Annotated in this window: 51 protein-coding genes, 1 rRNA gene and 1 pseudogene (1 of these 53 cut by a window edge); 22 read left to right on the top strand and 31 right to left on the bottom strand. The window is 69.2% G+C overall.

The annotated features are described in order from the left end of the window. Together RN02_RS09980 and RN02_RS09975 are read left to right on the top strand one after the other, a co-directional pair. On the top strand, positions 1–230 hold the end of the coding sequence (locus tag RN02_RS09980; protein ID WP_061563302.1) for an alpha/beta hydrolase. 769 nt of this gene lie to the left of the window's left edge; only the last 230 of its 999 coding nucleotides appear in the window; its start codon lies beyond the left edge, outside the window; it ends in the stop codon at positions 228–230. 127 nt (positions 231–357) lie between these two features. Beyond that, the gene (locus RN02_RS09975; RefSeq protein WP_043314285.1) at positions 358–1143 is read left to right on the top strand and encodes a hypothetical protein; all 786 of its coding nucleotides are present in this window, start codon (positions 358–360) and stop codon (positions 1141–1143) included. 416 nt (positions 1144–1559) lie between these two features. Here the strand turns inward: RN02_RS09975 and prmB are convergent, their stop codons facing one another. Further along, positions 1560–2471, bottom strand: a complete 912-nt coding sequence (gene prmB, locus RN02_RS09970; RefSeq protein WP_043314283.1) for a 50S ribosomal protein L3 N(5)-glutamine methyltransferase — start codon at positions 2469–2471, stop codon at positions 1560–1562. Positions 2472–2643: 172 nt separating this feature from the next. Here prmB and RN02_RS09965 point away from each other — a divergent pair, with 172 nt between their 5' ends. The 4 genes from RN02_RS09965 (at position 2644) to folE (ending at position 4987) form a co-directional block, all read left to right on the top strand. Beyond that, positions 2644–3240: a cysteine hydrolase family protein gene (locus tag RN02_RS09965; RefSeq protein ID WP_009618632.1), complete on the top strand. Its 597-nt coding sequence runs from the start codon at positions 2644–2646 to the stop codon at positions 3238–3240. Between the two features lie 169 nt (positions 3241–3409). Beyond that, positions 3410–3730 (top strand): hypothetical protein, encoded by a 321-nt coding sequence (locus RN02_RS09960; RefSeq protein ID WP_009618630.1) that lies wholly within the window; start codon positions 3410–3412, stop codon positions 3728–3730. A 58-nt stretch (positions 3731–3788) separates the two neighbouring features. Further along, positions 3789–4346, top strand: a complete 558-nt coding sequence (locus tag RN02_RS09955; RefSeq protein WP_043314282.1) for a Smr/MutS family protein — start codon at positions 3789–3791, stop codon at positions 4344–4346. A 95-nt stretch (positions 4347–4441) separates the two neighbouring features. After that, positions 4442–4987, top strand: coding sequence for a GTP cyclohydrolase I FolE (folE, locus tag RN02_RS09950; protein WP_043314280.1), 546 nt, complete (start codon positions 4442–4444; stop codon positions 4985–4987). 850 nt (positions 4988–5837) lie between these two features. Here the strand turns inward: folE and RN02_RS09945 are convergent. The 4 genes from RN02_RS09945 to RN02_RS09930 form a co-directional block, all read right to left on the bottom strand. After that, on the bottom strand, positions 5838–6698 hold the full coding sequence (locus tag RN02_RS09945) for a cache domain-containing protein (RefSeq protein ID WP_043272161.1): 861 nt from the start codon (positions 6696–6698) through the stop codon (positions 5838–5840). 73 nt (positions 6699–6771) lie between these two features. After that, positions 6772–7233, bottom strand: a complete 462-nt coding sequence (locus RN02_RS09940; RefSeq protein WP_009618618.1) for a bacteriohemerythrin — start codon at positions 7231–7233, stop codon at positions 6772–6774. Between the two features lie 201 nt (positions 7234–7434). Further along, the gene (locus RN02_RS09935; protein WP_043314279.1) at positions 7435–8037 is read right to left on the bottom strand and encodes a glutathione S-transferase family protein; all 603 of its coding nucleotides are present in this window, start codon (positions 8035–8037) and stop codon (positions 7435–7437) included. 9 nt (positions 8038–8046) lie between these two features. Next, entirely contained in the window at positions 8047–9213 is a 1167-nt protein-coding gene (locus tag RN02_RS09930; protein WP_043314278.1) for an aminotransferase-like domain-containing protein, read from the bottom strand. An 80-nt stretch (positions 9214–9293) separates the two neighbouring features. Here RN02_RS09930 and RN02_RS09925 point away from each other — a divergent pair, with 80 nt between their 5' ends. Beyond that, entirely contained in the window at positions 9294–9737 is a 444-nt protein-coding gene (locus RN02_RS09925) for a MarR family winged helix-turn-helix transcriptional regulator (RefSeq protein WP_009618612.1), read from the top strand. Here the strand turns inward: RN02_RS09925 and RN02_RS09920 are convergent. After that, positions 9725–10372 carry a hypothetical protein gene (locus RN02_RS09920; protein WP_043272164.1) on the bottom strand — a complete coding sequence of 216 codons (648 nt, stop codon included), beginning with the start codon at positions 10370–10372 and terminating at the stop codon, positions 9725–9727. The two genes, RN02_RS09925 and RN02_RS09920, sit on opposite strands and share 13 nt — an antisense overlap. Before the next feature lie 145 nt (positions 10373–10517). On the opposite strand from RN02_RS09920, the gene RN02_RS09915 reads away from it, so the two are divergent. The 3 genes from RN02_RS09915 (at position 10518) to RN02_RS09905 (ending at position 15358) form a co-directional block, all read left to right on the top strand. Continuing rightward, positions 10518–11129 (top strand): LysE family translocator, encoded by a 612-nt coding sequence (locus tag RN02_RS09915; protein WP_043314277.1) that lies wholly within the window; start codon positions 10518–10520, stop codon positions 11127–11129. After that, positions 11126–12319, top strand: coding sequence for a benzoate/H(+) symporter BenE family transporter (locus RN02_RS09910; RefSeq protein ID WP_043314276.1), 1194 nt, complete (start codon positions 11126–11128; stop codon positions 12317–12319). Before RN02_RS09915 ends, RN02_RS09910 begins: the two co-directional genes overlap by 4 nt. Positions 12320–12625: 306 nt before the next feature. Beyond that, the gene (locus RN02_RS09905) at positions 12626–15358 is read left to right on the top strand and encodes a cation-transporting P-type ATPase (RefSeq protein WP_043314275.1); all 2733 of its coding nucleotides are present in this window, start codon (positions 12626–12628) and stop codon (positions 15356–15358) included. Between the two features lie 3 nt (positions 15359–15361). On the opposite strand, the gene RN02_RS09900 is transcribed toward RN02_RS09905, so the two are convergent. Further along, positions 15362–16123: an SDR family oxidoreductase gene (locus RN02_RS09900; protein WP_009618602.1), complete on the bottom strand. Its 762-nt coding sequence runs from the start codon at positions 16121–16123 to the stop codon at positions 15362–15364. A 222-nt stretch (positions 16124–16345) separates the two neighbouring features. Here RN02_RS09900 and RN02_RS09895 point away from each other — a divergent pair, with 222 nt between their 5' ends. After that, complete coding sequence (locus RN02_RS09895) at positions 16346–17350, top strand: NADP-dependent oxidoreductase (RefSeq protein ID WP_043314273.1); 1005 nt, start codon at positions 16346–16348, stop codon at positions 17348–17350. 290 nt (positions 17351–17640) lie between these two features. After that, a complete protein-coding gene (locus RN02_RS09890) occupies positions 17641–19380 on the top strand; it encodes a SulP family inorganic anion transporter (RefSeq protein ID WP_043314272.1) in 1740 nt (579 codons plus the stop codon). A gap of 237 nt (positions 19381–19617) precedes the next feature. On the opposite strand, the gene RN02_RS34665 is transcribed toward RN02_RS09890, so the two are convergent. From RN02_RS34665 to selD, 6 genes and pseudogenes are all read right to left on the bottom strand, one after another. Continuing rightward, a complete protein-coding gene (locus tag RN02_RS34665) occupies positions 19618–20331 on the bottom strand; it encodes a methyl-accepting chemotaxis protein (RefSeq protein WP_371857818.1) in 714 nt (237 codons plus the stop codon). A gap of 144 nt (positions 20332–20475) precedes the next feature. After that, positions 20476–20670 (bottom strand): annotated as a pseudogene (locus RN02_RS34660) (HAMP domain-containing protein); the annotation flags it as partial. Between the two features lie 1118 nt (positions 20671–21788). Then, positions 21789–22397, bottom strand: a complete 609-nt coding sequence (locus RN02_RS09880) for a flavin reductase family protein (RefSeq protein ID WP_043314270.1) — start codon at positions 22395–22397, stop codon at positions 21789–21791. Positions 22398–22473: 76 nt separating this feature from the next. Then, positions 22474–22752: a hypothetical protein gene (locus RN02_RS09875; RefSeq protein ID WP_009618591.1), complete on the bottom strand. Its 279-nt coding sequence runs from the start codon at positions 22750–22752 to the stop codon at positions 22474–22476. 137 nt (positions 22753–22889) lie between these two features. Further along, a complete protein-coding gene (mnmH, locus tag RN02_RS09870) occupies positions 22890–23990 on the bottom strand; it encodes a tRNA 2-selenouridine(34) synthase MnmH (RefSeq protein WP_043314269.1) in 1101 nt (366 codons plus the stop codon). Beyond that, complete coding sequence (selD, locus tag RN02_RS09865; protein WP_043314268.1) at positions 23990–25024, bottom strand: selenide, water dikinase SelD; 1035 nt, start codon at positions 25022–25024, stop codon at positions 23990–23992. The genes mnmH and selD overlap by 1 nt, the downstream gene beginning before the upstream one ends. A gap of 150 nt (positions 25025–25174) precedes the next feature. On the opposite strand from selD, the gene RN02_RS09860 reads away from it, so the two are divergent. Then, entirely contained in the window at positions 25175–26209 is a 1035-nt protein-coding gene (locus RN02_RS09860) for a patatin-like phospholipase family protein (protein ID WP_009618585.1), read from the top strand. A gap of 313 nt (positions 26210–26522) precedes the next feature. On the opposite strand, the gene RN02_RS09855 is transcribed toward RN02_RS09860, so the two are convergent. The 6 genes from RN02_RS09855 to kdpF all read right to left on the bottom strand — a co-directional run bounded on the left by RN02_RS09855 (position 26523) and on the right by kdpF (position 34526). Next, positions 26523–27218 (bottom strand): response regulator, encoded by a 696-nt coding sequence (locus RN02_RS09855; protein WP_043314309.1) that lies wholly within the window; start codon positions 27216–27218, stop codon positions 26523–26525. Between the two features lie 43 nt (positions 27219–27261). After that, positions 27262–29919: a sensor histidine kinase gene (locus tag RN02_RS09850; RefSeq protein WP_043314267.1), complete on the bottom strand. Its 2658-nt coding sequence runs from the start codon at positions 29917–29919 to the stop codon at positions 27262–27264. 28 nt (positions 29920–29947) lie between these two features. Beyond that, positions 29948–30496, bottom strand: coding sequence for a potassium-transporting ATPase subunit KdpC (gene kdpC / locus RN02_RS09845; protein ID WP_043314266.1), 549 nt, complete (start codon positions 30494–30496; stop codon positions 29948–29950). Between the two features lie 156 nt (positions 30497–30652). Then, the gene (gene kdpB, locus RN02_RS09840) at positions 30653–32722 is read right to left on the bottom strand and encodes a potassium-transporting ATPase subunit KdpB (protein ID WP_043314265.1); all 2070 of its coding nucleotides are present in this window, start codon (positions 32720–32722) and stop codon (positions 30653–30655) included. Between the two features lie 11 nt (positions 32723–32733). Continuing rightward, positions 32734–34428 (bottom strand): potassium-transporting ATPase subunit KdpA, encoded by a 1695-nt coding sequence (gene kdpA, locus RN02_RS09835; RefSeq protein ID WP_043314264.1) that lies wholly within the window; start codon positions 34426–34428, stop codon positions 32734–32736. An 8-nt stretch (positions 34429–34436) separates the two neighbouring features. Then, the gene (kdpF, locus tag RN02_RS09830; protein ID WP_009618573.1) at positions 34437–34526 is read right to left on the bottom strand and encodes a K(+)-transporting ATPase subunit F; all 90 of its coding nucleotides are present in this window, start codon (positions 34524–34526) and stop codon (positions 34437–34439) included. A 260-nt stretch (positions 34527–34786) separates the two neighbouring features. Here kdpF and RN02_RS09825 point away from each other — a divergent pair, with 260 nt between their 5' ends. The 5 genes from RN02_RS09825 (at position 34787) to RN02_RS09805 (ending at position 39836) form a co-directional block, all read left to right on the top strand. Beyond that, a complete protein-coding gene (locus tag RN02_RS09825; RefSeq protein WP_043314263.1) occupies positions 34787–35536 on the top strand; it encodes a response regulator in 750 nt (249 codons plus the stop codon). Between the two features lie 24 nt (positions 35537–35560). Further along, positions 35561–36610: a sensor histidine kinase gene (locus RN02_RS09820; protein WP_043314262.1), complete on the top strand. Its 1050-nt coding sequence runs from the start codon at positions 35561–35563 to the stop codon at positions 36608–36610. A 112-nt stretch (positions 36611–36722) separates the two neighbouring features. Continuing rightward, positions 36723–37490, top strand: coding sequence for an EF-hand domain-containing protein (gene xopAW / locus RN02_RS09815; RefSeq protein ID WP_052267688.1), 768 nt, complete (start codon positions 36723–36725; stop codon positions 37488–37490). 419 nt (positions 37491–37909) lie between these two features. Further along, on the top strand, positions 37910–38554 hold the full coding sequence (locus RN02_RS09810) for a FadR/GntR family transcriptional regulator (protein ID WP_043314261.1): 645 nt from the start codon (positions 37910–37912) through the stop codon (positions 38552–38554). Positions 38555–38585: 31 nt separating this feature from the next. Next, positions 38586–39836, top strand: a complete 1251-nt coding sequence (locus tag RN02_RS09805; protein ID WP_043314260.1) for a CynX/NimT family MFS transporter — start codon at positions 38586–38588, stop codon at positions 39834–39836. A 171-nt stretch (positions 39837–40007) separates the two neighbouring features. On the opposite strand, the gene RN02_RS09800 is transcribed toward RN02_RS09805, so the two are convergent. The 8 genes from RN02_RS09800 to RN02_RS09765 all read right to left on the bottom strand — a co-directional run bounded on the left by RN02_RS09800 (position 40008) and on the right by RN02_RS09765 (position 47798). Next, a complete protein-coding gene (locus tag RN02_RS09800; protein WP_043314259.1) occupies positions 40008–41075 on the bottom strand; it encodes an AI-2E family transporter in 1068 nt (355 codons plus the stop codon). A 72-nt stretch (positions 41076–41147) separates the two neighbouring features. Next, positions 41148–41960, bottom strand: coding sequence for a DUF4892 domain-containing protein (locus RN02_RS09795; RefSeq protein ID WP_052267687.1), 813 nt, complete (start codon positions 41958–41960; stop codon positions 41148–41150). A 191-nt stretch (positions 41961–42151) separates the two neighbouring features. Beyond that, positions 42152–43012: an alpha/beta fold hydrolase gene (locus RN02_RS09790; RefSeq protein ID WP_043314258.1), complete on the bottom strand. Its 861-nt coding sequence runs from the start codon at positions 43010–43012 to the stop codon at positions 42152–42154. Further along, entirely contained in the window at positions 43009–43821 is an 813-nt protein-coding gene (locus RN02_RS09785; RefSeq protein ID WP_043314304.1) for an alpha/beta fold hydrolase, read from the bottom strand. Before RN02_RS09785 ends, RN02_RS09790 begins: the two co-directional genes overlap by 4 nt. Positions 43822–43930: 109 nt before the next feature. Further along, the gene (locus RN02_RS09780; RefSeq protein ID WP_043314257.1) at positions 43931–44572 is read right to left on the bottom strand and encodes a LysE family translocator; all 642 of its coding nucleotides are present in this window, start codon (positions 44570–44572) and stop codon (positions 43931–43933) included. Positions 44573–44611: 39 nt separating this feature from the next. Further along, positions 44612–45415, bottom strand: a complete 804-nt coding sequence (locus RN02_RS09775) for an AraC family transcriptional regulator (protein WP_043314256.1) — start codon at positions 45413–45415, stop codon at positions 44612–44614. A 269-nt stretch (positions 45416–45684) separates the two neighbouring features. After that, complete coding sequence (locus RN02_RS09770) at positions 45685–46113, bottom strand: hotdog fold thioesterase (protein ID WP_043314255.1); 429 nt, start codon at positions 46111–46113, stop codon at positions 45685–45687. A 17-nt stretch (positions 46114–46130) separates the two neighbouring features. Continuing rightward, positions 46131–47798 (bottom strand): AMP-binding protein, encoded by a 1668-nt coding sequence (locus RN02_RS09765; protein ID WP_009618547.1) that lies wholly within the window; start codon positions 47796–47798, stop codon positions 46131–46133. Positions 47799–47993: 195 nt separating this feature from the next. On the opposite strand from RN02_RS09765, the gene RN02_RS09760 reads away from it, so the two are divergent. After that, positions 47994–48485 carry an MgtC/SapB family protein gene (locus RN02_RS09760; RefSeq protein ID WP_052267686.1) on the top strand — a complete coding sequence of 164 codons (492 nt, stop codon included), beginning with the start codon at positions 47994–47996 and terminating at the stop codon, positions 48483–48485. A 44-nt stretch (positions 48486–48529) separates the two neighbouring features. Here RN02_RS09760 and sixA read toward each other — a convergent pair whose 3' ends face one another. From sixA to RN02_RS09745, 3 genes are read right to left on the bottom strand one after another with little or no spacing between them, the layout of a single operon-like run. Further along, complete coding sequence (sixA, locus tag RN02_RS09755) at positions 48530–48994, bottom strand: phosphohistidine phosphatase SixA (RefSeq protein ID WP_043272187.1); 465 nt, start codon at positions 48992–48994, stop codon at positions 48530–48532. Then, a complete protein-coding gene (locus RN02_RS09750) occupies positions 48991–49317 on the bottom strand; it encodes a DUF4389 domain-containing protein (RefSeq protein WP_370311548.1) in 327 nt (108 codons plus the stop codon). The genes sixA and RN02_RS09750 overlap by 4 nt, the downstream gene beginning before the upstream one ends. Before the next feature lie 37 nt (positions 49318–49354). Beyond that, positions 49355–50377, bottom strand: coding sequence for an NAD(P)H-dependent glycerol-3-phosphate dehydrogenase (locus tag RN02_RS09745; RefSeq protein ID WP_009618538.1), 1023 nt, complete (start codon positions 50375–50377; stop codon positions 49355–49357). 197 nt (positions 50378–50574) lie between these two features. Here RN02_RS09745 and RN02_RS09740 point away from each other — a divergent pair, with 197 nt between their 5' ends. The 3 genes from RN02_RS09740 to fabB all read left to right on the top strand — a co-directional run bounded on the left by RN02_RS09740 (position 50575) and on the right by fabB (position 54488). Beyond that, positions 50575–52503 carry an ATP-binding protein gene (locus tag RN02_RS09740; RefSeq protein WP_043314254.1) on the top strand — a complete coding sequence of 643 codons (1929 nt, stop codon included), beginning with the start codon at positions 50575–50577 and terminating at the stop codon, positions 52501–52503. Positions 52504–52743: 240 nt separating this feature from the next. Beyond that, a complete protein-coding gene (gene fabA / locus RN02_RS09735; protein WP_009618534.1) occupies positions 52744–53259 on the top strand; it encodes a 3-hydroxyacyl-[acyl-carrier-protein] dehydratase FabA in 516 nt (171 codons plus the stop codon). A gap of 11 nt (positions 53260–53270) precedes the next feature. Beyond that, positions 53271–54488 carry a beta-ketoacyl-ACP synthase I gene (gene fabB, locus RN02_RS09730; RefSeq protein ID WP_043272190.1) on the top strand — a complete coding sequence of 406 codons (1218 nt, stop codon included), beginning with the start codon at positions 53271–53273 and terminating at the stop codon, positions 54486–54488. Positions 54489–55095: 607 nt separating this feature from the next. On the opposite strand, the gene rrf is transcribed toward fabB, so the two are convergent. Beyond that, positions 55096–55211 (bottom strand): 5S ribosomal RNA (gene rrf / locus RN02_RS09725). Positions 55212–55351: the final 140 nt, after the last annotated feature.

Genomic DNA, 55351 nt, shown 5'->3' with positions numbered 1-55351 from the left:
AGGTCGACGTGGCCGACGCCCAGGCGCTGCAGCGCGCAAGGCCGGACGCCGAGCTGCAGTTGATCTCCGGCATGAACCACATCCTGCGCATCGTCCCGGCCGACGTGAAGAAGCAGCTGGCGTCCTACAACGACCCCGGGCTGCCGCTGGCTCGCGACCTGGTCCAGCGGCTGGTCGGCTTCATCCTGCGAACCCGCCCGCAGACTCCATCGGCCGAAGGCATGAGCTGAAACGGGCGTCTCAAGAAATCACTGTCGGCGTCGATAATCGCTTAGCCCCTGTATGAAAGTCGTTACTTACACGATTCCTACAGAAGTTGAGTTGATCCCTGGCCGTCGGCCAGGCCCGAGGAATCCGATGACCGACGCCGACCCACGCAGCGACGCCGCCGCTCCCGCCGAAACACCGGCCCCGCCCCATCCCTGGGCGGAGCTGGCGCCGGAGCATTTCCGCCTGCTGCGCCTGGCGCCCCTGCCCACCGACCGCAGCACCGGCGCCCGCGCCCTGCGCTTCGTCCAGCTCGGCCGGGTGGAGCGCCACGCCCCGGAGCAGAGCCTGCTGCGCCTGAGCATCCAGTTGCCCGGCCAGGCCCTGCGCAAGGAGCAGAACCTGTTCGAGGTCTGGGCCGACCACCGCAACAAGGAAGTGCGCTTCGGCGCCGACAGCGGCTTCGCCCTGGAGCCGATCAACCGCGGCCTGGGCCGCTTCCTGCTGGCCCAGGGCATCGCCTGGGCGCGGCAGAAGTGGGCGCACTACAAGGTCGAGGGCGGCGTGCTGGGGGTGAAGGACGCGCCCAACGAGGACATCCGCCTGCGCCGCGACCACTTCCTGCGCGCCCAGGGCTTCGACGTGGAGTACGAGGACTCGCGCCTGCTCAAGGCCCGCTACGGCGCCGGGCGGGTGAGCGAGCTGTACGACGACTGGAACAAGGACAAGGTGCAACTGGTACCGCTGCTGGACGCCGCGGCCATGCTGGAACAGGCCGACCAGAACCTGGCCAGCCAGGACAACGAAATCCGCAAGCTGCAGCAGCGCATCGAGACCTTCCGCCGCGACGACACCAGCCTGCGCTTCATCATCGCCTGCCTGACGGTGTTCGCGGTGTTCCAGGCCGGGCTGCTGATCTGGATGGCGACGCACTGAGGGCCCGGCGCGGACGGACGGGCACGGCTCGCTCCTACGAAGAGCACGGCCGCGGGAGACTTTTGTAGGATGGGTTGAGCGAAGCGATACCCATCACCGCAACCGCATGGGTTTCGCAAGCTCAACCCATCCTACGAAAAGCACCTCGGCGCAGTCGGCAAGACAGTTGCTCCAACAAGAAAATGCCGTGCCCCACGGCATACGTAGGGCGAATAACGCTCCGCGTTATCCGCCCTGCTGGCGGAATCGCGGATGAATCCGCTCCTACGCCCTCCGGCAAACACAAGACCCGTAGGATGGCGTTGAGCGAAGCGATACCCATCGCCACGGCCGCATGGGTTTCGCAGGAGCCCCCGGTATCGCCCCCTGTAGGAGCGCGCCCTGCGCGCGAAATCGCGGGCAGGGCCCGCGGCGCCTCAGTTCACCCGCGAGCGGAACAGCGCCTGGTGTTCGCGGCACTGCGCCGCCGACAGCAGGAACACACCGTGCCCGCCGTGGCGGAATTCCAGCCAGGTGAAGTCCACCTCCGGGTACAGCGCCTCGACGTGCACCTGGCTGTTGCCCACTTCGACGATCAGGGTGCCCTGCTCGGTCAGGTGGTCGGCGGCCTCGGCGAGCATGCGTCGCACCAGGTCCAGGCCGTCGTGACCGCAGGCCAGGCCCAGTTCCGGCTCGTGCTGGTACTCGGCCGGCATGTCGGCGAAGTCCTCGGCGTCGACGTAGGGCGGGTTGGAGACGATCAGGTCGAAGCGCTGCCCCGGCAGGCCGGCGAAGCCGTCGCCCTGCACGGTGTAGACGCGCTCGCCCAGCTCGTGGCGCTCGATGTTGACGTTGGCCACTTCCAGGGCATCGAAGGACAGATCGGCCAGCACCACTTCCGCCTGGAGGAATTCGTAGGCGCAGGCGATGCCGATGCAGCCCGAGCCGGTGCACAGGTCGAGGATGCGCGCCGGCTCCGCCGCCAGCCAGGGCTCGAAGCGCTGCTGGATCAGCTCGGCGATGGGCGAACGCGGCACCAGCACGCGCTCGTCGACCACGAACGGCAGGCCGCAGAACCAGGCCTCGCCCAGCAGGTAGGCGGTGGGCACGCGTTCCTCGATGCGCCGGCGCAGCAGTTCGCGCAGGTGTTCGCGCTCGTCGTCCTCGAGGCGGCAATCCAGGTACGCATCGGCCATTTCCCACGGCAGGTGCAGCGCGCCGAGCACCAGCAGGCGGGCGTCGTCCCAGGCGTTGTCGGTGCCATGTCCGAAGTACAGCCCCTCGGCATGGAAGCGGCTGACCGCCCAGCGGATATGGTCTCGAAGGGTCAGCAAACGGGATTCGGTCACGGCGCAGGGTCCTCGCGGCGGGCAAAAAGGCCGGCATTCTAGCCCAAGGCGGCCTGCCGCGGGCGCACACCGGCGTCGAGGGGGTCAATACCACTTTGCGCGGGTTTCGCATAGATTCACAGCGCCCGCGGAACAGACCACAATGGTGGCATACGCATCATAGGAGTTCGTCATGTCTCAACCGCTCAGCATGCTGAAGATCAGCGGACGCGGCTATCCGCCCGCCACCCTCCGCCAGAGCACGCTGCTGATCATCGACGCCCAGGAAGAGTACCGCAGCGGCGTCCTCGCCCTGCCCGGCCTGGAACCGGCGGTCGCGCAGATCCGCCAACTGCTGGATGCCGCGCGCAGCCAGGGCACCCCGATCGTCCACGTGCGCCACCTGGGCATCCACGGCGGCCTGCTCGACCCGCAGGGTCCGCGCGGGCAGTTCCTGCCCGAACTGGCGCCGCTGCCCGGCGAGGTGGTGGTGGAGAAGCGCCTGCCCAACGCCTTCTCCGGCACCGAACTGCACGACCGCCTGCAGCACAACGGCCGGCTGGACATCATCGTCTGCGGCTTCATGACCCATTCGAGCATCAGCACCACCGTGCGCGCGGCCAAGGACTACGGCTACCGCTGCACCCTGGTCACCGCCGCCTGCGCCACCCGCGACATCCCCACCCCGGATGGCGGCGTGCTCTCGGCGCGCGACCTGCACCACGCGGAAATGGCCGCCCTGGGCGACAACTTCGCCGCCGTGGTCGGCGAGGCCCAGGCGCTGATCTGAGCGCCGTCCGTCCCGCTGCGGCGGCAAGCCGCCGCCGCAGCTATTAGGCTGTAAGGCGACACATCCAGCGGGCACGCGCCGGACGGGCGGGCCAGGCATTCCCTGCGGGGGCGGAACCCCCTCCCGCCGACACCGGTCATAGCCTCGTTCAGCAGATGAGGAAGCCGGGATGAAGATGTCCGACAGTTTCGATCCACGCACGCTACGCCCGAAGCGACCGGGCCGCTGGCGCTGGCGCTTCGTGGCCGCCGTGGCCGCGCTGATCGCCGCGTTCGGCGTGCTCGGCGCCCTGGCCGGCGGCGCGGCCTTGCTGCGCCGGCAACCGGCGGCGGGGGTCATGCACATCGAACCGGCGGCCGGCGCGGTATTGCTGGTGATCGGCCTGCTCGCCCTGTGGCTGGGCGTGCTCTTCTGGCGCCTGGCGCGGCGCCGCGCGCGGCGTGGCGACGGCCTCAGCCTGTCGCCGCGGCTGATGAAGAAGCGCGGCTGAGCGGCTTGCCGCAAAGCGCCCGCGATCCGCTAGAATGCCGCCTCTTCGCGGAGGCTCCATGCAAGACGACGATTTTTCCCTGTTCGCCAACGAGATGCGCGGCGTCAAGCGCATCCAGGTGGACCAGGCCGACACCGGCAAGCCCAAGGCCGACCGCCAGCAGGTCAAGCTGCGCCAGCAGAACGCCACGACCAAGGTGGAAAACCTGCGCGTCGACGGGCTGTCCGACCTGTTCGTCATCGACGTCGGCGCCGAGGACGAGCTGTACTGGGCCCGCGACGGCGTGCAGGAAGGCCAGATGCGCAAGCTCAAGGCCGGCCAGATCGGCTTCGAGGGCAGCCTCGACCTGCACGGCATGAACATCGAGAAGGCCCGCGAGCTGCTCTGGGACTTCCTCGCCGAGGCCACCCGCCTGGAGGTGCGCTGCGTGCGCGTCACCCACGGCAAGGCGGCACGCACCGACGGCCGCCGGCCGCTGCTCAAGAGCCACATCAACACCTGGCTGCGCCAGCACCCGCAGGTCCTGGGCTTCACCTCGGCCCTGCCGCGCCACGGCGGCACCGGCTCGCTCTACGTGATGCTGCGCCGCACCATGCTGGAGGGGCGCGACGAATAATCCGTCGCTCCCGCTGGCGCACCGCGCCCTTGCCAGCACGCCACGCGCGCCCTACCCTGCGCCTCTGCGCTTCAACGAGTCCCAACAGGTAGAACATGTCCCTGGAACAAAACTACTCGCAGATCCTCAGCCAGCTCGGCGAGGACGTCACCCGCGAAGGCCTGCTCGACACGCCCAAGCGCGCCGCCAAGGCCATGCAGTACCTCTGCCGCGGCTACCAGCAGACGCTGGAAGAGATCGTCAACGGCGCGCTGTTCAGCTCCGACAACAGCGAAATGGTGCTGGTCAAGGACATCGAGCTGTACTCGCTGTGCGAACACCACCTGCTGCCCTTCATCGGCAAGGCCCACGTGGCCTACATCCCCAACGGCAAGGTGCTGGGCCTGTCCAAGGTGGCGCGCATCGTCGACATGTACGCCCGCCGCCTGCAGATCCAGGAGAACATGTCGCGGCAGATCGCCGAGGCCGTGCAGCAGGTCACCGGCGCCCTGGGCGTGGCGGTGGTCATCGAGGCCAAGCACATGTGCATGATGATGCGCGGCGTGGAGAAGCAGAATTCCTCCATGGTCACCTCGGTAATGCTCGGCGAGTTCCGCGAGAACGCCGCTACCCGTAGCGAGTTCCTCAGCCTGATTCGCTGAGGTCGCTTGCGGGGATGGAAAACCGGCCTGTGAGGCCGGTTTTTTCTTGCCTGTAAGACGGAGTCCGCTCCTACGGGGGAATACCACCGTGCCTCATGTGGATTGTAGGAGCGAGCTTGCTCGCGAACGGTGGTTACCGGTGACGTAGGTGTTGGGTGTAAGAGCGCCCTCTCCCCAACCCTCTCCCTGAAGGGAGAGGGGGCTGTCCTGAGCTGCTTGTCAGTCAGGCGCCATCCTCCTACCCCCCGTCATTCCCGCGAACGCGGGCACCCAGAGACTTCCTGCTTGGGTGTGACGCGCCGCACCGAGTGTTCGGAGGTTTCTGGTTTCGCCCCCTCGGGCGAGTCCCTTTTGTCAGTCGCCACAAAAGGAACCAAAAAGGCTTGCCCCGCATACGGGCCCGATGGAGCCGGGCTACCCTCGCGAATTCCCCCGCCACGGAGGCCCGCCCCGAGGGTACGTCCCTGTAGCCCATCGGGGCTCTCGCGACATCCATGTCGCATGACCTCCTGAGCGCCGGTTTCGTTCGGCCTTCTGAAGGGGCATTCCGGAGTGCGCGGATGTTTCTCTAGAAGTCTCAAGAGCAAAAGCCAGAGCGAATGCGCTTTGGCTTTTCGTAGGAGCGAGCTTGCTCGCGAACCGCTCGTCACTGGATTCCCGCGTTCGCGGAAATGACGGGGATGGTTGGGCGTTTCAGGATGACTCAGGATTCCCCCCTCACTCAGGACAAGCCCCCTCTCCCGCTTGCGGGAGAGGGTTGGGGAGAGGGCGCTCTTGAACCCAACACCACAGCCCCCAGCAAACCCTGTTCGCGAGCTTGCTCGCTCCTACGAACAGCCCTCAGGGCTTTTCAGCCCCCCGCCGTGTAGTACCCCACCGCCACCAGGTAATGCCCGCTCTTGCGCAGCAGGGCGTGCTTGTTCTCCACCTTGCCGGTCACCGGGTTGCGCCACTGGTAGTCGAACTGCCCTTCGCCCTTGCTCTTGGCCAGCGCCAGCATGGCCTGGCCGATGGCGTTGCCGGCCGGGTCCTTGAGGCTGGCGAAGTCGGTGCCGACCATCCGGGTGTTGTAGCCGTGGGCGACGAACTTGCCGGTGTCCATGTCGACCACGAAGGCGTAGAGGTCATCCTCGATGAAGGCCTTGTCGAGGTCGTTGATGCGCTTGAAGGTCGCTTCCGGCGCCCCTTCCACCGCCTTCGCCGTCTTCTCCAGCATGGCCTCGGCCTGGCGGGCGTCGGCGCGCGGGATGTAGTAGCCCACCGCCAGGAAGCGGTCGCCTATGCGCTGGTAGTAGGTGTGCTTGCGCTCGACGCGGCCGTCGGCCCAGTTCTTCCAGCGGTACTCGGTTTCCTGCACCTTGCCGTTCTCCGGGGCCTTGAGGGCCTTGGCGAACTGCTTGCGCATGTTCGGGTCGAGCAGTTGCGAGACATCGCGGCCGATCAGCACCACCGAGGGGCCGCCGCTGGCCAGCATCACGCCCTTGCTGTCGACGACGTAGACGTACAGCTCGTTGTCGATGAACTCGCCCTGGCGGCTGAACGCGGCGAAGGCCTTGTCGCCCTCCTGGCGGTAGTAGGCCACGGCCTTCTCCAGCAGTTGCCGGGCCCGCTGGGCCTGGGCGGCGTCGGCCGCGGTGCTGGTGGCGGCCGGCAGGTGCAGCGGGGCCAGGCAGGCGAGGCAGAACAGCAGCGCACTGAACAGGCGTTTCATGCAGGGTCCTCCATGTCGTCCCTTCTTGTTCTGGACTGAGCATAGATGGCCGCCGCGGTTTCGCCCGCCGGCGTCAGCCGAAGAAGCGCTTCATCGAGCGCGACAGCCAGCCGCCGTGGCTCTGGTCGTGGGTCAGCTCGTGCATGCTGGCCTTGACCGACTCCACGTAGTTGGCGTCGTCGTTGCGGATGTGGGTGAACAGCCAGCGCCCGAGCAGCCCCTTGAGTTCCTCGGCGACGTCCTCGCCGGCGGCGAAGCGCAGGCGGTAGTCGGATACGCGCTTGATGAAGAGTTCGTGGACCTTCTTGTGGGCGCGGGTGAACTGGTAGCCGGAGTCTTCCAGCAGGGTTTCCTCGAAGGCGAAGTGCGACTGGGTGTAGTCCACCAGTTCCTCGATCACCTCGCCGACCCGCGCCTTGTCCAGGGTGCCCTGGGCCTCGTGCAGCTGGTTGATCATCTCGACGATTCGCTTGTGCTGGTTGTCGATCACCTGGATGCCGGTGTTCAGGTCATCCTGCCAGACCAGATAGGCCATTTTTCCCTCCCCCACCGGTCGCCGGCATTCCTGCCGCCGCGGCCCGGCTACTGCTCTATTGTTGGCTGGGTCCAGGGTAGGGAGGCGAAACGGCGCGCGCCATGATGCCCGTCAATGGGGAGGCCCTTAAACTGCGAGCCAGAGCGCACGAATACGAAAAAGCCCGCGCGATGGCGGGCTTCTTCTGACACTTCGGGCCCCTCAGTCGAGCATGTCGACGTGCCGCGGGTGCGCCGCGACGCGCGCCATCCAGGCATTGATCGCCGGGTAGCCGGAGAGGTCGAAACCGCCCTGGTGCGCCACGTGGGTGTAGGCGTACAGGGTGATGTCGGCAATGGAGTAGCTGTCGCCCACCAGGTAGGGCGTGCGCGCCAGCTGCTGCTCCATCACGTCCAGGGCCTTGTAGCCGCCCTTGAGGCAGTCCTCGTACTCGGCGCGGCGCTCGTCCGGCATCTTCAGGTAGAACTGGATGAAACGCGCCACCGCCACGTAGGGCTCGTGGCTGTACTGCTCGAAGAACTGCCACTGCAGCACCTGGGTGCGCAGGCGCGGCTCCTTCGGCAGCAGCTCGCTGCCGTCGGCGAGGAAGTTGAGGATGGCGTTGGATTCCCACAGGCAGCTGCCGTCCTCCAGTTCCAGCACCGGCACCTTGCCGTTGGGGTTCTTCGCCAGGAATTCCGGGGTCTGCGTCTCGCCCTTGAGGATGTCGACGTCCTGCCACTGGTACGGCAGGCCCAGCAAGTGCAGGACCAGCTTGACCTTGTAGCAGTTGCCGGACAACCGGTCGCCGTAGACGGTGTACATGTCGCCTCCTCAGGCAGGTTGGGCCGCTTGCGCTTCGCGGATCACCGCAGCCAGGCGGCGCAGGCCTTCGCCCAGGCGCTCCGGCGCCACGTGGCTGAAGTTCAGGCGCAGGTGGCCGGGGTTGGCGTCGGGGTCGGTGAAGAAGGGTTCGCCGGGCATGAAGGCCACGTTCTGCTGCAGGGCCTTGTCCAGCAGGCCGCGGGTGTCCAGCGGCTGCTTCAGGGTCAGCCAGAAGAACAGCCCGCCCTGGGGCACGTTCCACTCGGCCAGGTCGGCGAAGTGTTCTTCCAGCTGGGCCTGCATGGCGTCGCGGCGGATGCGGTAGAAGTCGCGCAGCTCGGCCAGGTGGCCGCGGTAGGCCTCGGTGCCGAACCACTGCAGGGCCTGCCACTGGCCGATGCGGTTGGTGTGCAGGTCGGCCGACTGCTTCAGGCGCAGCAGGTGCGGGAACAGGTCCGGGGTGGCGATCAGGAAGCCCACGCGCAGGCCCGGCAGCAGGGTCTTGGAGACGGTGCCGGTGTAGATCCAGCTGGCCTTCTTCAGACGGCTGACCAGCGGGGTGGCGCTGCCGGCGTCGAACACCAGCTCGCGGTAGGGTTCGTCTTCGATCAGGGTCACGCCGAACTCGTCGAGCAGCGCCGCCACTTCGTCGCGGCGTTCTTCGCTGTAGCGCACGCCGGACGGATTCTGGAAGGTCGGGATGAGGTAGGCGAAGGCCGGCTTGTGCCGCTCCAGGCGCTGGCGCAGGGCGGCCACGTCCGGGCCCTCGGCGCCCAGCGGCACGGTCACGCAGTCGGCGCCGAACAGTTGGAAGGCCTGCAGCGCGGCCAGGTAGGTCGGCGCTTCGAGCAACACCTCGGTGCCCGGGTCGATGAACAGCTTGCTGGCAAGGTCGAGGGTCTGCTGCGAACCGCTGACGATCAGCACCTGGCTGGCATCGCAGGGCACGCCCAGGGCCCGCGCTTCGGCGGCGATGGCCTCGCGCAGGGCCGGCTCGCCCTCGCTCATGCCGTACTGGCCCATGCTGGCCGGCATGTCCGCCCATTCCACCTTGGGCAGCATGGGTTCGGCCGGCAGGCCGCCGGCGAAGGACATCACCTCCGGACGTTGCGCCGCAGCGAGGATTTCACGGATCAGGGAGCTTTTCAGGCGGGCGATACGTTCGGAGAAGGCCATGGGGTCACCGGTAGCGGAGGCAGGAGCAAATGGGTCAAACTGGTTGACCGAAGCTACGACGGCCGAACGGATACGTCAATATGCCTGACCTTCTGCCCTCCGACACCTGGTCGGAAGCCATGCAAGCCTTTTACTTCAGCTACCGGGCGTTCACCGCCAAGCCGGACGAGATCCTCGCCCGCCGCGGCCTGGGCCGGGTGCACCACCGCATCCTGTTCTTCGTCGCGCGCCAGAGCGGCTTGAGCGTGAAGGAGCTGCTGGCCACCCTGGGCGTGAGCAAGCAGGCGCTGAACATGCCGCTGCGGCAATTGCAGGAGATGCAGCTGATCCGCAGCGAAGCCTCGCCGGCCGACAAGCGCAAGCGCCTGCTCAGCCTCACCGCCGAGGGCGCCAAGCTGGAACGGGCCCTGCGCAACGAGCAGGCGCGCCTGCTGCAGCGCGCCTTCGCCGAGGCCGGCGAAGAGGCGGTGCACGGCTGGCTGGCGGTCAACCAGGCCCTGGCGCAGCCGCTTCAGGAAACCTGAGCGCCGCCCTCCAGCTCCCGCGCGCCGCGCAGGAACATCAGCGCCAGCGGCAGCAGCGCCGCGGCGGCCAGGACGGTGCCGGGGATGAACAGCAGGATGCTGGCCATGCACACGCCCGAGAGCACGTCGAGCCAGCCCAGCACCTTCACCGAGGGGTACGGCAGGCCGATCTTCAGCACCCGCACGCCATACCACAGGCCCACCAGGCCGCTGGGCAGGAACAGCGCCATGAAGCCAGCCAGGGCGGCATTGGGCGTGCCGTCGAGCTGGGCGTCGAAGATCACCGCATAGGCCTGGATCACCAGCGCCAGGCCGATGGACAGCCACAGCGGCCAGGCCATGCCGCGGGCGCCGAAGCGCTCGACTAGGAACTGCGTGGCGCGCCAGCTGAGGTAGCAGCCGAGCAGCGTGCAGAGCACGCCCAGCCACAGGCTGTAGCTGTCCAGGGCGTCGCCGCGCCCGCTGCCGCCGAGGAACGACAGGCCGAACAGCACGCTCTGCGCCAGCAGCAGCGCCAGGCTCAGCCAGGCCAGCAGGCGCAGGTGGCCGGGGCTCCAGCGGCCGCCGGCGAGGCTGGCCGGGGTGCGCGCCTCGATCAGCTCGACCTTGGGCGCGGCATAGGGGTTGTGGTCCATGGCGGGACTCCACGACTGCGACCTGCCCACCATATCCACAGCACGCCGGGCGCGCCACTGTACGGCCCGATCCGCCCCTGGCTGTTACGCGACAGCCCGCAGGCCGGGGGTTAGGCTGCGGAAAAACCACAAGACGCGTGCCGCCATGCCCCTCGAACTCCTGGCCGCCTTCATCGGCTTCGCCTTCGTCACCTCCATCACGCCCGGGCCGAACAACATGATGCTGCTGGCCTCCGGGGTGAATTTCGGCGTGCGCCGCACCGTCCCGCACATGCTCGGCATCAGCATCGGCTTCCTGCTGCTGGTGGTCGCCGTGGGCCTGGGGCTGGACCAGCTGTTCCACGCCTTCCCCTTCACCTACCAGGCGCTGCGCTACCTGGGCGCGGCCTACCTGCTGTACCTGGCCTGGAGCATCGCCCGCGCCGGCGCGCCGCAGGCCAACGGGCGCGGCAGCGGCAAGCCGTTCAGCTTCCTGCAGGCGGCGGCCTTCCAGTGGGTCAACCCCAAGGCCTGGATCATGGCCATCGGCGCCATCACCACCTATACCCCGCAGCAGGGCTTCGTCGGCAACGTGCTGCTGATCGCGGTGCTGTTCGCCGTGGTCAACCTGCCCAGCGTCGGCGTCTGGACGGTGCTCGGCAGTTGCCTGCGGCACTGGCTGGAACAGCCGGCGCGGCGCCGCGTGTTCAATATCGGCATGGCCCTGCTGCTGGTAGCCTCCCTCTACCCCCTGTTCGTGGACATCACCCCCGCATGACCGATTCGACCAGCGCGCGCCTGCGCCCCTTCGCCGACTCCTCCCCCGCCGCCGTGGTGGCCGGCTTCGTCGCCATGCTCACCGGCTACACCAGCTCGCTGGTGCTGATGTTCCAGGCCGGCCAGGCCGCCGGGCTGAGCAACGCGCAGATTTCCTCGTGGATCTGGGCGCTGTCCATCGGCATGGCGCTGACCACCATCGGCCTGACCCTGCGCTACCGCACGCCCATCGTCATCGCCTGGTCCACCCCCGGCGCCGCGCTGCTGATCAGCAGCCTGCCGGGCGTGCCCTACTCGGAAGCCATCGGCGCCTTCATCGTCTGTGCCGGGCTGATCACCCTATGCGGCGTCACCGGCAGCTTCGACCGCCTGATGCGCCAGGTGCCCGGCTCGCTGGCCTCGGCCCTGCTGGCCGGGGTGTTGTTCCGCATCTGCATCGAGATCTGCCGTGCGGCCGAGCAGCAGACGCTGCTGGTGGCGGCGATGTTCCTCAGCTACCTGCTGGCCAAGCGCCTGTCGCCGCGCTACGCGGTGTTCGTCGCGCTGCTGGTGGGCGTGGCCCTGGCCGGCGCCCTGGGCCTGCTGAACTTCAGCCACTTCCAGCTGGAGCTGGCGAAACCGGTGTGGACCACGCCGAGCTTCTCCCTGGCCGCCACCATCAGCATCGGCATCCCGCTGTTCATCGTCGCCATGGCTTCGCAGAACATGCCGGGCCTGGCCGTGCTGCGCGCCGACGGCTACCAGGTGCCGGCCTCGCCGCTGATCTCCAGCACCGGCATCGCCTCGCTGCTGCTGGCGCCGTTCGGCTCCCACGGCATCAACCTGGCGGCCATCAGCGCGGCCATCTGCACCGGCCCGGAAGCCCACGAGAACCCGCACAAGCGCTACACCGCGGCGCTCTGGTGCGGGGTCTTCTACGGCGTGGCGGGCATCTTCGGCGCCACCCTGGCGGCGCTGTTCGCGGCCCTGCCCAAGGCGCTGGTGCTGTCCATCGCCGCCCTGGCGCTGCTCGGCTCGATCACCAACGGCCTGAGCAACGCCATGGCCGAGGCCCGCCAGCGTGAGGCGGCCATGGTTACGTTCCTGGTGACTGCTTCGGGTTTCACGCTGTTTTCCGTGGGCTCGGCCTTCTGGGGGCTGGTGGCGGGGTTGGTGACGCAGTTGGTGTTGAATTGGCGTCGGGCGATTTGATGAGGAAGGTTCAGGGGTTGGGAGAGAGCCCCTCTCCCCAGCCCTCTCCCTGAAGGGAGAGGGGGCTAGTCCGTGCCAACGGGGAGAATGGCCTACGCCGGATACTTCGCGCTTGCCGGCTAACTGTGGAGTACCCACGCACGCCGAACGGTCCCTTCTCCCTGCCGGCCAAAACAGGCTCCTGCTGTAACAGAATGCAAAACACTGGGCGGACGCCGGTCGCCTGCGCTGTTCCAGGTCAAGCCCGGCGGACACCCGCCTGTCCATGCTGTAGCTCATCCCTGCCCCATCCGACAGGAGCCTTGCATGAGCCGACGCCGCGTTTCCCACTCCGACGCCAGCGCCACGCCCTGGCACAGCCTCGCCGGCGACGAGGTCCAGGCCCGCCTGCGCAGCGGCCCCGGCGGCCTCGACGAGGCCGAGGTGCAAAGCCGCCGCCAGCAATACGGCGAGAACCGCCTGGCGCCGCCGCGCCGGCGCGGCCCGCTGCTGCGCCTGCTGCTGCAGTTCCACAACATCCTGCTCTACGTGATGCTCGCCGCCGCGCTCGTCACCGCGCTGCTCGGCCACTGGGTGGACACCGCGGTGCTGCTGGGCGCGGTGCTGATCAACGCGGTGATCGGCTTCATCCAGGAAGGCAAGGCCGAATCGGCGCTGGACGCCATCCGCGGCATGCTCTCCTCCACCGCCACCGTGGTGCGCCAGGGCAAGCGCCAGCAGATCGACGCCGCCGCCCTGGTCCCCGGCGACCTGGTGCTGCTGGCCTCCGGCGACCGCGTGCCGGCCGACCTGCGCCTGCTCGGCGGCAAGGAACTGCGCGTCGACGAGGCGGCCTTGACCGGCGAATCCCTGCCGGTGGAGAAGAACGCCCAGGCGGTGGCCGCCGACGCGCCCCTGGGCGACCGCTACGGCATGGCCTACTCCGGCACCCTGGTGGTCTACGGCCAGGCCCGCGGCCTGGTGGTGGGCACCGGGGCGGACACCGAGCTGGGGCGCATCAACCAGATGCTCAGCAGCGTGGAGAACCTGACCACCCCGCTGCTGCGGCAGATCGACCGTTTCGGCCGCATCCTGGCCATGGTCATCCTCGGCATCGGCGCCCTGGTGTTCCTGCTCGGCACCCTGTGGCTGGGCGAGACGCCGGAGCAGATGTTCATGATGGTGGTGGCCCTGGTGGCCTCGGCCATCCCCGAGGGGCTGCCGGCGATCATGACCGTGACCCTCGCCCTGGGCGTGCAGCGCATGGCCCGCCAGCGCGCCATCGTGCGGCGCCTGCCGGCGGTGGAGACGCTGGGCTCGGTGACGGTGATCTGCTCGGACAAGACCGGCACCCTGACCTGCAACGAGATGACCGTGCAGCGCCTGGTCTGCGCCGAGCGGGTGTACGAGGTGGAAGGCGTCGGCTACGCCCCCGAGGGCGGCTTCAGCGTCGACGGCCGCGCCGTGCAGCCGGACGCGCAACCGGCGGCGCTGCAGGCGATCCGCGCCGGGGTGCTGTGCAACGACGCCCAACTGCGCGAGGACGGCGGCCAGTGGAGCATCGAGGGCGACCCCACCGAAGGCGCGCTGCTGGTGCTCGGCGCCAAGGCCGGGCTGCCCCAGGAAATCTGCGCCCGGGACTGGCCGCGGCTGGACAGCATTCCCTTCGAGTCGCAGCACCGTTTCATGGCCAGCAGCCACCAGGACGCCGAAGGCCGCCCGTGGATACTGGTCAAGGGCGCACCGGAGCGCATCCTCGAAATGTGCTCGACGCAGCTCACCGATGCCGGCGCGGCGCCGCTGGACCCGGACTACTGGCGGCGCATGGCCACCGACACCGCCGCCCGCGGCCTGCGCCTGCTGGCCCTGGCCGCGCGGCAGGCGGCGCCGCAGGGCGCGCAACTGGGTTTCGACGACATCGCCGAGGGCTTCACTCTGCTGGCCCTGGTGGGCCTGATCGACCCGCCACGGGCCGAGGCCATCGCCGCCGTGGCGCACTGCCAGCAGGCCGGCATCCGCGTCAAGATGATCACCGGCGACCATGCCGAGACCGCCCGCGCCATCGGCGCGCGGCTGGGCATCGGCGTCGGCCGCCCGGCGGTGACCGGCGCCGAGGTGGCGCTGATGGACGACGCCGAGCTGCGCCGCGTGGCCCTGGAGGTGGACGTGTTCGCCCGCGCCAGCCCCGAGCACAAGCTGCGCCTGGTGCAGGCCCTGCAGGAAGACGGCCAGGTGGTGGCGATGACCGGCGACGGCGTCAACGACGCCCCGGCGCTCAAGCGCGCCGAGGTCGGCGTGGCCATGGGCCGCAAGGGTACCGAGGCGGCGCGCGAGGCCGCCGACGTGGTGCTGGCCGACGACAACTTCGCCAGCATCGCCAGCGCCGTGCGCGAGGGCCGCGCGGTCTACGACAACCTGAAGAAATTCATCCTGTTCATGCTGCCGACCAACGGCGGCGAAGCGCTGGTGGTGATCGCCGCGCTGTTCCTCGGCCTGGGCCTGCCGCTGACGCCGGCGCAGGTGCTGTGGATCAACATGGTCACCTCCAGCACCCTGGGCCTGGCCCTGGCCTTCGAGCCGGCCGAGCGCGACATCATGCGCCGCCGCCCGCGGCCGCCGGGCAACGCCCTGCTTTCCGGATTCTTCGTCTGGCGCGTGCTGATGGTGGCGCTGCTGATGATGCTCGGCGCCTTCGGCCTGTTCCTCTGGGAGCTGCAGCGCGGCACCGGCATCGAGTCGGCGCGGACCATGGCGGTCAACGCGGTGGTGATCGGGGAGATGTTCTACCTGATCAACAGCCGCTCGATCTTCGCCTCGGTGCTCAACCGCGAGGGCCTGTTCGGCAACCGCTGGGTGCTGCTGGCCATCGCCGCGTGCATCCCGCTGCAGTTGGCCTTCACCTACGCGCCCTGGATGCAGGACATCTTCGGCTCCAGGGGCCTGAGCCCGGCCGAATGGCTACGGGCGCTGGGCGCCGGGCTGCTGGTGTTCCTCGGCGCCGAGCTGGAGAAGTGGGTGATCCGCCGCAGCGGCCTGGCGCAGCGCCTGGCCAGGCACTGAGCCTCAGAGCGCGGTGTGCCCGCCATCCACCGGCAGCGCGATGCCGGTGGTGAAGCCGGCGTTGTCGCTGCACAGGTAGAGCACCGCCGCGGCGATCTCCTCGACCTGGCCGACGCGGCCCACCGGGTGCATGGCGGCGGCGAACTCGGCCTTCTTCGGGTCGGCCTCGTAGGCGCGGCGGAACATGTCGGTGTCGATCACCGCCGGGCACACGGCGTTGATGCGCACCTTCTTCTTCGCGTATTCCACGGCCGCCGACTTGGTCAGGCCGATCACCGCGTGCTTGGAGGCGGCGTAGATGCTCATCTTCGGCGCCGCGCCCAGGCCGGCCACCGAGGCGGTATTGACGATGGCGCCGCCGCCCTGGGCGAGCATCACCGGGATCTGGTGCTTCATGCACAGCCAGACGCCCTTGACGTTCACCCCCATGATGGCGTCGAACTCGCTTTCCTTGCCCTCGGCCAGCCGGCCCTGCTCGATCTCGATGCCGGCGTTGTTGAAGGCGTAGTCCAGGCGGCCGTAGGCCTCCACCGTGGCGGCGACCAGCGCCTGGACCTCGGCGTCGCGGGTCACGTCGCAGCGGATGAAGCGCGCATCGCCGCCGGCGGCGCGGATCAGCTCGACAGTGGCTTCGCCGCCAGCTGCGTCGACGTCGGAAACCACCACCTTGATGCCCTCGCGGGCGAAGGCCTGGGCGGTGGCGCGGCCGATACCGGCGGCGGCGCCGGTGACCAGGGCGACCTGGCCGGAAAGCAGCTGACTCATGGACTGTCCTCGAACGGATGGAGAATCGTCCGAGTCTAGCCGGCGCCCGCCGCGGGCAAAGCATTATCAGGCCGCTGTAGCTCGTACTATCCGTGCGAGTGATGAATACCTCGCGTCTGGATCATTTACATGGATAACCGGGCATTCTCGTGGTCGGCGGCAGCTTGCCGACGCCGCCGCCGCGGACTATCCCTAGGTTTTCCCCTCCCCGAGGCCACTGCCATGACCGCCCCGCTCAACCGCCAGTTCGTGCTCGCCCAGCGCCCCCAGGGCGCCATCGACCAGGACACCTTCCGCTACCAGGAAACCCCGCTCGGCGAGCCCGGCCCGGGCCAGGTGCTGGTGCGCAACCTGTACCTGTCGCTGGACCCGGCCATGCGCGGCTGGCTCAACGACGCCAAGTCCTACATTCCGCCGGTGGGCCTGGGCGAGGTGATGCGCGCCCTCGGCGTGGGCCAGGTGGTGGCCTCGAACAACCCGGCCTTCGTCGTCGGCGACCACGTCAACGGCGCCCTCGGCGTGCAGGACTACTTCCTCGGCGAGCCCAGGGGCTTCTACAAGGTCGACGCGAACCGCGCGCCGCTGCCGCTGTACCTCTCGGCCCTGGGCATGACCGGCATGACCGCCTACTTCGGCCTGCTCGACGTCGGCCTGCCCAAGGCCGGCGAGACCGTGGTGGTTTCCGCCGCGGCCGGCGCGGTGGGCAGCGTGGTCGGGCAGATCGCCAAGATCAAGGGCTGCAACGTGATCGGCATCGCCGGCGGCGAGGACAAGTGCCGCTACCTGGTGCAGGAACTGGGCTTCGACGGCGCCGTCGACTACAAGAACGAAGATCTCGCCCTGGGCCTGAAGCGTTGCTGCCCCAACGGCATCGACGTGTTCTTCGACAACGTCGGCGGCGACATCCTCGATGCCTGCCTGGCGCGCCTGGCGCCCAAGGCGCGCATCGTGATCTGCGGCGCCATCAGCCAGTACAACAACAGGCAGGCGGTGAAAGGCCCGGCCAACTACCTGTCGCTGCTGGTCAACCGCGCGCGCATGGAAGGCATGGTGGTGATGGACTACGCCAGCCGCTTCCCCGAGGCCATGCGCGAGATGGCCGGCTGGCTGGCCGAGGGCAAGCTGAAGTCCAGGGAAGACATAGTCGAAGGCCTGCAAACCTTCCCGCAGACGGTGCTGAAGCTGTTCAGCGGGGAGAACTTCGGCAAGCTCATCCTCAAGCTCTGAAGGCTTTGCGACACCCTGCAGGAGCGCCCCCTGGGCGCGATTCGCGGGCAGGGCCCGCTCCTACAGGTGCAGGAGAGCCGCTGACGTAGGATGGGTTGAGCGAAGCGATACCCATCAGCGCAACCGCATGGGTTTCGCAAGCTCAACCCATCCTACGAAGAGCATCCCGGCGCAGCCCTTCTAGCGTCCTCTCGAAATCCTTCGTCTTCCTACGCCTGTAACTGACGCCGGGCAAGCCGCGGCCCTACACTGTGGCTAAGCTTCAGCCCGACGTTTCACGGAAGACACCCATGCCCCTCACCCGCTGGCTGCCCGGCCTGGACAACCTGCTGCACTACCGCTCCGCCTGGCTGCGCCCGGACGTCGTCGCCGGCCTGTCGGTGGCGGCCATCCAGATTCCCACCGCCATCGCCTATGCCCAGATCATCGGCTTCCCGGCCCAGGTCGGGCTCTACGCCTGCATCCTGCCGATGCTGATCTACGCCCTGGTCGGCAGCTCGAAACAACTGATGGTCGGCCCCGACGCCGCCACCGCGGCCATGGTCGCGGCGGCCATCACCCCGCTGGCGGCGGGCGACCCGCAGCGCCTGTTGCAACTGTCGATGATAGTCGCGGTGATGGTCGGCCTGCTGTCCATCGTCGGCGGCCTGGTGCGCGCCGGCTTCATCGCCAGCTTCCTCTCACGTCCGACCCTGGTGGGCTACCTCAACGGCATCGGCCTGAGCCTGATCGCCGGCCAGTTGGGCAAGCTGCTGGGCTACCACACCGAGACCAGCGGCTTCCTCGCCGGCCTGCTGGCCTTGCTGCGCAACCTCGGCAGCACGCACTGGCCGACCCTCGCCCTGGGCGTGGCCACCCTGCTGCTGATGATCCTGCTGCCGCGGCGCTACCCGAAGATTCCCGGCGCCCTGGTCGGCGTGCTGTTCGCCACCCTGGCCAGCGTGGCGCTGGGCCTGGACCGCTACGGCGTCGCCCTGCTCGGCGCGGTGCCCCAGGGCCTGCCGGAGCTGAGCTGGCCACGCACTAGCGTGCAGGAGATGGGCAACCTGTTCCGCGACGCCCTGGGCATCACCATCGTCAGCTTCTGCAGCGCCATGCTCACCGCCCGCAGCTTCGCCGCGCGCCACGGCTACAGCATCGACGCCAGCCGCGAGATGGTCGCCCTGGGCGTGGCCAACATCGGCGCCGGGGTGTCCCAGGGCTTCGTCATCAGCGGCGCCGACTCGCGCACCGCGGTCAACGACATGGTCGGCGGCCAGACGCAGATGGTCGGCATAGTCGCGGCATTGGTCATCGGCCTGGCGCTGGTGCTGTTCAGCGCGCCGCTGGGCTGGATTCCCATGCCGGCCCTGGGCGCGGTGCTGCTGATGGCCGGCTGGGGGCTGATCGACTTCAGCGCGCTCAAGGGCTTCTGGCGCCTGTCGCGCTTCGAGTTCGGCCTGTGCCTGCTGACCACCGTCGGGGTGCTCAGCGTCGGCGTGCTGCCGGGCATCTTCGTGGCCATCGTCATCGCCCTGCTGCGCCTGCTGTACCTGACCTACAAGCCGAGCGACGCGGTGCTCGGCTGGGTCCACGGCATCGACGGCCAGGTCGAGCTGAGCCGCTACCCGCAGGCGCACACCCTGCCGGGCCTGGTGATCTACCGCTTCGACGCGCCGCTGCTGTTCTTCAACGCCGACTACTTCAAGCAGCGCCTGCTGCAGGTGGTGGCGCAGACCAAGGCGCCGCGCGCCGTGCTGCTCAACGCCGAGGGCGTGCTGAACCTGGACGTCAGCGGCCTGACGGTGCTGCGCGAGGTGCAGCAGACTCTGGCGGCGCAGGAGGTGCACCTGTCCCTGGCGCGGGTGCCGCGGGAAACCCTGGCGATGCTGGAGCGCTCCGGCCAGTTGGGCGAGCTGAAGCCGCCGCTGGTGTTCAGCTCGGTGCGCGCGGGGGTGAACGCCTACCGGCGCTGGTACAAGCGCCAGCAGGAGGCCGCCGCAAGCGCAACTGTTCTTGCCCTGGGCAAGCCTGCGGCCCCCTCACCCTAACCCTCTCCCGGAGGGAGAGGGGACCGTTCGGCGTGCGTTGGTGTTTCGGCGTTAGCCGGCTAGCGCAGGGGTTGCCGGCTGAAACCAGGCCTTCTCTCGGCACTGACTGGCCCCCTCTCCCTCCGGGAGAGGGCTGGGGTGAGGGGAAAGCCCGAGCGCAGATGTCATTTCCCTGCAGGAGCGCGCCCTGCGCGCGAATCGCGGACAGAGTCCGCTCCTACAGGGGCTCGGTGCTGCCTACAGGCGGAACTGCCCCACCATCCCCTGCAGGTCGCGGCTGAGCTGGGCCAGTTCGACGCTGGAGGAGGCCGTGGACTCCATGGCCTGGGCCGATTCGTCGGCGATGCCGCGGATGCTGGTGACGCTGCGGTTGATCTCCTCGGCCACCGCGCTCTGCTGCTCGGAGGCCGCGGCGATCTGCTGGTTCATCTGGTGGATCACCGCCACCGCCGCGGCGATCTCGCCCAGCGCGGTCTCGGTCTGCTCGGCGTCGCCGACGCTCTTCTCCACCAGTTGGTGGCTGTGCTGCATGTGCTGCACCGAGGCCTGGGCGCCGTTCTGCAGCGCGCCGATCAGCTTCTCGATCTCCGCCGTCGACTGCTGGGTGCGCCGCGCCAGGGCGCGCACCTCGTCGGCCACCACGGCGAAGCCCCTGCCCTGCTCGCCGGCCCGGGCCGCCTCGATGGCGGCGTTGAGCGCCAGCAGGTTGGTCTGCTCGGCCACCGCCTTGATCACGTCGAGCACGCTGCCGATGTTCTGGCTCTCGCGGCCCAGGTCGTGGATGCTGGCGGAAGCCTCGCGCACCGCCTCGGCCAGCTCGGAAATGCGCCCGAGAGTGCGCCGCACCACCTGCTGCCCGCTGGCCACGGTGCCATCGGCCTGCTCGGCGGAGTGCGCCGCGGCCTCGGCGTTGCGCGCCACCTCGTGGACGGTGGCGGCCATCTGGTTCATCGCCGTGGCCACCTGGTCGGTCTCGGCCTTCTGGCTGTTGACGCCGCTCTGGGTGCGCTCGGTGACGCCGGATAGCGCCTGCGCCGAGGAGGTGATGCGGCCGACGCCTTCATGCAGGCGGCTGACGATGCCGCGCAGGCTCTGCGCCATGGCGTCCACCGCGGCCATCAACTGGCCCACCTCGTCCTTGCGCTCGACGCGGATGGTCTGGCTCAGGTCGCCCTCGGCGATACGGCTGGCCATGCCGATCACCTGGCGCAGCGGGCGCACGATCAGCAGGCTGATCAGCAGCGCGGCCAGGGTACCGACCAGCAGCGCCAGCGCCGCCGAACCGAGCATCGCGCCCACGCTACTGTGCAGCACGCCGACCATGGCCGCCTGCTGCGTGGCGTAGGAGGCATCCACCTGCTGCATCATCTCTTCGGCGCGCTGCGACATCTCGCGGTGCGCCTGCTGTTCCTTGGCCAGGCCGGCGGAGTAGTCGCCGAGGTTGTTGCCGAAGCCGTCGATGTTGGTGGCCACGTCCTTGATCACCGAGACGTAGGCCGGGTCGGTGATTGCAGTCTGCAGTTGCTTCGACAGCTCCAGAGCCTCGTCGGCGGACTTGATGCGCGCATCGCCCGCAGCCTCGCCGTCCTTCTGCTCCAGGCGCGCGCGGGCCTCGTTCAGGCCCTGCAGCACCAGGCGGTAGAGCTGGCCGACCTGGGCCGCCTGCTTGAGCAGTTCCTCGCCGTTCTGGCCCTGGCTCTGCTTGAGTTCGTAGGCGCCGTCGTCGGCCAGGCTGGATTGCAGGATGTCCAGGCTGTTGGAGGCGCTGGACACCGACCAGTTGGCGGCCTCCAGGGCCAGGTGGCGGCTCTTGCTGGCCTGCTCGAAGCGGTCGAAGGAGGCCAGGTAGCCGGCCATGGCCTGGGCCACGCGCTCCATGGCCTCGGCCTGGCCGGGGTGCGCCTTGAGCTGCTCGACGTGCCCGGCGAGGAGCTTGGCGCGCTGGCGCAATTGCTCGGCGGCCTTGGGGCTGGCGCCCTGGACGAAGTCCTTCTCGCTCTGGCGCATCTCCAGGACTTCGCGGTTGACCGCGCTCATGGCGTCCAGCAGGGCGAAGCGCTGCTCGATGGAACGCAGCGCCCCGACGCCGATCCCTGCCACCAGCGCCGTCAGCAGCAATACCAGGCCGAAACCCAGCGCCAGTTTCTTCGCCGTGCCCAGATTGGCCAACCGCCGTTGCACGAACGCGACCATGCCACCCCTCCCCTTGCCGAATGCCTTGCGGGAGAGTCTTCGACCGAAGCTCTCCCGTTCTTTGTCGTTGCTTTGGGACGGAACATTAGGAGCCGGCCGACCGGCGGAACAAGGGGCGGCGTCGATGATGGCAATTCGATGTTGCACACGGGCATGCGCAGGTCGCATCCAGGACAGTCGCGCGCCAAGGTCCCGGCGCGCGGCGGCCTGCGCCCCTATTTGGGGCGGATCATGCTGAAGGTGTCGCGGGTGAAGCTGTAGTGGGTGCCGCCCAGGCGGCCGACCAGGTCGAGCTTCGCCGGGTCGACGTGGCGCTCGTCACGCAGCACGGCGTCGTCGATGTGCGCCAGCAAAACGCGGGCGAAGATCAGGTAGCAGCTGGGCTTGTCCGCCGGGTAGGGCTGGATCTGCGCCAGCTCGCACTCGAAGGCCACGACCGCGCCGGCCACCCGCCGCGGCGCCACGCGCACGCTGGGCAGGGTGGCGATGCCGACCTGTTCGATCTCGCTGACGCCATGGGGCAGCGTGGCGGCGGTGGCATTCATGCTCTCGGCCTGGGCGGCGCTGACCAGGTGGATCACCAGTTGGCCGGTCTCGCGGACGTTGCGCAGGGTGTCCTTGACGCTGCCGTCGTCGCGGATGCTGGTGTTGACCATCAGCGTCGGCGGCTCGTCGCTGATGACCTGGAAGAAGCTGAACGGCGCCAGGTTGCCCTGGCCCTGCGCGGACAGGGTGGAGACCCAGGCGATGGGCCGCGGGGTGACGGTGGAGGCCAGCCAGCGGTAGGCGTCGGCGGGCGCGAGGGTGCTGAAGTCGAGTTGCATGGAGAGGGTTCCTGACTGCCGGGCGGGCCGGAGCGCCCGTCCGCCCGGCGATTATGCCCGCCTTGCCCGCGCCCGGTCAGCGGCCCGCGCGCGATTCCTTGATGTAGAAGCGCGCCTTGCTGGCCTTGTCCAGGCAGCCGCCGTAGGACTCGACCTGCTGCTCGGTCTTCGCCGCGCTGATCAGCGCCAGCGCCTTGGAATAGCTGACGGTGCCGGCGAAGCCCTCGGCCTTGGCCAGGTCCAGCTCGTGCCAGGCGGCGTTCAGTTCGCTGGCGCAGCTGTCGCGGTTGACCGTCTTGCCGGAGCAGCCGGCCAGCACCAGGCTGGCGGCGAGAACTGCAAAAAGTGCCTTCATGACGACCTCCTTGGTGGTTCGGGCGACTTCCAGCTTAGACCGCCGCGGCCCAAGGTTACAGGTGGGTTTGGCGTCGGGCGCATAACGCCTACGGCGTTATGCGCCCGACGTGACGGCCTGCCTTTCGTAGGAGCGGTCTACCGGGGGGCTCGGGAACGCAGGTACTCCACCACCTCGTCGTGGTTGCCGCGGAACTCGATGCGCGAGGCTTTGCTTTCCAACTGGTAGGCGTACATGGGGTCGTAGTATTCGCCCAGCAGCCCCTCGATCCAGCCGCGGTGCAGGTCCACCGCGCCGCTGCGGCGCTGCTCGTCCAGGGCCTCGTCCATGATCGCCGCCAGGCGCTGGTAGCGCTCGCCGCCCAGGCGCTTGACGATGCCCGACAGGCTCTTGCGCAGGTAGGCAGCGAAGGCCTCGAAGCCTTCCTCCGGCGCGCCCTTCACCTCGACGAACTCGGCGCACAGGTCGATCACGTAGTCCTTGAGGATACGCTCCACCCGGCCCTCGAAGCTATCCTCCAGCCACACCAGCGGGTAGCCCTGCATGCCCTGGTACAGCTCCAGCGGCAGCGAGCAGCTGCCGACGATGCGCCCCTCGTCCTCCAGCACGAACTGGCTCAGGCCGGCGTGGCGCTTCTTCAGGATGTCGATGGCCAGGCGGTTCTCGAAGTCGATCTGTGCCGGCTGCGGCGTGGCCCGGCGGCCGAAGCTGGAGCCGCGGTGGTTGGCGTGGCCTTCCAGGTCCAGGGCGTTGTCCAGCTGCGCCACCACCTCGGTCTTGCCGGTGCCGGTGAGGCCGCCGATCAGCACGAAGGAACATTCCTCGGTGGCCGCGCGGGTGGTGTCGAAGAGGAAGCCGCGCAGCGCCTTGTAGCCGCCGACCACGCGCGGATATTCGATGCCGGCGTCCTTCATCCACTGCTGGACGATCTGCGAGCGCAGGCCGCCGCGGAAGCAGTACAGGTAGCCGTCCGGGTGGCGCCGGGCGAAGTCCAGCCAGGCTTCGATGCGCTCGGCCTTGAGCGGGCCGCAGACCAGCTCGTGGCCCAGGGCGATGGCCGCCTGCTGGCCATGCTGCTTGTAGCAGGTGCCCACCTTCTGCCGCTCGACGTCGTTCATCAGCGGCAGGTTCTCGGTGTGGGGGAAGGCGCCCTTGGTGTATTCCACCGGGGCGCGCACGTCCATCAGGGGGACGTCATTGAGGAAGAGTTCGCGGTAGTGCCGGGTGTTGTCGCGCATCAGGCCACCTCTACCGCGTGACTCTGTCGCTCGACCAGCTCGCCGATGGGCGCCAGTCGCAAGCCCAGTTCGGCGGCAGTGGCGAGGAATTCCGCCTCGCCCTCGGGGGCCACCGCCACCAGCAGGCCGCCGCTGGTCTGCGGGTCGCACAGCAGCAGCTTGTGCAGTTCCGGCAGCGGCGCGATGCGCTCGCCGTAGCTGTCGAAGTTGCGCAGGGTGCCGCCGGGCACGCAGCCCTGTTCCAGGTAGTACTGCACGTGCTCCAGGCGCGGCACCGCGTCGAAGCGGATGCGTGCGGTCAGGCCGGCGCCGTCGGCCATCTCCACCAGGTGGCCGAGCAGGCCGAAGCCGGTGACGTCGGTCATGGCCGTCACCCCGGCGAGCTTGCCGAAGCGGCTGCCGGGCTTGTTCAGGGTGCACATCCAATCGCGGGCCAGGCCCACGTCCTCGGCGCGCAGCCTGGACTTCTTCTCGGCGGTGGTGAGGATGCCGATGCCCAGCGGCTTGGTCAGGTACAGGCGGCAGCCGGCGGTGGCGGTGTCGTTGCGCTTCATGAAGCGCTTTTCCACCAGGCCGGTGACGGCCAGGCCGAAGATCGGCTCGGGGGCGTCGATGGAGTGGCCGCCGGCCAGCGGGATGCCCGCCTCGTCGCAGACCTTGCGGCCGCCGGCGATCACCTCGCGGGCGATCTCCGGGGCCAGCACGTTGACCGGCCAGCCGAGGATGGCGATGGCCATCAGCGGGTCGCCGCCCATGGCGTAGATGTCGCTGATGGCGTTGGTGGCGGCGATGCGGCCGAAGTCGAAGGGATCGTCGACGATGGGCATGAAAAAGTCGGTGGTGGACACCACGCCGCGCTCGCCGTCGATAGCATAGACCGCAGCGTCGTCGCGCGAGGCGTTGCCGACCCACAGGTTCGGGTCCAGGTTCTGCGCGCCGCTGCCGGCCAGGATCACTTCCAGCACCTTGGGGGAAATCTTGCAGCCGCAGCCGGCACCGTGGCTGTACTGGGTCAGGCGGATGGGTTCGCTCATGTTGGCTCCGGGGCGGGAAATCGATCGGCCGATTCTAGCAAACACCCTTGGCGCCCCGCCCTACCCGGGCGTATCGTCAGTGACATCCGGCGCCGGCCCAGGCCGCCCGCCGCGCCTTGCAATGCGTTGTTTTCAGAGGAATAACCGTCCATGTCGAAACAAGTGGCGCTGGTGCTCGGCTCCGGCGGAGCACGGGGTTATGCGCATATCGGCGTGATCGAGGAACTGGAGCGGCGCGGCTACGAGATCGCCTGCATCGCCGGCTGCTCCATGGGCTCGGTGATCGGTGGCATCTACGCCGCCGGCAAGCTGGGGGAATACCGCGACTGGGTGGAAAGCCTGGACTACCTGGACGTGCTGCGCCTGCTGGACGTCAGCTTCCGCCTCGGCGCCATCCGCGGCGAGCGGGTGTTCGGCAAGATCCACGAGATCATCGGCGACATCAACATCGAGGACCTGCCCATCCCCTACACGGCGGTGGCCACCGACCTCACCAACCAGCAGGAAATCTGGTTCCAGGAAGGCGATCTGCACCAGGCCATGCGCGCCTCGGCGGCCATTCCCAGCCTGTTCACCCCGGTGATGCAGGGCCCGCGCATGCTGGTCGACGGCGGCCTGCTCAACCCGCTGCCGATCGTGCCGGTGGTGTCCAGCCACGCCGACCTGATCATCGCGGTGAACCTCAACGCCACCAACCAGCGCCAGTACCAGCTGCCGGTGATCGAGCGGCCGGCGGCGCTCAAGGGCCGCTTCGACAGCCTGATCGGCAGCCTCGGCGACAAGCTCAGCCGGTTCCGCCGCCACGGCCCGGAGCTGGAACCGCCGGAACTGCGCGCCGAAGCCCTGCTGGAGCCGGTGCCCGACAGCGAGGAACCGGCCGAGCCGGAAATGCAGCAGCCGGCCGCGGCGCCCCTGGGCAAGGGCTCGCCGAAGTCCGCCAGCGGCAGCCAGGTGATCGACAGCAGCAGCCCGGCCTCGTTGCTGGAGCTGGTCAACCAGAGCTTCGAGGTGATGCAGACCTCCCTGGCGCAGTACAAGATCGCCGGCTACCCGCCGGACGTGCTGATCAACGTGCCCAAGCGGGTGTGCCGCTTCTTCGAGTTCTACAAGGCGCCGGAGCTGGTGGCCCTGGGAAGGCAGATCGCCAGCGATACGCTGGACCGGTACGAGGCGGAGAATCCGTAGGGCGCATAACGCCAACGGCGTTATCCGCCGATTGGCCTGGATCGGTACGAGGTGGAGAATCCGCGTCCACAGGATTGCACCGACCTTTCCACCCGCACCGAACAGCCCCCTCTCCCGCTTGCGGGAGAGGGCTGGGGAGAGGGTGCTCTTTGCGCGGGTTCGAGCTATCGCGGACGGAGTCCGCTCCTACGATGGGGTTTCGCCTGGCACACAGGTGCGGGCCCTACCCGCGATTCGCGCAAAAGTTGCGCTCCTACGGTTCATGCCGGGCGGCAGGCCCCATTGTAGGAGCGGACTCCGTCCGCGATTTTCATCAGGCATCGCGCAGGCGATAGCCCACGCCGGCCTCGGTCACGATGAAGCGCGGGTTGGCCGGGTCGTCCGCCAGTTTCTGCCGCAGGTGACCGACCACCACGCGCAGGTAGTGGGTGTCCTCGACGTGGGTCGGGCCCCAGATGTCCTTGAGCAGTTGCTGCTGGGTGACCACCCGCCCCAGGTGCCGGGCCAGGGTGGCCAGCACCGCGTATTCCTTGCGGGTCAGCGCCACTTCGGCGCCGTCGAGGCTCACCCGGCGGTAGGCGAAATCGACCAGTAGCGGCCCCACCGCCACCTGCGCTTCCTGGCTCTCGCCCTGGTGGCCCTGGCGCAGCAGCGCGCGGATGCGGGCGAGGAATTCCTGGATGCCGAAGGGCTTGGTCACGTAGTCGTTGGCGCCGCCGTCCAGGGCCAGCACCTTCTCGCTCTCGGCGGCGCGCACCGAGAGCACCAGCACCGGCACCTGCGACCATTCGCGCAACTCGCGCAGCACCTCCTGGCCGTCCTTGTCCGGCAGGCCGAGGTCGAGCACCACCAGGTCCGGGCGGTTCAGCGCCGCCTGGGCCAGGCCCTCCTCGCCGCTGCCGGCTTCCACCACCCGGTAGCCGCCGGCGTTGAGGCTGATGCGCAGGAACTTGCGGATCTGCGGCTCGTCGTCGATGACCAGGATGCAGGCGGCGTTGGCGTTGCTCATCGGGCTCGGCTGGCTGGGGGCGGTGGCGCCTAGCTTGGGCCTTTCAACCACCGGCATCAAGCTGCTCCAGGTCCGGCTGGCGCTGCAGCGGCAGGTGCAGGGTCAGGGTGGTGCCGCGGCCGTCCAGGCCGTCGCCGACGCTGATGCGCCCGCCGTGGGCGCCGACCATGCCCTGGCAGATCGCCAGGCCCAGGCCGGTGCTCGGCCCGCCGCGGTCGCCCCGGGCGGCGCTGTAGAACATGTCGAAGATCTTCTCGCGCTCGACCTCGGGAATCCCCGGGCCCTCGTCGCTGACGCTGAACTGCAGCTCGTCGCCGACCTGCGCGGCCTGCACCCGCAGGCGCCCACCCGGCGGCGAGAAGCGCGCGGCGTTCTCCAGCACGTTGACCAGCGCCTGCTCGATCAGCGCCGCATGCACGTACAGCAGCGGCAGTTCGGCCGGCACGCGGGTTTCCACGCGATAGGGCGCGAGCAGCGCACGCAGGCGGTGCACGGCGCTGCCGACGATATCTTCAGGGGCCACCCAGTCGCGCGCCAGCTTCAGCCCGCCCTGGCCCAGGCGGGTCATGTCCAGCAGGTTCTGGATGTAGCGGTCCAGGCGCTCGGCCTCGTCGCGGGTGCTTTCCAGCAGTTCCTTGCGATCGGCCGGGGGAATCGCGTTGCCCAGGGCCAGCAGGCTGTCGATGGCACCGCGCATGGTGGTCAGCGGGGTGCGCAGGTCGTGGCTGACCGAGGCCAGCAACGCGCTGCGCAGTTGCTCGGTCTCGCCGTGCAGGCGCGCGGCTTCCAGGTCGTCGGCCAGGCGCGCGCGGGCCAGGGCCTGGGCCAGAGGCTGGCCGAGGGCGGCGAGCAGGCGGCGGCGCTGGCCGGGCAGCGGCTCGCCGTCCTTGGGCCGCACGCCGAGCAGCGCCAGCGGCCCCTCCTCCGCCGACAGCGGCCACCACCACCAGCGCCCCGCCGGCAATGTGCCGGTGCCCAGGCCGGCCGGCTGGTCGTGCTGCCAGGCCCAGTCGGCGGCGGCGCGCTCCTGCTCGTCGAAGCCGCGGGCGTGGCCGCTTTCCACCTTCCAGTCGTCGTGCTGGCGGGCCAGCACGCAGATGTCCAGGTCATTCCACAGGGCGAACTGCTGGGCGGCGGCGGCCAGCACCGCCTGGCGGTCGGTGGCGGCGGTGAGCTTGCGCGAGAGTTCCAGCAGCGCGCCGGTCTCCTCCTGGGTGTCGCGCAGCACTTGCAGCTGGCGGCGCTGGCGCGCGGCGAGGTTGCCGGTGAGCGCGGCCATGAGCAGGAAGAACAGCAGGGTCAGCACGTCCTGCTCGCGCTGGATGGAAAGGGAGAAGTACGGCGGGATGAACAGGAAGTCGTAGGCCAGGAACGACAGCACCGCGCACACCAGCGCCGGCCACAGGCTGCTGCGCACCGCCACCAGCAGCACGGCGGCGAGGAACACCAGGGAGATGTTCGGCAGCTCCAGCAGGCGCGACACGCCCCAGGCCAGGGCGCTGGCGCCGGCGGCGGCCAGGGCCGCCAGCAGGTAGTCGCGCCAGTGGCCGCGCTCGCCGCGGCGCGGCGCGGCCGGGGCCAGGTCGGCCTCGCTGTCCAGCACGCTGATTTCCAGGCCTTCGCCCAGGCGCAGCAGGCGCGCCGCCAGGCCGCCGCCGAACAGCCGGCGGTACCAGCGCTGCCGCGAACGGCCGACCAGGATCAGGCTGGCGCGTCGCTCGCGGGCGTGCTCGACCAGGGTGCGCGCCACTTCCCCGCCGCGCAGTTGCACCACCTCGCCGCCCAGGCGCTCGGCCAGTTGCTGGGCGTTCTGCAGGTACAGGCGCGATTGCTCGTCGCGGGCGTCGCCGGTGTCGACGTGGACCAGGCTCCAGGGCAGGTGACGGCGCTCGGCCACCCGCGAGGCGTGGCGCACCAGGCGCTCGGCGTTGCGCTCGCCGTCCACGCCCAGCAGCAGGCGGCCGCGCAGCGCCGGGGCCTCGCCGCCCTGCTGGCGGTAGCGGTGCGCCAGGTCCGCATCCACCCGCGCGGCGGCGGTCTGCATGGCCAGTTCGCGCAGGGCGGTGAGGTTGGTCTGGCTGAAGAAGGCGTCGATGGCCGCCCTCGCCTGCTCCGGCACGTAGACCTTGCCCTCGCGCAGGCGCTCCAGCAGCTCGCGCGGCGGCAGGTCCACCAGCAGCAGTTCGTCGGCTTCCTGCAGCACCCAGTCGGGCACCGTTTCGCGCACCTGCACGCCGGTGATGTCGCGCACCTGGTCGTTGAGGCTTTCCAGGTGCTGGACGTTGACCGTGGTGTAGACGTCGATGCCGGCGGCGAGCAGCTCCTGGATGTCCTGCCAGCGCTTGGCATGGCGGCTGCCGGGGGCGTTGCTGTGGGCCAGCTCGTCGACCAGGGCGAGCTGCGGCGGCTCGCGCAGCAGGCCGTCGAGGTCCATCTCGGCGAGGTGGATGCCGCGGTATTCCGAGCGCAGCAGCGGCTGCTGCGGCAGGCCGGCGAGCAGCGCCTCGGTCTCGGCGCGGCCGTGGGTCTCGACGATGCCCACGCGCAGGTTCACGCCCTGGCGCAGTTGGCCCTGGGCGGCCAGCAGCATGGCGTAGGTCTTGCCCACGCCGGGGGCGGCGCCGAGGAACACCTTCAGGCGTCCGCGGCCGTTGCGCTCCAGGTCCGCGAGCAGGGCGTCGGCGCGCTTGGGATCGGTCATGCTGGCCTCCAGGGGGTTGCGCGCAAGTCTAGCGAGGCAGTTGCTCGAGGGCCATGTTCAGGGCCAGCACGTTGACCACCGCCGGGCCCACCAGCGGCCGCCGGGTGTGCGCCTCGACCAGGTTGTGCACGGCCTGCTCCGGCAGGCTGCGGGCCTGGGCGATGCGCGGCACCTGGTAGAGCGCGGCGTCCGGCGGCAGCTGCGGGTCCAGGCCGCTGCCGGAGGTGGTGACCAGCGCCAGCGGCACCGGGCGCCCGGCCACTGCCTCGGCGGCGGCGTCCTTGGCGATGCGCTCGGCCAGCGCCGGGTTGCCCGGGGCCAGGTTGGAGGCGCTGCTGGAGACGGTGGCATAGTCGCCGGCCGAGGGCCGTTCATGGAACCACTGCGGCCCCTCGAACTTCTGCGCCAGCAGCGCCGAGCCGCGGACTTCGCCCTTGGCGTCGCGCACCAGGCTGCCGTTGGCCTGTGCGGGGAAAGCCACCTGGGCGATGCCGGTGACCAGCAGCGGATAGGCCACGCCGGTGACCAGCGAAAGCAGGGCCAGGGAGGCGATGGCGGGGCGGATGTGATTGAGCATTTCCAGTTTCCTCGATGCGAGCTCTTCGTAGGAGCGAGCTTGCTCGCGAAGCTTTCGAACCAGGGCGGTTCGCGAGCGAGCTCGCTCCTACAGTTCGGGTAGCCCGTAGGATGGGTTGAGCGAAGCGATACCCATCGCCAAGGCCGGCAGTCCCGTTCAGACCAGGCCCAGGGCCACCAGCAACAGGTCGATGGCCTTGATGCCGATGAAGGGCGCGATGATCCCGCCCACCCCGTAGATCAGCAGGTTGCGCCGCAGCAGGTGCATGGCGTCGCTGGCCGCCACGCGCACGCCGCGCAGGGCCAGGGGGATCAGCGCGACGATGATCAGCGCGTTGAACACGATGGCCGAGAGGATGGCGCTCTGCGGGCTGGCCAGGTGCATGACGTTGAGCACCTGCAGCTGCGGGTAGATGCCGGCGAACAGCGCGGGCAGGATGGCGAAGTACTTGGCCACGTCGTTGGCCACCGAGAAGGTGGTCAGCGCGCCGCGGGTCACCAGCAGTTCCTTGCCCACCTGGACCACGTCGAGCAGCTTGGTCGGGTCGCTGTCCAGGTCCACCAGGTTCGCCGCCTCGCGGGCCGCCTGGGTGCCGTCGTTCATGGCCATGCCGACGTCCGCCTGGGCCAGCGCCGGCGCATCGTTGGCGCCATCGCCGCACATGGCGACCATGCGTCCTTCGCCCTGCTCCTGGCGGATGCGCGCCAGTTTCTTCTCCGGCGTGGCCTCGGCGATCACGTCGTCCACCCCGGCCTCGGCGGCGATGGCCGCGGCGGTCAGCGGGTTGTCGCCGGTCACCATCACGGTGCGGATGCCCATGCGGCGCAGTTCGGCGAAGCGCTCGCGGATGCCCGGCTTGACCACGTCCTTGAGGTGGATGGCGCCGAGCAGCCTGCCGTCGGCCACCACCAGCAGCGGGGTGCCGCCGCTCTGGGCGATGCGTTCGACCTCTTTGGCCAGGCTTTCCGGCATCTCGTCGCGGGCGCGGCCGATGAAGGCCAGCGCGGCGTCCACCGCGCCCTTGCGGTACACGCGGCCGTCGAGGTCAACGCCGGACAGGCGCGTCTCGGCGCTGAAGGCGATGGGCGTCAGCTGTTCGCGCGACGGCTCCGGCAGGAGGATCTGCGCGCGGAGGAACTCGACGATGGACTTGCCTTCCGGGGTGTCGTCGGCCAGCGAGGCGAGGAAGGCACCCTCGGCCAGTTCCGGCGCGCTCACCCCCGGCGCGGCGTGCAGCGCGGCGCAGCGGCGGTTGCCGAAGGTGATGGTGCCGGTCTTGTCGAGCATCAGCACGTGTACGTCGCCGGCGGCCTCCACCGCGCGGCCGGACTTGGCGATCACGTTCAGGCGCACCAGGCGGTCCATGCCGGCGATGCCGATGGCCGAGAGCAGGCCGCCGATGGTGGTGGGGATCAGCGTCACCAGCAGCGCCACCAGGAACACCAGCGGCAGGCTGCCGCCGGCGAACAGGGCGAAGGGCTTGAGCGTCACCACCACCAGCAGGAAGATCAGCGTCAGGCCGATCAGCAGGATGTCCAGGGCCACCTCGTTGGGCGTCTTCTGCCGCTTGGCGCCCTCCACCAGGGCGATCATGCGGTCGAGGGTCGACTCGCCGGGGTTGACGCTGATACGCACCAGCAGCCAGTCGGAAACCAGCCGGGTGTTGCCGGTCACGGCCGAGCGGTCGCCGCCGGACTCGCGGATCACCGGCGCCGATTCGCCGGTGATGGCGGCCTCGTTGACCGCCGCCACGCCCTCGATCACCTCGCCGTCGCCGGGGATCAGCTCGCCGGCAACCACTCGCACCACGTCGCCCTTGCGCAGGCTGGTGGCCGGCACGCTTTCGTAGGCGCCGTCGACGTTCAGGCGCTGCGCCATCAGGCCCTGGGTGCCGGCCTTGAGGCTGTCGGCGCGGGCCTTGCCGCGGCCCTCGGCCAGGGCTTCGGCGAAGTTGGCGAAGAGCACGGTGAACCACAGCCAGGCGGCGATCTGCGCGGCCACCGACAGCGGCACGGCGTCACCGCCGGTGAAGCACAGCACTGTGGTGAGGATGGCGGTCAGTTCCACCACCAGCATCACCGGCGAGCGCTGCAGCTGGCGCGGGTCGAGCTTGACGAAGGCCTGCAGCAGCGCCGGCCTCCACAGCGCGGCGAAGCTCAGGCTGTGGCGTTTCTCGGGGGCGGACGTGGCGCTCTTGAGCGGCATGTCCTGGGTCTTGGCGTTCATCTATCGGCTCCTCAGAAGCCCAGGGTCAGGTGATCGGCCACCGGGCCGAGAACCAGGGTCGGCAGGAAGTTCAGGCCACCGACCAGGAGGATGGTCGCCGCCAGCAGGCCGACGAACAGCAGGCCGTGCGTGGGGAAGCTGTTCGGCCCCACCGGCACGCGCTTCTTCGCCGCCAGGCTGCCGGCGATGGCCAGCACCGGGACGATGTAGCCGAAGCGGCCGATGAGCATGGCCAGGGCGATCATCAGGTTGTGGAACGGGGTGTTGGCGCCGAAGCCGGCGAACGCCGAACCGTTGTTCGCGGTGCCCGAGGTATAGGCGTAGAGCAGCTGGCTGAAGCCGTGGGCGCCAGGGTTGCTCACCGCGCTCGCCGGACCCGGCAGGCTGGCGGCGATGGCGCCGAGCACCAGCACGCCGACCGGCATCACCAGCAGGGTGGCGACCAGCAGGCGGACTTCGCGGGCCTCCAGCTTCTTGCCCAGGTATTCCGGGGTGCGGCCGATCATCAGGCCGGCCAGGAACACCGCGACCAGGACGAACAGCAGCATGCCGTAGAGGCCGGCGCCGACGCCGCCGAAGACCACCTCGCCGAGCATCATGTTGAACATCGCCACCAGGCCGCTGAGCGGGTTGAGGCTGTCGTGCATGGCGTTCACCGAGCCGTTGGAGGCGGCCGTGGTGGTCACCGCCCAGAGCACGCTGGCGGTGGTGCCGAAGCGGCTCTCCTTGCCTTCCAGGGGCGCGCCCTGGGTGATCGGCAGGTGCGCCAGCGCCGGGTTGGGCTGGTACTCGGCCCACAGGGCGACGCCCAGGCCGACGACGAACAGCAGCAGCATGCAGCCGAGGATGGCGCGGCTCTGGCGCAGGTCCTTGACGTAGTGGCCGAAGGTGAACACCAGCGCCGCCGGGATCAGGATGATCGACGCCAGCTCGAACAGGTTGGCCCAGGCCGTGGGGTTCTCGAACGGGTGCGCCGAGTTCACGCCGAAGAAGCCGCCGCCATTGGTGCCCAGTTGTTTGATGGCGATCTGGCTGGCCGCCGGGCCCAGCGGGATGGACTGCTCGGCGCCCTGCAGGGTGGTGGCGTGGACGTAGTCGAGGAAGGTCTGCGGCACGCCCTGCCAGACCAGCAGCAACGCCAGGACCAGGCACAGCGGCAGCAGGCCGTAGAGGGTCGCGCGGGTCAGGTCGACCCAGAAGTTGCCGAGGTGCTGCGTGGACTTGCGGGCGATGCCGCGAGCCAGCACCACCAGCACGGCCAGGCCGACGGCGGGGCTGACGAAGTTCTGCACGGTCAGGCCGAGCATCTGGCTCAGGTAGCTCAGCGCCGCCTCGCCGCTGTAGGCCTGCCAGTTGGTGTTGGTGACGAAGCTCACCGCGGTGTTGAAGGCCAGGGTCCATTCCAGGCCCGGCAGGTGCTGCGGGTTGAGCGGCAGCATGCCCTGGCCAACGAGGATGGCGAACAGCAGCGCAAGGCCCACCAGGTTGAAGGCGAGCATGGCCAGGGTGTAGGTCTTCCAGTCCTGCTCGGCCCGCGGGTCGATGCCGCAGACGCGGTAGATCAGGCGCTCCACCGGCGCCAGCACCGGGCTGAGGAAGGTGCGCTCGCCCTCCATCACCTTGTAGTAGAAGCGCCCGAGCAGCGGCGCGGGCAGCAGCACCAGGGCGAAGAAGGCGGCGATCAGCAGCACGTCATGGCTGTTCATGCAGCCCCCTAGGAACGGTCGGCGCGCAGCAGCGCCACCAGCAGGTAGATGAAAAGTCCCGTGGCCAGGACCAGGGACACCCCGTCGAGCACGCTCATGTCTGTCTCTCCTCACGCAGGCGGATCCTTGCGATGGCGAAATTGTCCGCAAAGGGGGCGTAAAGAAGCGATTGGCGGGGCTTCCGGCGGGCATAAAGAAAGCGTAAAGAAGCGCTGTGGCGCGGTTTTGTAAGCGCACCGATACATTGACGACACTCTGTCGATATCCGCCGCCGTCAGTCTTGCCTACCGTGGCCCGCCGTGCGGCGGCGGGTTAGCATTGACCCCGCGCCCCGGGCGCTCCCAGCGACAGGTACTGCATGTTTCCCTCCAGCCCCACCTCCAGCCAAGACAGCCAGCGCCGCTGGACCATCCGCGCCCTGCTGGTGGACGACGACGAGCCGATCCGCGAACTGCTCTGCGGCTACCTGGCGCGCTTCAACATCGAGGCGCGCGGCGTGGCCGACGGCGCGGGCATGCGCCAGGCGCTGGCCGAGGAAAACTTCGACGTGGTGGTGCTGGACCTGATGCTGCCCGGCGAGGACGGCCTGTCGCTGTGCCGCTACCTACGCAGCGAGTCGGACATCCCGATCCTGATGCTCACCGCGCGCTGCGAGCCGGCCGACCGCATCATCGGCCTGGAACTGGGCGCCGACGACTACATGGCCAAGCCCTTCGAGCCGCGCGAGCTGGTGGCGCGCATCCAGACCATCCTGCGCCGCGTGCGTGGCGACGAGGCGCGCAACGAACCGCGCGCCCAGGTGCGTTTCGACCAGTGGCGGCTGGACAGCGTGCTGCGCCAGCTGCACTCACCGGACGGCCTGGTGGTGCCGCTGTCCAACGCCGAGTTCCGCCTGCTCTGGGTGTTCCTCGAACGCCCGCGCCGGGTGCTCAACCGCGAACTGCTGCTGGACGCCGCGCGCGGCCGCGCCATCGAGGCCTTCGACCGCAGCATCGACCTGCTGGTCTCGCGCCTGCGCCAGAAGCTCGGCGACGACCCGCGCTCGCCGCGGCTGATCAAGACCGTGCGCGGCGAAGGCTACCTGTTCGACGTCCGTGACATCGCCTGACCCCGGCCCGGCCAAGGAGGCCAGATGAAGAAGCGCTCGCTGCAGTTCGCCGACAGCCTGTTCGCCCGTCTGTTCGGGGTGTTCCTGCTGGCCATCGTGGTCGCGCACCTGCTGGCCTTCGTCTGGTTCAGCCACTTCCGCCATCCCGGCCCGCCGCCACCGCCGCCACCGCCCCATGAGCAGTTCGAGGGACACATGGTCGGCCCGCCGCCGCCCCCGCCGCCGCGGCTGCCGTTCTGGAGCATGCCCTTCCTGTTCCAGTTGCTCGCCCTGGTCGGCGCCGCCTGGTTCGGCGCGCGCCTGCTCGCCAGCCCGGTGGAGCGCCTGGGCAATGCCGCGCTGCAGCTGAGCGAGGACCTGGACAGCCCGCCGCTGCCGGAAACCGGGCCGCAGGAGGCGCAGCGCGCGGCACAGGCCTTCAACCGCATGCGCGAGCGCATCCGCGAGCAGGTGCAGCAGCGCGGCCGCATGCTGGTGGCGGTGTCCCACGACCTGCGCACGCCGCTGTCGCGGCTGAAGCTGCGTGTGGAGGAGATCGACAACCCGCAGCTGCGCGCGCGCTTCGCCCAGGACCTGGGCGAGATGATCGGCATGCTCGACTCCACCCTGCACTACCTGCACCAGGAGCGCACCAGCGAGGCGCTGCAGTGGTTCGACGTCAACGCCCTGGTCGAATCGCTGGCCGAGGACGCCTGCGAGCATGGCGCCCGCGTCAGCGTCGAAGGCCAGTGCGCACCGCTGAAGGTGCAGCCGCTGGCCCTGCGCTCGTGCCTGTCGAACCTGCTGGACAACGCCCTGCGCTACGCCGGCGAGGTGCAGCTGATACTGCGCGACAGCGGCCAGCAGGTGGAGATCCTCGTCCGCGACCACGGCCCGGGCATCCCCGCGCAGATGCGCGAGCAGGTATTCGAGCCCTACTTCCGCCTGGAAGGCTCGCGCAACCGCAACTCCGGCGGCGTCGGCCTGGGCCTGGCCATCGCCCGCGAGGCGGCGCGGCGCCACGGCGGCGACCTGTACTTCGAGGAAACCCCGGGCGGCGGCGCCACCGCGGTGCTGCGCCTGCCGCGCGCCTGAGGCTTTGTCGGCCGCCGCATACAAAGCGCACATACCGCCGACAAGGCGCCCATCGAACCTGCCAGGACCGGAACTCCAGTTCCGGACCCCATAACCTCATGGAGGCAGTCCGATGATCAGCGGAGTCAGCAGCTACAGCAGCTATTACAGCAGCGCCGCGCTCGCCAGCACCCAGCGCAGCGCCAGCAGCTCCAGCAGCACCACCAGCACCAGCACCAGCACCAGCGGCAGCAGCGACAAGGCGCAGAAATTCGCCGCCGACCTGTTCAAGTCCCTCGACAGCGACGGTGACGGCAGCGTCAGCTCCAGCGAGCTGGACAGCGCCCTGTCCGCCTCCGGCAGCGACAGCGGCGACATCGACATCGATTCGCTGCTGGCCCAGCTGGACAGCGACGGCAGCGGCGGCATCAGCCAGGACGAACTGAGCAGCGCCCTGCAACAGGCCCAGGGCGACATGCCGCCGCCCCCGCCACCCTCCTCCGACCAGGCCGCCAGCGACCTGCTGTCGTCCCTGGACAGCGATGGCGACGGCAGCATCAGCAGCGACGAACTCAGCGCCGCCAGCGCCTCCGGCACCGACAGCAGCGAACTGTTCAGCGCCCTGGACAGCGACGGCAACGGCAGCATCAGCCAGGACGAACTGAGCAGCGCCCTGCAGCAGGCCCAGGGCGACATGCCGCCGCCCCCGCCGCCCGCTTCCGGGGAAACCGACAGCAGCCTGACCAGCAGCACCAGCAGCGACGCCTCCAGCACCAACAGCGGCTCGGCCGGCGCCGAAGCCGTGCAGCAGATGCTCGCCATGCTGGCCAGGCACTACCAGGACAGCAGCGCCGCCAGCTACCAGAACACCAGCGGCAGCCTGGTCAATATCGCTGCCTGAGTCTCCTGCCGGCTGCGCCGGGGCGCTTTCGATACCCATCGGGCAATGGCGATGGGTATCGCTTCGCTCAACACCATCCTACGGGTGCCGGGATGCTCCCGTAGGGCGCATAACGCCTACGGCGTTATCCGCCGTTTTCATCGGGCACCGGAAGGTTCGGCGTAACCCTGTAGGAGCAGCTGTCTTGCCAACTGCGCCGAGATGCTTTTCGTAGGATGGGTTGAGCTTGCGATACCCATCGGACCATGGTGATGGGTATCGCTTCGCTCAACACCATCCTACGGGGTGTTGAGCTTGCCGGACTCCGTCCGCGAATCGCGCGCAGGGCGCGCTCCTACAAGGGGACGATCCGCGCCTTGCCAGCCCCCCACCGCTGCAGTAGCCTGTCCGGCCTAATCATCCGATGATTGGATGTCTATATGGCCAATCCCCTCAAGCGCTCCCTGGTCGACATCGCCCTGGAGCAGATCCGCCAGCGCATCGACAGCGGCGCCTGGGCCCTCGGCCAGCGCCTGCCGCCGGAACCGGAGCTGGCGGAAATCCTCGGCATGAGCCGCAACACCGTGCGCGAGGCGGTGCGCGTGCTGACCTTCTCCGGCGTGCTGGAAGTGCGCCAGGGCGATGGCACCTACGTGCGCGCCTGCGCCAACCCGCTGGACACCATGCTGGCCCTGGCCCGCGGCTCCATCGAGCAGGCCCTGGAAGCGCGCGGGGTGATCGAGGTAGAGGCCGCGCGCCTGGCCGCCCTGCGCCGCAGCGACGCCGACCTGGCCGCCCTGCGCCAGGCCCTGGCGCTCAGCGCGCAGCACTACGGCGGCGACCTTCAGGCCTACGTCGAGCACGACCTGGCCTTCCACCAGCGCGTGGTGGACAGCGCCCACAACCCGCTGCTGAGCGAGCTGTACCGCTACTTCTCGCAGGTCATCCGCGCCGGCCTGCAACACACCATCAGCGAACCCGGCCGCCCGCAGCCGGCCTTCGAGCTGCACCGGCAACTGCTGGACGCCCTGGAGCGCCAGGACGCCGAGGCGGCCGCGGCCGCCAACCGCGCGCTGCTGATCTGACTTCCCTTCCCACTGCCTTGCGATCGCCACCATGCCCCAACAACATCACGCCGACGAACTGCTGATCGACGCCGAGATCGACGAAGCCCCCGCCCCTACACCCGCACCGGTACGGCCCTGGCTGCTGTTGCTCGGCCTGGTGCTGGTGGCGCTGAACCTGCGCCCGGCGCTGTCGAGCCTGGCGCCACTGCTGAACATGGTGCGCGAGCACACCGGCCTGTCGGCCGCCGCCGCAGGCCTGCTGACCACCCTGCCGGTGCTCTGCCTGGGCCTGTTCGCCCCGCTGGCGCCCCGCCTGGCGCGGCGCCTGGGGGCCGAGCGGGCGGTGCTGGCGATCCTCCTGCTGCTGGCCGCAGGCATCGTCCTGCGCAGCCTGTTCCCCATCGCCGGGCTGTTCCTCGGCAGCCTGGTGGCCGGCGCCAGCATCGGCATCATCGGCGTGCTGCTGCCGGGCATCGTCAAGCGCGACTTCCCGCACATCGCCGGGATCATGACCGGCGTCTACACCATGGCCCTGTGCCTGGGCGCGGCCCTGGCCGCCGGGGCCAGCGTGCCCCTGGCCGAACTGTTCGGCGGCAGCTGGCAGCCGGCCCTGGCCGCCTGGGCCCTGCCGGCGGTGCTCGCCGCGCTGGTCTGGCTGCCGCAGACGCGCCAGGCCCAGCACGCCCACCGCCAGGCCTTCCAGGTCCGCGGCCTGTGGCGCGATCCGCTGGCCTGGCAGGTGACCCTGTACATGGGCCTGCAGTCGTCGCTGGCCTACATCGTGTTCGGCTGGCTGCCGTCGATCCTCATCGACCGCGGCCTGAGCCCGACGGCCGCCGGGCTGATGATGTCCGGCTCGGTGATGGTGCAGCTGTTCAGCGCCCTGGGCGCGCCCTGGCTCGGCACCCGCGGGCGCGACCAGCGCCTGGTGGTGTTCCTGGTCCTGGCGCTGACCCTCGCCGGCCTGCTCGGCCTGCTCTACGCGCCCAGCGGTAGCCTGTGGCTGTGGGCGGTGGTGCTCGGCCTGGGCCAGGGCGGCACCTTCAGCATCGGCCTGGCGCTGATCGTGCTGCGTTCGCCCGACGCCCACGTCGCCTCGCACCTGTCCGGCATGGCCCAGGGCGTGGGCTACACCCTGGCGGCCCTGGGGCCCTTCCTGGTCGGTCTGGTGCACGATCTGAGCGACGGCTGGAATGCGGTGGGCGTCATCTTCATCGTCATCAGCCTGGGCGCGCTGGCGGCCGGCCTCGGTGCCGGCCGCGACCGTTTGGTCGGCGTGCGCAGCGAGGCGCTTTCGTAGGGCTTCGCTGCATGGGCCAACGGCGTATAACCGCGAACGGTTATACGCCCTACGGCGCCAGGGAAGCACGGTCGTAGGATGGGTTGAGCCTGCGAAACCCATGCTGCCGTGGCGATGGGTATCGCTTCGCTCAACGCCATCCTACGACGGGCGATAACCGAAGATTCCGGCCTAGGGCGCCTTGTCCCCCGGGCCGCCCGGCGGCAGGGTGCCGCGCTTGGGGCTCTCGATCCAGTCGTTGACCAGGTTGTAGACCACCGCCAGCAGCACCGGGCCGAGGAACAGGCCGATGAAGCCGAAGCTGAGCAGCCCGCCGAGCACGCCGAGCAGCACCACCACCAGCGGCAGGTTGCCGCCGCGGCTGATCAGGTAGGGCTTGAGGATGTTGTCCACGCCGCTGATGACGAAGAAGCCCCAGATGCCCAGGAACACCCCGTAGCCGTACTCGCCCTGGAAGAACAGCCAGACGGTGGCCGGCCCCCAGACCAGCGGCGGGACCATCAGCAGGCTGCAGACGAAGGTCAGCAGGCCGAGCAGGATCGGACCGGGCACCCCGGCGATGCTGAAGCCGATGAAGGCCAGCACTGCCTGGGCCGCCGCGGTGCCGATCACGCCGTTGACCACCCGCTGCACGGTGCCGGCGATGAGGTCCATGTAGTGCTCGGCGCGCGGGCCGATCAGGCGCTCCAGCATCTGGTAGGCGAAGGCCTCCAGGCGCTTGCCGTCGCGGTAGAAGAAGAAGATCAACACCAGGCTCAGGACCAGCTCGAAGATGCCCCCGGCCAGCTTGGCCGAACGCGCCAGCAGCCAGTTGCCGACCTCGCCCATGTAGGGCTTGAGCGCGGAGAAGATGGCCACCCCCTGCTGGTCGATGGAGTACCACCAGCCGATCAGCCGGTCGCCGATCAGCGGGGTGCGCGCCAGCCAGCTCGGCGGCGGCGGCAGGCCGGAGACCTGCAGGTTCTTCACCAGCTCGACGCCGGCGCGCAGCTTGTCCGCCAGGCCGAAGCCCAGGCCCAGCAGCGGCAGCGCCACCACGATGATCCAGAAAGCGGTCAGCACGCCCGCCGCCAGGGCCTCGCGGCCGCCCAGCAGGCGCGTCAGCAGGCGCATCAGCGGCCAGCTGGCGAAGGCCAGCACGGCGGCCCAGAACAGCGCCGTCCAGAACGGCGCCAGCACCCACAGGGTGGCGACCAGCAGGACCACCAGGAGGATGCGCAACAGCAGGTTATCGAACATCGGGGCCGGACTCCTTCTCGGTACGGCGACGGCAGCCGGGCGCAGGGCGCGCCCAGCTTCAGCGTAGGCGAATCAGCGCAGCCAGGTCAGGTGCAGCCCGTCCCCTTCGCCGCTGCCCAGCTCCAGGCGGGCATCGCGCACGCCCTGGCCGGTCAGGGCGCTGCGCCAGTCAGCGGCATGGGCGCCGGCCAGCTCGACGCGCACGCCGGTGTCCTGGCGCAGGGTGCGCACCAGCAGGTCGAGCCAGGCGCCGCCGGGCTGGGCGGGCACGTGGCTGAGGGTCAGCTCGCCGTTGGCCTTGAGCAGGCGCATCAAGGTCGCGGCGCTGGGCAGCAGTTCGCCCAGGGCGCTGCCGGCGTCCAGTTGCTCGGCGTGCAGGTAGGCGCGGCGGTTGCCGCGGGTGATGGCGTAGACCGCCAGCAGGCTGTCCTGCTGCGGCGCGGCCAGGCGCACCAACAGGTAGGCCTGCTGGTCGTCCGGGCCGTAGAGGCTGGATTTGCCGAACACCGCATTGGCCAGCAGGCTGCTGGAGCCGCAGTCGCGGCCCTCGCACCAGAACAGCGGGGTGGCGTCGGCCTTGAGCAGGTCCTTGCGTGCGGCGGCGAAGGCGCTGGCGCTGGAGTCCTCGTCGGGCAGGCGGTAGGTCAGCGCGGTGAGCTGGCCGAGGGCGCGCGCCTCGCCCTCCATGCGCAGGCGCCCGCTGATGCGGCTGATCGGCCCCAGCGGGTAGACGCGCTCGGTGGCGGGGGCGCTGGTGAAATCGATGATCTCCGCCCTCGGGAAACGGGGCAGCGCATCGAGGTCGTGGCTGTCGGGAACGTCGGCGGCGAAGGCGCTGGCCGCGAGCAGCGTGCCCACCAGGGGCAGCAGGGAAAGGCGAGGCATGTCAGGCGTCGCACCTCCGTTGCGCACGCCGCGGGGCATGCACGCCCGGGCCGCTGGAATCCTTGGGGCCGCCCGGCATGGCGGTGGCGAAGAGCTGAATCATGCAGAATCTCCCGACTGCGATCCATGCAGCGTCGTGGCAAGCCCCGCTTTAGTCAAGCGGGGTGCGGCAACGGGGTGTTTCCCCGCGCCTACGCGCCCAGGAACGGCTGGAAGATCGCCGCCACCGCCTGCGCACCGGCTTCGTCGTCCAGGTGCAGGTGATGGCCGCCGGGCAGCTCGTGGACGTCGAAGGGACGCCCGTCGATCAGCTTGCGGATGCCCGGCTCGGCAGAGAGCATGCCGCCCTGGGCCAGCACCAGGCTGACCGGGCACTGCACGGCCTGGACGAAGCTCGCGGCGTGGGCGCGGGTGAAGCGCAGCGGCGAGGGCAGGGTCAGGCGCGCATCGCTGCGCCAGGTGAAGCCGCCGGGCACCGGCATCAGGCCGCGCCGGGCCAGCAGTTCGGCGGCTTCGCGGCTGACCGCGCCGACACCCTTCATGCGTGCATCCACCGCGCGGTCGATGGCTTCGTACACCGGCTTGCGCTTGTTCGGCAGCGCCAGTTGCGCCTTCAGCGCCTCGCCCAGCTTGGCCGGCGCGCTATCGGCCTCGCCGGTGTAGGGCACCAGGCCGTCGATCAGCGCCAGGCGTTCGATGCGCTCGGGCATGGCGCTGGCCAGCAGCACCGAGACGATGGCGCCCATGGAATGCCCGAGCAGCGAGAAGCGCTCCCAGCCCAGTTGCTCGGCCACCGCCAGCACGTCGTAGGCGTAGTCCCACAGCAGGTAGCTGGCCCCGGGGGCGCGGTGCGCCGAGTGGCCGTGGCCGGCGAAGTCCAGGGCGACGATGCGCAGCCCGTCCAGCTTCGGCGCCAGGCGCGCGAAGCTCATGGCGTTGTCCAGCCAGCCGTGCAGGGCCAGCACCGGCTTGCCGTCCTCCGGGCCGAACAGGTGCGCGGCCAGTTCGATGTGCGGAAGGTTCAGGCGGATCTCTTCGACCTGGGCGCTCATGGGCGGGAATTCTCCTGTTCGGCACGGCGCTGCCAGCGCTCGACGACCTGCTTGATCAGTTCGGCGGTGTCGCGCGGGCGCTCCAGCGGGAACATGTGCCCGCCGGGCAGCGACAGGGACTCGCCCTGCGGCGCCAGGCGCACCGCGCGGGCATGGTGCGGCAGCACCACCCGGCTGTGGCGGCCGCGCACCAGCGCCAGCGGCACCGCCAGGCGCCGCGGGCTGCCCGGCGCGGCATGGGGCACGTTGCGGTAGATGCTGATCTCGGTGGCCGGGTCGAACTTCAGGCGCAGGCCCTGGCCACTCGCGGCCAGGCCGTGGCGCACGTAGTCCGCCAGGCAGTCCGGGTCGAAACGGCGGAACAGCGACTTGCCGCCGAAGTAGCGCAGCGCCTCGTCGAAGTCGGCGAACGCCTCGCGTCGCCCCAGGGTGCGCCCGGCGGGGGTGATGCGGTCGATGAAGCCAAAACGCTTGGCGGCGCGGATCACCCACTGGTCGGCGAAGGTCAGGGTCGGCGAGTCGAGCATCAGCACGCCGCGGTACAGCTCCGGGCGGCGCAGCGCGGCATGGTAGTGCAGCAGGCCGCCGAGGGAGTGGCCGACGCCCCATACCGGCGCGCCCTGGGCCTCCAGGTGGAACAGCAGCTCGTCCACCAGGTTCGCCCAGTTGGCGTTCACCGGGAAGCGCGGGTCGTGGCCGTGCATGTCCAGGTGGCGCACCTCGAATTCCGGCGCCAGGGCCTGGAACAGCTTGCCGTAGGTGGCCGAGGGGAAGCCGTTGGCGTGGGCGAAGAAGATCGCGTGGGACATGCCGGTGACCGCAGTGCTGATGACTGCGGAATTCTCCCCCAGGCCATGGCTGGCCACAATGGCCGGGCCCACTGCCGGCCAGGGCACTCCGGCCAAAAGCCAGGGCGCCTCAGAACTGCCGCGCCAGGCTGAGCGCGATGCCGCCGGCCACCAGCAGGAACACCAGGCCGCAGGCGCCGTCGATGACCGGTACCGCCCGCAGCAGGCGCTGTTGCAGCGCCGGGCGGGTGAGGGTCACGCTGAGTAGGCTGAACCAGGCGAAGCCGGTGCAGAACAGCATGGCCGCCACCGCCAGCTTGCCGGGCGCGGACATGTCCAGCGGGATCAGGCTGCTGAGCAGGGCGAGGAAGAACACCAGCGCCTTGGGGTTGAACAGGTTGGTGGCCAGGCCGCGCAGCCAGGGCCCCAGCGGCGAGGCCGGCAGCTCGCCGTCCAGGCGCCCTGCCCCGCCGGCGCCACGCCGCGACCAGGCGCGCAACGCGCCGATGCCGAGCCAGCCCAGGTAGAGCGCGCCAGCCCCCTGCAGCAGGCCGAACAGCACCGGCGAATGGCGCAGCAGTAGCGACACGCCGGTCAGCACCAGGGTGCCGTGGACCAGGATGCCGCAGGCCAGGCCCAGGGCGCTGAGCACGCCGGCACGGCGCCCCTGGTGCAAAGCGGTGCGCACTACCAGGGCGACATCCGGGCCCGGGCTGACCAGGGCGACGGCGAATACGGCGGTGAGCGTCAGCAAGACGCGGGCCTCCTGCATGGCGGGATTCTCCAGGGGAAAGTGAGTATCGGGGTGGGATCAGGGTTGGCGCAGGCGCGCCGGCGGCAGTCCGTAGGTGCGGCGGAACAGGCGGCTGAAGTGCGCCTGGTCGTAGAAGCCCAGGCTCAGCGCCACCTCGCTCAGCGGCTGGCCGGCGAGCACCCGCGGCAGGGCCCGCTCCAGGCGCAATTGGGTCAGCCACTGGTGCGGCGGCAGACCGCAGTGGTTGCGGAAGCGCCGCAGCACCTGCCAGGGGCTGAGGTCGCAGAAGGCCGCCAGTTCGTCCAGCGTCGGCGGGCTCTCCAGACGCGATTCCAGCCAGTCGCGCAGGCGTCGCCAGGTCGCGGCGTCGAAGCCCTGGCGCGGCTCGCGGATGCGCAGGCTGGAGGCATGCCCGAGCAGCGTGGCCAGGCCCTGCCAGAGCCGGCCTTCCTGTTCCAGGCGCTCGCCTGCGGCCAGCACCTGGTGCAGGCCGTGCAGTTGCTGCCGCAACTGTTCGTCGCGCAGCTGGCTGGCCAGCAGCCGCGGCGTGCCCTGGCGGCCATCGCTGAGGCTGCGCGCGGCCTGCTCCAACCACTGCGGCTCGATGGACAGCACGCGGATGCGGTAGCCGCCGTCGCCCTCGCTGGCGCCGTCGTGGATGCTTTCCGGGCTCATCAGCAGGATGTCGCCGCCACCGGCCAGGCAGCGTTCGCCGGCGTGCACGTAGCGCTGGCGACCGTCGAGCATCAGCCCGATGTGGTAGTCCAGGTGAAAGTGCCGGGGAAAGGCGAAACGGTGGTACTCGGCGTCGATGTAGCGCACGCCGGGCAGCCCGCTGCAGTGGTGTTCGATGCGTTCCATGGGCCTACTCTAGCGCCCGGGCGCCGGCAGGTCTTGGATAAAATTGCGCGGCCGGAAGGCGAATCGCGGACGGAGTCCGCTCCTACGGTCTGTCTTGAGGCATGGCGCTTCCCTGTAGGAGCGGACCTTGTCCGCGATAGCCGGACGTATCGGCGCGATTCGCGGATGAGATCCGCTCCTACGCCGCCCCAAACGCGCCATTCCCCTGTAGGAGCGCGCCCTGCGCGCGAAATCGCGGGCAGGGCCCGCCTACAGGTCTTGCGTATCGCCTAGCGCTCCAGCGGCACTATGGCCATGGTCAGCCGCGAGATGCAGCTGGGCTTGCCGTCGTCGCCGTGCAGGCGGATTTCCCAGACGTGGGTGGAGCGGCCGAGGTGCACCGCCTTCGCCACCGCCGTCACCCGCCCGCTGCGCAGGCCGCGCAGGTGGTTGGCGTTCACCTCCAGGCCCACGCAGTAGTACTTGCTGGTGTCGATGCACAGGTAGCTGGCGGTGGAGCCGACGGTTTCCGCCAGCACCACCGAGGCGCCGCCGTGCAGCAAGCCATAGGGCTGGTGGGTGCGCGCATCCACCACCATGCTGGCGGTCAGCGAGTCGTCGTCCACCGCCTCGAAGCGGATGTCCAGGACCTCGCCTATGGTCTTCCTCAGGTTGGCGTTGAGCGCCTCCAGGTCAGGCGTAGTGCGCCACTGGCTCATGCATTCGCTCCCGGCAGTCAGTCATGCCACTGCACCGCTTCGCGGCGCTCGGCCCATTCGTTGAAACGCGCGCCGTAGGTGGATTCCACCACGTTGCGCTTGATCTTCAGGGTAGGCGTGAGGAAGCCGTTGTCCACGCTCCACACGTCCTTCACCAGCACCAGCCCGGCCAGGCGCTCGTGCTTGTCCAGCTCGCCGTTGACCTCCTCCACCAGCTGCCGCAGGCTCTCTTCCAGCTGCGAGCGCGAGCCGTTGGCGGCCTCCTGGCGGCCGACCTCGGACAGCACGCACAACCCCAGCGGCGCCACCAGGCCGTCGCCGACCACGCAGATCTGCTCGATGCGCGAATGCACCGCCAGGCGGTTCTCGATGGGCGCAGGGGCGACGTACTTGCCCTTGCCGGTCTTGAAGATTTCCTTGAGCCGGCCGGTCAGGCGCAGGTTGCTGTCGGCGTCCTGCTCGCCCTTGTCGCCGGTGCGCAGGTAGCCGTCCTCGGTGAGGGTCTCGGCGGTGCGCTCGGGGTCCTTGTAGTAGCCGAGCATGGTTGCGCCGCTGCGCACCTGCACCTCGCCCTCGTCGCTGATGCGCACTTCCACCCCGGGACTGGACTGGCCGATCCAGCCTTCGCGCTGCTTGCCCGGGCGGCACACGTGGGAGTAGCCGCAGTTCTCGGTCATGCCGTAGACCTCCAGCACACTCAGGCCCAGGCGCCTGTACCAGTCGAGCAATGCCGGCGGCACCGGCGCCGCGCCGCACAGGGCGTAGCGCACCGCGTCCAGGCCCAGGCCGGCGAGTACCTTGCGCCCGACCAGGCGGCCGACGATGGGCAGACGCAGCAGGCGGTCGAGCTTCTGCGCCGGCATCTGCGCATAGACGCCCATCTGGAACTTGGTCCAGATCCGCGGCACGCCGAAGAACACCGTGGGCCGCGCGCGGCGCATGTCGGCGATGAAGGTGTCCAGGCTGTCGGCGAAGAAGATCGTCTGCCCGGCGTAGATCGAGGCCATCTCCACGAACATCCGCTCGGCCACGTGGCACAGCGGCAGGTAGGACAGCAGGCGGTCCTCCTCGCCGACGCCGAACAGTTGCATGGCGTGGCTGGCGGCGAAGTCGAAGTTGGCGTAGGAATGCATCACGCCCTTGGGCGTGCCCGTGGTGCCGGAGGTATAGATGATGGTGGCGAGGCTGGCGGGATCCGGCAGCGGCACCTCCTGCAGCGGCTCGCAGGCCTGCAGGTCGTCCCAGCTATGGTCGAAGCGCCCTGCCGGATGCAGCGGCAGGGACACGCTGAGCACCTCGGCCGGCAGCCCGGGCGCCATCGCCGGCCAGTCGTCGAGCTTGCCGACGAAGGCAACCGCGGCTTCGGAGTGGCTCAGCACCTGGCGCGCCGATTCGGCGGTGAGGTTCGGGTACAGCGGCACCGAGACGTGCCCGGCCATCCAGATGGCGACGTCGGCGATGATCCAGTGCGCGCAGTTCTTCGAGATGATCGCCACGCGGCTGCCCGGCGGCAGTTGCAGGCTGCGCAGCCAGGCGGCTGCACGCCGCGCCTGGTCGCCGGCCTCGCCCCAGGTGAGGCTCTGCACCTGGCCGCCCGGCAACGGCTGAACCAGGTAGCGCTTGTCCGGATGGCGCGCCTCGCGTTGCAGGAATTGCTCGAGCGGAGAACGAATTTCAGTGACCACATGCCCCTCCTTTTTTGTTGTTCTAGAGGTGTAGCGATAGATCAACCAAGCACTTGCTTGGTCGAATATTCCATGCGTCCTACAGACTGGCAAGAAGGGATATGTGAACTTTTGTAGGGAGATGCTTCAGCAGCGCATGGCGCGTCCGACGGCGAACTGCTAAAAGCAGCGGCAGGCCCCTGTGGAAAGCTGCCCATGCCGTTCATCACCGACAGCGCGCTGGCCGAGTTGCCGCTGCTGTTCAACCTGCTCTGCGCCACCCTGTTCGGCGGCCTGATCGGCCTCAACCGCCAGTTGCACCACCGCCCCGCCGGGCTGCGCACCCACGCCCTCACCGCCCTGGCCGCGGCGCTGGCGATCACGGTGATCCAGCAGTTGCAGCCGGCCACCGCGGATGCCGCCAGCCGCGTGGCCCAGGGCGTGCTCACCGGCATCGGGTTCATCGGCGCGGGGGTCATCGTCCACCACGAGCGTCGCTATCGCGTCGAGGGGCTGACCACCGCCGCCACTATCTGGGTCTCGTCGATGCTCGGCCTGGCCTGTGGCACCGGGCACGTGCTGACCGCCGCCATCGGCCTGGCGCTGACCTTGCTGATCCTGGTGCTGGGCAACCGCCTGGAGCAGCGCCTGGCCGGGCGCGGGCCGAACGATGACGTCAGCCTGACGGACGACGACAAGCCGAATTGATGCGCAGAAACGCCAAGGCCCCATGCGGAGCCCTGGCGGAACCGTCAACCGCGTCCGGGATGGTAGAGGGAAACCAGCGTCATCAACCCCGCCAGCGGCCCCTCGCCTTCCAGCTCGGCCAGGGAAGCGGTGGCCATCGGCAGCGCCTCGTCGCGGCTGCCGTGCACCAGCAGCCCGCCCAGGGAGCCGATCAGCGGCTGGTGGCTGACCAGCAGCAGGTTGCGCTCGCTGCGGTTGTCGAGAAAGCGCAGCACGTCGCGAGGATCGTCGTCCGGCGTCAGCCAGGGCGCGGTGCCCACCGCGCCGTCGAAGCCCAGCGCCTCGCGCACCAGCTCGGCGGTCTGCTGGGCGCGCACGTAGGGGCTGGCCAGGATGCCGTCCAGCGGGTGGCCGGCCAGGTGCCCGGCGCTCTGCAGCACTTCCTTGCGGCCGTGGGCGGTCAGTTCCCGCTCGGCGTCGCGGCGGGCCTGGGGTTCGGCCTGGCCGTGGCGCAGCAGCCAGATCCTCACAACTTCGGCTCCTCGTCGCGCGCCGGGTGCGGCGCCGGCGGCACGGCGTGGGCGGCTTCGCCCTCGGGGGCGCGGGCGGCCGGCCAGTCGGCGAAGGGCCAGGGTTTCTCGTCGCTGTTGAAGGTGCCGAAGCGGCCGATCTGCGCCAGGTACTGGCTGAGGCTGTCGCCGAAGGCCAGCAGGCTGGCGCTGGGCGCGCCGTAGATGATGCGGTAGACCAGCTGCACCACCACCACGGCGCCGAGCAGCATCTGCGCGACGTACCACACCAGGGCGAACAGCAGCATCCAGAGGATGCGCAGGGCCAGGGATTCCTTGTTCATACGGTCGGCCAAGCGATCAGCGGACATGGGTATCTCCTCAGAAGCCACTGGTGGGAATGAAGTCGGTGTCGGTCTTCGGCTCGCCGCTCATCAGCGCCTGGATCACCTGGGCCAGGGTGCGCCCGCCGAAGAGGATGGCGTAGAGCCCGGCGACCAGCGGCATGTAGACGCCCAACTCGTCGGCTTTGGCCTTGAGCACCTTGAGGGTGTTCACCCCTTCGGCGGTCTCGCCCATGCGGGCGACGGCGTCGTCGAGGCTCAGGCCCTCGCCCAGGGCGAAGCCGACCTGATAGTTGCGGCTTTTCGGTGACGAACAGGTGACGATCAGGTCGCCCACCCCGGCCAGGCCGAGGAAGGTCATGGGGTTGGCGCCGAGCTTGACGGCGAAGCGCGTCATCTCCGCCAGGGCGCGGGTGATCAGCATGCCCTTGGTGTTCTCGCCCATGCCCAGGGCCGCGGCCATGCCGGCGATGATGGCGTAGACGTTCTTCAGCGCGCCGCCCAGCTCGACGCCGAAGCGGTCGCCGCTGGCGTAGACGCGGAAGGTGCGGCCGTGCAGCGCTTCCTGCACGCGGCTGCAGAGCGCCTCGTCCTCGCTGGCGACCACGGTGGCGGTCAGCTCGTGCTCGGCGATCTCGCGGGCCAGGTTCGGCCCGGAAATGACCGCGATGCGCGCGGCCGGGGCGATTTCCTCGAGAATCTGGCTCATCAGCTTGAAGCTCTGCGCCTCGATGCCCTTGGTCAGGCTGACCAGCGACTTGCCCGCCAGTTGCCCGGCGAAGGGCTCCAGCACCTTGCGCAGCGCGCTGGAGGGCACGGCGACGAAGATGAGTTCGCAATCGTTCAGGGTCGCTGCGAGGTCGGTGACCGGCTCGACGTTCTCGTGGATGCGCACGCCCTTGAGGTAGCGCGGGTTCTCGCGCAGGGCGCGGATGCTCGCGGCCTGCTCCTCGTCGCGCATCCATTGGCGCACGCGTTGGCCGTTCTCCGCCAGCAGGTTGGCGAAGGCGGTGCCGAAACTGCCGCCGCCCAGCACAGCGATCGGTTGCTGCTCAGTCATGTCACTTCCATCACGGGCCGCACTCGGGCGGCGATTGGGGCATTATAAGGCGCCACCGCCAGGCGGCCAGTGCACATCGCACGCTGGCAAAGCGCCCCGCCTCGTTTAACATCCGTACCCGTAGAAAACCGAGAACAGAGCCGTTCCGTGCACGCCACGCACCATCGCCAGAATCGACCAGCCGCCGGAGAGGCACGATGACTCCGCGCAAGGGCTGGAACATCCAGAACCGCATGCTCGCCATCAGCCTCGGCCCCGCGCTGCTGCTGACCCTGCTGCTGACCGGCTACTTCACCTATTCGCGCCTGCAGGACCTGCGCCAGGAGCTCAACCACACCGGCCAGCTCATCGCCAACCAGCTCGCCCCGGCAGCGGAGTATGGCGTGCTTTCGGGCAACCTGCCGGTGCTGCAGAGCCTGCTGCGCACCACCCTGGGTACGCCGCACGTGCGCTTCATCGAGGTGCGCAACCGCAATGACGAGATCCTCGTCTACGCCGAGCAGCCGCCCAGCGACAACGGCCAGGTCGCGCCCAAGATCGAGGTGTTCCACGCCGCCATCCAGCGCGAGCACGTCGCCCCCGAGGTGCCGGGCGACGCCGCCACGCTGCGCCACACACCGGGCCGCCAGGACCAGCCGGCCAGCGACGCCGACTACCTGGGGCGCGTGGTGGTGGGCATGGCCAACGACGCCTTCAGCGAACGCCAGCAGGAAATCCTCTTCAAGGCCAGCCTGCTGGCCTTCTTCGCCCTGCTGCTGACGCTGCTGCTGGCCCGCCGCCTGGCGCAGCGCCTGGCGGCGCCGATCAGCACCATGGCCAACGCGGTGCAGGCGATCCAGACCGGCGACTACCAGACCAGCCTGCCGGTGCTGGACAACGGCGAGGTCGGCGACCTCGCACGGCACATCAACAACCTGGCGCGCGGCCTGCAGCAGGCCAGCAAGGAACAGGAGCGCACCATCGCCCAACTGGTGGCGGCCCGCGAGGAGGCCGAGCAGGCCAACCGCAGCAAGTCGGACTTCCTGGCGATGATGAGCCACGAGCTGCGCACGCCGATGAACGGTGTGCTGGGCATGCTGCAACTGCTCGAGACCACCGAACTCAACCACGAGCAGGCCGAATACACGGCGCTGGCCACCGAGTCCACCGAGCACCTGCTCAAGGTCATCAACGACATCCTCGACTTCTCGCGCATCGAGCGCGGCGCCCTGGAGCTGGAGCGCATCCCCTTCAACGTGCTGGAGCTGATCCAGGGCTCGCTGCTGGCCTTCCAGCACAGCGCCCAGCAACGCGGCCTGACGCTGCGCATGGACGTCCAGCCAGGGCTGGAGCACCTGGAGGTGCGGGGCGACCCGACGCGCCTGCGGCAGATCCTGGTCAACCTGCTGGGCAACGCGCTGAAATTCACCGAGGAAGGCGCCATCCGTCTGGAAGTCCGCTGGCAGGCCCTGGACGACGAAGTGCTGTGGCTGACCTGCGCGGTCAACGACAGCGGCATCGGCATCTCCCCGGAACGCCTGGAGCACATGTTCGAGGCCTTCAAGCAGGCCGACTCGTCCACCTCGCGGCGCTACGGCGGCACCGGCCTGGGCCTGGCCATCGCCCGCACCCTGGCCGAGCGCATGGGCGGCACCCTGCAGGCATCCAGCGAGGAAGGCCTGGGCTCGACTTTCACCCTGGAGATTCCCCTGCCCTTCCAGGCGCGCAGCCTGGGCGCGGCCGAACGCGCCCTGCGCGCCTCGGAGCAGGCCACCGGCCAGTCGGTGCTGCTGGTGGAGGACAACCCGGTGAATCAAACGGTCATAGAAGCCATGTTGCGCAGCCTCGGCTATCGCGTCACTCTGGTCGGCGATGGCGCGCAGGCGGTGCGCACGGCAGAACGTAACGAATTCGATGCCATCCTCATGGATTGCCGCCTGCCGCTGCTCAACGGCTACGAGGCCACGCGACAGATTCGCGCACTTCCCGGACGCCAGCAGGTGCCGATCATCGCCCTGACCGCCAATGCCCTGCAGGGCGATCGCGAGCTGTGCCTGGAGTCGGGCATGGACGATTACCTGGCCAAGCCGTTCAAGCGCGCCGATCTACAGAAAATTCTGCAGCGCTGGTTGACCTCCGGCCGTTGATCCGCGGGGCCTGTTCGCCCAAACTCGTGGGCCTGCGAGGCTGATCGGCAAAATGCACGCCCAGCTGGAGCAACGAGGCACCGAAAGAAAGTGAACAACCGTTCGCCCGGTGCTGTGACTTTAACCATCAGGCAATAGTCTATGACTAGGCTGCCGCAGGACGCCGCTACAAGAATGAGGCGCGCGGAGCCGCAGGACGACCGATTTCGCCCTGCCGTTCAGGATTTTTGAGGAGCTCGCATGACCAAACAACACGCCTTCACCCGAGAAGACCTGCTGCGCTGCAGCCGCGGCGAGCTCTTCGGCCCGGGTAATGCGCAACTGCCCGCCCCGAACATGCTGATGATCGACCGCATCACCCACATCAGCGACGTTGGCGGCAAGTATGGCAAGGGCGAACTGGTCGCCGAGCTGGACATCAACCCCGACCTCTGGTTCTTCGCCTGCCACTTCGAAGGCGACCCGGTGATGCCGGGCTGCCTGGGCCTGGACGCCATGTGGCAGCTGGTCGGCTTCTACCTCGGCTGGCAGGGCAACCCCGGCCGCGGCCGCGCCCTGGGTTCGGGCGAGGTGAAATTCTTCGGCCAGGTCCTGCCGACCGCCAAGAAAGTCACCTACAACATCCACATCAAGCGCACCATCAACCGTTCGCTGGTTCTGGCCATCGCCGATGGCAGCGTCAGCGTCGATGGCCGCGAAATCTACAGCGCCGAAGGCCTCCGCGTCGGCCTGTTCACCTCCACTGACAGCTTCTAAGGGTAATCCGCATGCGTCGCGTCGTGATCACCGGCCTGGGCATCGTATCCTGCCTGGGCAATGACAAAGACACCGTCTCCGCCAACCTGCGCGCCGGCCGTGCCGGTATCCGCCACAACCAGTCGTACGTCGACATGGGGCTGCGCAGCCACGTCTCCGGCTCGGTGAACCTCAACCTCGAAGAGCTGATCGACCGCAAGGTGTTCCGCTTCATGGGCGACGCCGCGGCCTATGCCTACCTGGCGATGGAACAGGCGATCAAGGACTCCGGCCTGAGCGAAGAGCAGATCTCCAACCCGCGTACCGGCCTGATCGCCGGCTCCGGCGGCGCTTCCACCCTGAACCAGATGGAAGCCATCGACACCCTGCGCGAGAAGGGCGTCAAGCGCATCGGCCCATACCGCGTCACCCGCACCATGGGCAGCACCGTTTCCGCCTGCCTGGCCACCCCCTTCCAGATCAAGGGCGTGAACTACTCCATCTCCTCGGCCTGCGCCACCAGCGCGCATTGCATCGGCAATGCCATGGAGCAGATCATGATGGGCAAGCAGGACGTGGTCTTCGCCGGCGGCGGTGAAGAAGAGCACTGGAGCCAGAGCTGCCTGTTCGACGCCATGGGTGCCCTCTCCACCCAGTACAACGACACCCCGGAAAAGGCCTCCCGCGCCTACGACGCCAAGCGTGACGGCTTCGTCATCGCCGGCGGTGGCGGCATGGTGGTGGTCGAGGAACTGGAGCATGCGCTCAAGCGCGGCGCCAAGATCTACGCCGAGATCATCGGCTACGGCGCCACCTCCGACGGCTACGACATGGTCGCCCCGAGCGGCGAAGGCGCCATCCGCTGCATGCAGCAGGCGCTGTCCACCGTCGATACCCCGATCGACTACCTGAACACCCACGGCACCTCCACCCCGGTGGGCGACGTGGCGGAAATCCGCGGCATCCGCGAAGTCTTTGGCGACAAGGCCCCGGCCATCAGCTCCACCAAGAGCCTGTCCGGCCACTCCCTGGGCGCCGCCGGCGTGCACGAGGCGATCTACTGCCTGCTGATGATGCAGGGCAACTTCATCGCCGGCTCCGCCAACATCGACGAGCTGGACCCGGAAGTCGCCGACATGCCGATCCTGCGCGAGACCCGCGAGAACGCCAAGCTCGACACCGTGATGAGCAACAGCTTCGGCTTCGGCGGCACCAACGCCACCCTGGTGCTGCGCCGCTTCAACGGCTGATCGTTAGCTCGATACAGAAAAGGCGCCCTTCGGGGCGCTTTTTTGTTGCCTGCGTTTCTTGGTCGCCGGATGCCCGCTCACGCAGGTCACATAGCCATCCGCCGATGGTCCTGGCGCGGGAGCTGACGACCTGCCGGCCGGATCGCGGATGAATCCGCTCCTACGGGGTACAGCCCCGTAGGATGGCGTTGAGCGAAGCGATACCCATCAGCGCCATGGCCTTCACGGGCCCTGCCCGCGATTCGCGCGCAGGGCGCGCTCCTACAGGGGGAATGGCGCAGGTGGTGCGGCGTAGGAGCGGATCTCATCCACGAATCGCGCCGGGACCGCCGGCTATCGCGGACAAGGTCCGCTCCTACGGGTGCAGGTCCCGCATAGGATGGTGGCGTCGGCGGGACGCGTAGGATGGCGTTGAGCGAAGCGATACCCATCGCCATGGCCATGCCTCACGTGTAGGAGCGGGCCCTGCCCGCGATATCGCGCGCAGGGCGCGCTCCTACAAGGGGAATGGAATGGCGCGGGTATCTGCTCCCATCGCCCCGGCTTTTCCGCGCCCCAAAAGCAAAACCCCCGACCAGCCAGGCTGATCAGGGGTTTTGGGATAGGTGCTTGACGATGACCTACTCTCACATGGGGAAACCCCACACTACCATCGGCGATGCATCGTTTCACTACTGAGTTCGGGATGGGATCAGGTGGTTCCAACGCTCTATGGTCGTCAAGCAATTCTTTCGGATGCTCGTGGCTTACGCACACGCTCACCCAGATTCGGGTATGTGACAGGTCTTCTTTGCGGTTCACACGAACTTTCGGTTCGTCGACTTCACCGTCTAACACACAAATTGTTTGGGTGTTATATGGTC

Origin of the sequence: Pseudomonas sp. PI1, from assembly GCF_000812405.1 — a bacterium.
In the GTDB taxonomy this organism is placed as follows: domain Bacteria; phylum Pseudomonadota; class Gammaproteobacteria; order Pseudomonadales; family Pseudomonadaceae; genus Pseudomonas; species Pseudomonas citronellolis.
Note: the sequence above shows the minus strand (reverse complement) of the source record. Positions and strands in the feature narration are given on the sequence as shown.

Bases quoted from the DNA above. Each gene is read 5' to 3' on its own strand.
- mnmH (WP_043314269.1), bottom strand. From the start codon at position 23,990: ATGCGCGACAACACCCGGCACTACCGCGAACTCTTCCTCAATGACGTC.
- RN02_RS09890 (WP_043314272.1), top strand. From the start codon at position 17,641: ATGCCCCTCACCCGCTGGCTGCCCGGCCTGGACAACCTGCTGCACTAC.
- RN02_RS09795 (WP_052267687.1), bottom strand. From the start codon at position 41,960: ATGCCTCGCCTTTCCCTGCTGCCCCTGGTGGGCACGCTGCTCGCGGCC.
- RN02_RS09770 (WP_043314255.1), bottom strand. From the start codon at position 46,113: ATGAGCCAGTGGCGCACTACGCCTGACCTGGAGGCGCTCAACGCCAAC.
- RN02_RS09900 (WP_009618602.1), bottom strand. From the start codon at position 16,123: ATGAGTCAGCTGCTTTCCGGCCAGGTCGCCCTGGTCACCGGCGCCGCC.
- RN02_RS09800 (WP_043314259.1), bottom strand. From the start codon at position 41,075: ATGTTCGATAACCTGCTGTTGCGCATCCTCCTGGTGGTCCTGCTGGTC.
- RN02_RS09820 (WP_043314262.1), top strand. From the start codon at position 35,561: ATGAAGAAGCGCTCGCTGCAGTTCGCCGACAGCCTGTTCGCCCGTCTG.
- selD (WP_043314268.1), bottom strand. From the start codon at position 25,024: ATGAGCGAACCCATCCGCCTGACCCAGTACAGCCACGGTGCCGGCTGC.
- RN02_RS09940 (WP_009618618.1), bottom strand. From the start codon at position 7,233: ATGGCCTATCTGGTCTGGCAGGATGACCTGAACACCGGCATCCAGGTG.
- xopAW (WP_052267688.1), top strand. From the start codon at position 36,723: ATGATCAGCGGAGTCAGCAGCTACAGCAGCTATTACAGCAGCGCCGCG.
- kdpA (WP_043314264.1), bottom strand. From the start codon at position 34,428: ATGAACAGCCATGACGTGCTGCTGATCGCCGCCTTCTTCGCCCTGGTG.
- folE (WP_043314280.1), top strand. From the start codon at position 4,442: ATGTCCCTGGAACAAAACTACTCGCAGATCCTCAGCCAGCTCGGCGAG.
- RN02_RS34665 (WP_371857818.1), bottom strand. From the start codon at position 20,331: ATGAACCAGATGGCCGCCACCGTCCACGAGGTGGCGCGCAACGCCGAG.
- kdpC (WP_043314266.1), bottom strand. From the start codon at position 30,496: ATGCTCAATCACATCCGCCCCGCCATCGCCTCCCTGGCCCTGCTTTCG.
- RN02_RS09960 (WP_009618630.1), top strand. From the start codon at position 3,410: ATGAAGATGTCCGACAGTTTCGATCCACGCACGCTACGCCCGAAGCGA.
- RN02_RS09905 (WP_043314275.1), top strand. From the start codon at position 12,626: ATGAGCCGACGCCGCGTTTCCCACTCCGACGCCAGCGCCACGCCCTGG.
- RN02_RS09930 (WP_043314278.1), bottom strand. From the start codon at position 9,213: ATGGCCTTCTCCGAACGTATCGCCCGCCTGAAAAGCTCCCTGATCCGT.
- RN02_RS09895 (WP_043314273.1), top strand. From the start codon at position 16,346: ATGACCGCCCCGCTCAACCGCCAGTTCGTGCTCGCCCAGCGCCCCCAG.
- RN02_RS09935 (WP_043314279.1), bottom strand. From the start codon at position 8,037: ATGTACACCGTCTACGGCGACCGGTTGTCCGGCAACTGCTACAAGGTC.
- RN02_RS09745 (WP_009618538.1), bottom strand. From the start codon at position 50,377: ATGACTGAGCAGCAACCGATCGCTGTGCTGGGCGGCGGCAGTTTCGGC.
- RN02_RS09955 (WP_043314282.1), top strand. From the start codon at position 3,789: ATGCAAGACGACGATTTTTCCCTGTTCGCCAACGAGATGCGCGGCGTC.
- RN02_RS09810 (WP_043314261.1), top strand. From the start codon at position 37,910: ATGGCCAATCCCCTCAAGCGCTCCCTGGTCGACATCGCCCTGGAGCAG.
- RN02_RS09880 (WP_043314270.1), bottom strand. From the start codon at position 22,397: ATGCAACTCGACTTCAGCACCCTCGCGCCCGCCGACGCCTACCGCTGG.
- RN02_RS09805 (WP_043314260.1), top strand. From the start codon at position 38,586: ATGCCCCAACAACATCACGCCGACGAACTGCTGATCGACGCCGAGATC.
- RN02_RS09855 (WP_043314309.1), bottom strand. From the start codon at position 27,218: ATGAGCAACGCCAACGCCGCCTGCATCCTGGTCATCGACGACGAGCCG.
- RN02_RS09785 (WP_043314304.1), bottom strand. From the start codon at position 43,821: ATGTCCCACGCGATCTTCTTCGCCCACGCCAACGGCTTCCCCTCGGCC.
- RN02_RS09790 (WP_043314258.1), bottom strand. From the start codon at position 43,012: ATGAGCGCCCAGGTCGAAGAGATCCGCCTGAACCTTCCGCACATCGAA.
- RN02_RS09915 (WP_043314277.1), top strand. From the start codon at position 10,518: ATGCCCCTCGAACTCCTGGCCGCCTTCATCGGCTTCGCCTTCGTCACC.
- RN02_RS09825 (WP_043314263.1), top strand. From the start codon at position 34,787: ATGTTTCCCTCCAGCCCCACCTCCAGCCAAGACAGCCAGCGCCGCTGG.
- RN02_RS09780 (WP_043314257.1), bottom strand. From the start codon at position 44,572: ATGCAGGAGGCCCGCGTCTTGCTGACGCTCACCGCCGTATTCGCCGTC.
- kdpB (WP_043314265.1), bottom strand. From the start codon at position 32,722: ATGAACGCCAAGACCCAGGACATGCCGCTCAAGAGCGCCACGTCCGCC.
- RN02_RS09920 (WP_043272164.1), bottom strand. From the start codon at position 10,372: ATGGACCACAACCCCTATGCCGCGCCCAAGGTCGAGCTGATCGAGGCG.
- RN02_RS09975 (WP_043314285.1), top strand. From the start codon at position 358: ATGACCGACGCCGACCCACGCAGCGACGCCGCCGCTCCCGCCGAAACA.
- kdpF (WP_009618573.1), bottom strand. From the start codon at position 34,526: ATGAGCGTGCTCGACGGGGTGTCCCTGGTCCTGGCCACGGGACTTTTC.
- RN02_RS09775 (WP_043314256.1), bottom strand. From the start codon at position 45,415: ATGGAACGCATCGAACACCACTGCAGCGGGCTGCCCGGCGTGCGCTAC.
- fabA (WP_009618534.1), top strand. From the start codon at position 52,744: ATGACCAAACAACACGCCTTCACCCGAGAAGACCTGCTGCGCTGCAGC.
- RN02_RS09875 (WP_009618591.1), bottom strand. From the start codon at position 22,752: ATGAAGGCACTTTTTGCAGTTCTCGCCGCCAGCCTGGTGCTGGCCGGC.
- RN02_RS09925 (WP_009618612.1), top strand. From the start codon at position 9,294: ATGCCTGACCTTCTGCCCTCCGACACCTGGTCGGAAGCCATGCAAGCC.
- RN02_RS09760 (WP_052267686.1), top strand. From the start codon at position 47,994: ATGCCGTTCATCACCGACAGCGCGCTGGCCGAGTTGCCGCTGCTGTTC.
- RN02_RS09850 (WP_043314267.1), bottom strand. From the start codon at position 29,919: ATGACCGATCCCAAGCGCGCCGACGCCCTGCTCGCGGACCTGGAGCGC.
- RN02_RS09965 (WP_009618632.1), top strand. From the start codon at position 2,644: ATGTCTCAACCGCTCAGCATGCTGAAGATCAGCGGACGCGGCTATCCG.
- RN02_RS09860 (WP_009618585.1), top strand. From the start codon at position 25,175: ATGTCGAAACAAGTGGCGCTGGTGCTCGGCTCCGGCGGAGCACGGGGT.
- RN02_RS09750 (WP_370311548.1), bottom strand. From the start codon at position 49,317: ATGAACAAGGAATCCCTGGCCCTGCGCATCCTCTGGATGCTGCTGTTC.
- RN02_RS09945 (WP_043272161.1), bottom strand. From the start codon at position 6,698: ATGAAACGCCTGTTCAGTGCGCTGCTGTTCTGCCTCGCCTGCCTGGCC.
- RN02_RS09910 (WP_043314276.1), top strand. From the start codon at position 11,126: ATGACCGATTCGACCAGCGCGCGCCTGCGCCCCTTCGCCGACTCCTCC.
- RN02_RS09740 (WP_043314254.1), top strand. From the start codon at position 50,575: ATGACTCCGCGCAAGGGCTGGAACATCCAGAACCGCATGCTCGCCATC.
- fabB (WP_043272190.1), top strand. From the start codon at position 53,271: ATGCGTCGCGTCGTGATCACCGGCCTGGGCATCGTATCCTGCCTGGGC.